This is a genomic window from Nonomuraea maritima (genome assembly GCF_900100395.1).
GTDB classification, from domain to species: Bacteria; Actinomycetota; Actinomycetes; order Streptosporangiales; family Streptosporangiaceae; genus Nonomuraea; species Nonomuraea maritima.
This window is the reverse complement of sequence record NZ_FNFB01000001.1, coordinates 621694-679364: the sequence shown is the minus strand read 5'-3', so window position 1 is coordinate 679364 and position 57671 is coordinate 621694. Positions and strand designations below refer to the sequence as shown.

The 57671-nt window shown below is 70.3% G+C and carries 47 protein-coding genes and 1 pseudogene (2 of these 48 only partly in view); 21 read left to right on the top strand and 27 right to left on the bottom strand.

Going from position 1 to position 57671, the window contains the following annotated elements; translation table 11 throughout:
- The 5 genes from rpsO to BLR04_RS03140 form a co-directional block, all read left to right on the top strand.
- A protein-coding gene (gene rpsO / locus BLR04_RS03160) for a 30S ribosomal protein S15 (protein ID WP_090759297.1) crosses the window boundary here: on the top strand, nucleotides 1-195 show its 3' portion. 75 nt of this gene lie to the left of the window's left edge; only the last 195 of its 270 coding nucleotides appear in the window; its start codon lies off the left edge, out of view; its stop codon occupies nucleotides 193-195.
- Between the two features lie 291 nt (nucleotides 196-486).
- The gene (locus BLR04_RS03155) at nucleotides 487-2823 is read left to right on the top strand and encodes a polyribonucleotide nucleotidyltransferase (RefSeq protein ID WP_090759295.1); all 2337 of its coding nucleotides are present in this window, start codon (nucleotides 487-489) and stop codon (nucleotides 2821-2823) included.
- Nucleotides 2820-4133 carry a M16 family metallopeptidase gene (locus tag BLR04_RS03150; RefSeq protein WP_090759293.1) on the top strand — a complete coding sequence of 438 codons (1314 nt, stop codon included), beginning with the start codon at nucleotides 2820-2822 and terminating at the stop codon, nucleotides 4131-4133. Before BLR04_RS03155 ends, BLR04_RS03150 begins: the two co-directional genes overlap by 4 nt.
- A gap of 14 nt (nucleotides 4134-4147) precedes the next feature.
- The gene (gene dapB / locus BLR04_RS03145) at nucleotides 4148-4885 is read left to right on the top strand and encodes a 4-hydroxy-tetrahydrodipicolinate reductase (protein ID WP_090759291.1); all 738 of its coding nucleotides are present in this window, start codon (nucleotides 4148-4150) and stop codon (nucleotides 4883-4885) included.
- Between the two features lie 145 nt (nucleotides 4886-5030).
- Nucleotides 5031-5510, top strand: a complete 480-nt coding sequence (locus BLR04_RS03140) for a GNAT family N-acetyltransferase (protein WP_090759289.1) — start codon at nucleotides 5031-5033, stop codon at nucleotides 5508-5510.
- Nucleotides 5511-5514: 4 nt separating this feature from the next.
- On the opposite strand, the gene BLR04_RS03135 is transcribed toward BLR04_RS03140, so the two are convergent.
- The 5 genes and pseudogenes from BLR04_RS03135 to BLR04_RS03115 all read right to left on the bottom strand — a co-directional run bounded on the left by BLR04_RS03135 (nucleotide 5515) and on the right by BLR04_RS03115 (nucleotide 9659).
- Nucleotides 5515-6513, bottom strand: a complete 999-nt coding sequence (locus BLR04_RS03135) for an adenosine deaminase (protein WP_090759287.1) — start codon at nucleotides 6511-6513, stop codon at nucleotides 5515-5517.
- A gap of 19 nt (nucleotides 6514-6532) precedes the next feature.
- A complete protein-coding gene (locus BLR04_RS03130; RefSeq protein WP_090759285.1) occupies nucleotides 6533-7408 on the bottom strand; it encodes a 1,4-dihydroxy-2-naphthoate polyprenyltransferase in 876 nt (291 codons plus the stop codon).
- A gap of 20 nt (nucleotides 7409-7428) precedes the next feature.
- A complete protein-coding gene (locus BLR04_RS03125; RefSeq protein WP_176902904.1) occupies nucleotides 7429-8037 on the bottom strand; it encodes a GNAT family N-acetyltransferase in 609 nt (202 codons plus the stop codon).
- A 44-nt stretch (nucleotides 8038-8081) separates the two neighbouring features.
- A pseudogene (locus tag BLR04_RS03120) lies at nucleotides 8082-8222 on the bottom strand (CGNR zinc finger domain-containing protein); the annotation flags it as partial.
- A gap of 27 nt (nucleotides 8223-8249) precedes the next feature.
- Nucleotides 8250-9659 (bottom strand): aminotransferase-like domain-containing protein, encoded by a 1410-nt coding sequence (locus tag BLR04_RS03115; protein WP_090759281.1) that lies wholly within the window; start codon nucleotides 9657-9659, stop codon nucleotides 8250-8252.
- Nucleotides 9660-9735: 76 nt separating this feature from the next.
- Here BLR04_RS03115 and BLR04_RS03110 point away from each other — a divergent pair, with 76 nt between their 5' ends.
- A complete protein-coding gene (locus BLR04_RS03110) occupies nucleotides 9736-10611 on the top strand; it encodes a DMT family transporter (RefSeq protein WP_245739982.1) in 876 nt (291 codons plus the stop codon).
- A 45-nt stretch (nucleotides 10612-10656) separates the two neighbouring features.
- Entirely contained in the window at nucleotides 10657-11679 is a 1023-nt protein-coding gene (locus tag BLR04_RS03105) for a hypothetical protein (RefSeq protein ID WP_090759278.1), read from the top strand.
- A gap of 703 nt (nucleotides 11680-12382) precedes the next feature.
- On the opposite strand, the gene BLR04_RS03100 is transcribed toward BLR04_RS03105, so the two are convergent.
- Nucleotides 12383-13039, bottom strand: coding sequence for a JAB domain-containing protein (locus tag BLR04_RS03100; protein ID WP_090759276.1), 657 nt, complete (start codon nucleotides 13037-13039; stop codon nucleotides 12383-12385).
- 343 nt (nucleotides 13040-13382) lie between these two features.
- Nucleotides 13383-14099, bottom strand: a complete 717-nt coding sequence (locus BLR04_RS03095; protein ID WP_090759274.1) for a GntR family transcriptional regulator — start codon at nucleotides 14097-14099, stop codon at nucleotides 13383-13385.
- Between the two features lie 505 nt (nucleotides 14100-14604).
- Here BLR04_RS03095 and dapA point away from each other — a divergent pair.
- Together dapA and BLR04_RS03085 are read left to right on the top strand one after the other, a co-directional pair.
- A complete protein-coding gene (dapA, locus tag BLR04_RS03090; protein ID WP_090759272.1) occupies nucleotides 14605-15522 on the top strand; it encodes a 4-hydroxy-tetrahydrodipicolinate synthase in 918 nt (305 codons plus the stop codon).
- Between the two features lie 54 nt (nucleotides 15523-15576).
- Nucleotides 15577-17262, top strand: coding sequence for a ribonuclease J (locus BLR04_RS03085; protein WP_090759269.1), 1686 nt, complete (start codon nucleotides 15577-15579; stop codon nucleotides 17260-17262).
- Between the two features lie 1274 nt (nucleotides 17263-18536).
- Here the strand turns inward: BLR04_RS03085 and BLR04_RS03080 are convergent.
- The 3 genes from BLR04_RS03080 to BLR04_RS03070 form a co-directional block, all read right to left on the bottom strand.
- On the bottom strand, nucleotides 18537-19040 hold the full coding sequence (locus tag BLR04_RS03080; protein ID WP_090759267.1) for a DUF402 domain-containing protein: 504 nt from the start codon (nucleotides 19038-19040) through the stop codon (nucleotides 18537-18539).
- 1096 nt (nucleotides 19041-20136) lie between these two features.
- Nucleotides 20137-21294 carry a hypothetical protein gene (locus BLR04_RS03075; RefSeq protein ID WP_090759265.1) on the bottom strand — a complete coding sequence of 386 codons (1158 nt, stop codon included), beginning with the start codon at nucleotides 21292-21294 and terminating at the stop codon, nucleotides 20137-20139.
- Nucleotides 21291-22415 (bottom strand): enolase C-terminal domain-like protein, encoded by a 1125-nt coding sequence (locus tag BLR04_RS03070; RefSeq protein ID WP_245739981.1) that lies wholly within the window; start codon nucleotides 22413-22415, stop codon nucleotides 21291-21293. Before BLR04_RS03070 ends, BLR04_RS03075 begins: the two co-directional genes overlap by 4 nt.
- 237 nt (nucleotides 22416-22652) lie before the next feature.
- On the opposite strand from BLR04_RS03070, the gene BLR04_RS03065 reads away from it, so the two are divergent.
- Nucleotides 22653-24122 carry an aldehyde dehydrogenase (NADP(+)) gene (locus BLR04_RS03065; protein WP_090759261.1) on the top strand — a complete coding sequence of 490 codons (1470 nt, stop codon included), beginning with the start codon at nucleotides 22653-22655 and terminating at the stop codon, nucleotides 24120-24122.
- A 1022-nt stretch (nucleotides 24123-25144) separates the two neighbouring features.
- Here the strand turns inward: BLR04_RS03065 and BLR04_RS03055 are convergent.
- From BLR04_RS03055 to BLR04_RS03040, 4 genes are all read right to left on the bottom strand, one after another.
- A complete protein-coding gene (locus BLR04_RS03055; RefSeq protein WP_245739980.1) occupies nucleotides 25145-25912 on the bottom strand; it encodes an IclR family transcriptional regulator in 768 nt (255 codons plus the stop codon).
- A 61-nt stretch (nucleotides 25913-25973) separates the two neighbouring features.
- Nucleotides 25974-26834 carry a carbohydrate ABC transporter permease gene (locus BLR04_RS03050; protein WP_090759255.1) on the bottom strand — a complete coding sequence of 287 codons (861 nt, stop codon included), beginning with the start codon at nucleotides 26832-26834 and terminating at the stop codon, nucleotides 25974-25976.
- Nucleotides 26831-27754 carry a carbohydrate ABC transporter permease gene (locus tag BLR04_RS03045; RefSeq protein ID WP_090759253.1) on the bottom strand — a complete coding sequence of 308 codons (924 nt, stop codon included), beginning with the start codon at nucleotides 27752-27754 and terminating at the stop codon, nucleotides 26831-26833. The genes BLR04_RS03050 and BLR04_RS03045 overlap by 4 nt, the downstream gene beginning before the upstream one ends.
- The gene (locus tag BLR04_RS03040; RefSeq protein ID WP_245739979.1) at nucleotides 27751-28965 is read right to left on the bottom strand and encodes a sugar ABC transporter substrate-binding protein; all 1215 of its coding nucleotides are present in this window, start codon (nucleotides 28963-28965) and stop codon (nucleotides 27751-27753) included. The genes BLR04_RS03045 and BLR04_RS03040 overlap by 4 nt, the downstream gene beginning before the upstream one ends.
- Before the next feature lie 235 nt (nucleotides 28966-29200).
- Between BLR04_RS03040 and BLR04_RS03035 the strand changes: the two genes are divergently transcribed.
- The 3 genes from BLR04_RS03035 (at nucleotide 29201) to BLR04_RS03025 (ending at nucleotide 31986) form a co-directional block, all read left to right on the top strand.
- On the top strand, nucleotides 29201-29995 hold the full coding sequence (locus BLR04_RS03035) for an NAD-dependent epimerase/dehydratase family protein (RefSeq protein ID WP_245739978.1): 795 nt from the start codon (nucleotides 29201-29203) through the stop codon (nucleotides 29993-29995).
- 99 nt (nucleotides 29996-30094) lie between these two features.
- Nucleotides 30095-31057 (top strand): LacI family DNA-binding transcriptional regulator, encoded by a 963-nt coding sequence (locus BLR04_RS03030; protein ID WP_090759249.1) that lies wholly within the window; start codon nucleotides 30095-30097, stop codon nucleotides 31055-31057.
- On the top strand, nucleotides 31054-31986 hold the full coding sequence (locus BLR04_RS03025) for an aldose epimerase family protein (RefSeq protein WP_090759246.1): 933 nt from the start codon (nucleotides 31054-31056) through the stop codon (nucleotides 31984-31986). The genes BLR04_RS03030 and BLR04_RS03025 overlap by 4 nt, the downstream gene beginning before the upstream one ends.
- Here the strand turns inward: BLR04_RS03025 and BLR04_RS03020 are convergent.
- Nucleotides 31979-34426 carry a SpoIIE family protein phosphatase gene (locus tag BLR04_RS03020; protein WP_176902903.1) on the bottom strand — a complete coding sequence of 816 codons (2448 nt, stop codon included), beginning with the start codon at nucleotides 34424-34426 and terminating at the stop codon, nucleotides 31979-31981. The genes BLR04_RS03025 and BLR04_RS03020 overlap by 8 nt on opposite strands.
- A gap of 160 nt (nucleotides 34427-34586) precedes the next feature.
- On the opposite strand from BLR04_RS03020, the gene BLR04_RS03015 reads away from it, so the two are divergent.
- The 6 genes from BLR04_RS03015 (at nucleotide 34587) to BLR04_RS02990 (ending at nucleotide 41118) form a co-directional block, all read left to right on the top strand.
- Nucleotides 34587-37091, top strand: coding sequence for an FtsK/SpoIIIE family DNA translocase (locus tag BLR04_RS03015; protein WP_090759242.1), 2505 nt, complete (start codon nucleotides 34587-34589; stop codon nucleotides 37089-37091).
- A gap of 80 nt (nucleotides 37092-37171) precedes the next feature.
- Complete coding sequence (locus BLR04_RS03010; RefSeq protein ID WP_090759241.1) at nucleotides 37172-37933, top strand: helix-turn-helix domain-containing protein; 762 nt, start codon at nucleotides 37172-37174, stop codon at nucleotides 37931-37933.
- A gap of 70 nt (nucleotides 37934-38003) precedes the next feature.
- The gene (rimO, locus tag BLR04_RS03005) at nucleotides 38004-39413 is read left to right on the top strand and encodes a 30S ribosomal protein S12 methylthiotransferase RimO (protein WP_090759556.1); all 1410 of its coding nucleotides are present in this window, start codon (nucleotides 38004-38006) and stop codon (nucleotides 39411-39413) included.
- Complete coding sequence (gene pgsA, locus BLR04_RS03000; protein ID WP_090759240.1) at nucleotides 39410-39982, top strand: CDP-diacylglycerol--glycerol-3-phosphate 3-phosphatidyltransferase; 573 nt, start codon at nucleotides 39410-39412, stop codon at nucleotides 39980-39982. Before rimO ends, pgsA begins: the two co-directional genes overlap by 4 nt.
- A gap of 3 nt (nucleotides 39983-39985) precedes the next feature.
- A complete protein-coding gene (locus BLR04_RS02995; protein ID WP_090759238.1) occupies nucleotides 39986-40477 on the top strand; it encodes a CinA family protein in 492 nt (163 codons plus the stop codon).
- A gap of 287 nt (nucleotides 40478-40764) precedes the next feature.
- Nucleotides 40765-41118, top strand: coding sequence for a helix-turn-helix domain-containing protein (locus tag BLR04_RS02990; protein WP_090759554.1), 354 nt, complete (start codon nucleotides 40765-40767; stop codon nucleotides 41116-41118).
- On the opposite strand, the gene BLR04_RS02985 is transcribed toward BLR04_RS02990, so the two are convergent.
- The 8 genes from BLR04_RS02985 to BLR04_RS02950 all read right to left on the bottom strand — a co-directional run bounded on the left by BLR04_RS02985 (nucleotide 41115) and on the right by BLR04_RS02950 (nucleotide 50549).
- Entirely contained in the window at nucleotides 41115-41894 is a 780-nt protein-coding gene (locus BLR04_RS02985) for a DNA-formamidopyrimidine glycosylase family protein (protein WP_090759236.1), read from the bottom strand. The two genes, BLR04_RS02990 and BLR04_RS02985, sit on opposite strands and share 4 nt — an antisense overlap.
- A gap of 267 nt (nucleotides 41895-42161) precedes the next feature.
- Nucleotides 42162-43688 carry a helix-turn-helix domain-containing protein gene (locus BLR04_RS02980; RefSeq protein ID WP_090759232.1) on the bottom strand — a complete coding sequence of 509 codons (1527 nt, stop codon included), beginning with the start codon at nucleotides 43686-43688 and terminating at the stop codon, nucleotides 42162-42164.
- Nucleotides 43685-44779, bottom strand: a complete 1095-nt coding sequence (locus BLR04_RS02975; RefSeq protein WP_218128699.1) for an S-methyl thiohydantoin desulfurase family protein — start codon at nucleotides 44777-44779, stop codon at nucleotides 43685-43687. Before BLR04_RS02975 ends, BLR04_RS02980 begins: the two co-directional genes overlap by 4 nt.
- 22 nt (nucleotides 44780-44801) lie before the next feature.
- Nucleotides 44802-45911, bottom strand: a complete 1110-nt coding sequence (locus tag BLR04_RS02970) for an S-methyl thiohydantoin desulfurase family protein (protein ID WP_090759230.1) — start codon at nucleotides 45909-45911, stop codon at nucleotides 44802-44804.
- Nucleotides 45908-46978: an S-methyl thiohydantoin desulfurase family protein gene (locus tag BLR04_RS02965; protein WP_090759228.1), complete on the bottom strand. Its 1071-nt coding sequence runs from the start codon at nucleotides 46976-46978 to the stop codon at nucleotides 45908-45910. The genes BLR04_RS02970 and BLR04_RS02965 overlap by 4 nt, the downstream gene beginning before the upstream one ends.
- A gap of 1 nt (nucleotide 46979) precedes the next feature.
- Nucleotides 46980-48542, bottom strand: a complete 1563-nt coding sequence (locus BLR04_RS02960) for a hydantoinase/oxoprolinase N-terminal domain-containing protein (protein ID WP_090759226.1) — start codon at nucleotides 48540-48542, stop codon at nucleotides 46980-46982.
- Between the two features lie 30 nt (nucleotides 48543-48572).
- Nucleotides 48573-49898 carry a purine-cytosine permease family protein gene (locus BLR04_RS02955; RefSeq protein ID WP_090759224.1) on the bottom strand — a complete coding sequence of 442 codons (1326 nt, stop codon included), beginning with the start codon at nucleotides 49896-49898 and terminating at the stop codon, nucleotides 48573-48575.
- A gap of 201 nt (nucleotides 49899-50099) precedes the next feature.
- Entirely contained in the window at nucleotides 50100-50549 is a 450-nt protein-coding gene (locus BLR04_RS02950) for an RrF2 family transcriptional regulator (RefSeq protein WP_090759221.1), read from the bottom strand.
- Between the two features lie 216 nt (nucleotides 50550-50765).
- Here BLR04_RS02950 and BLR04_RS02945 point away from each other — a divergent pair, with 216 nt between their 5' ends.
- Complete coding sequence (locus BLR04_RS02945; RefSeq protein ID WP_218128698.1) at nucleotides 50766-51947, top strand: ROK family transcriptional regulator; 1182 nt, start codon at nucleotides 50766-50768, stop codon at nucleotides 51945-51947.
- Here the strand turns inward: BLR04_RS02945 and BLR04_RS02940 are convergent.
- Genes BLR04_RS02940 through BLR04_RS02925 form a run of 4 tightly spaced genes read right to left on the bottom strand, consistent with a single transcriptional unit; the run spans nucleotide 51917 to nucleotide 56656 of the window.
- The gene (locus BLR04_RS02940; RefSeq protein WP_090759217.1) at nucleotides 51917-53425 is read right to left on the bottom strand and encodes a glycoside hydrolase family 3 protein; all 1509 of its coding nucleotides are present in this window, start codon (nucleotides 53423-53425) and stop codon (nucleotides 51917-51919) included. The genes BLR04_RS02945 and BLR04_RS02940 overlap by 31 nt on opposite strands.
- A gap of 44 nt (nucleotides 53426-53469) precedes the next feature.
- Nucleotides 53470-54321: a carbohydrate ABC transporter permease gene (locus tag BLR04_RS02935; RefSeq protein ID WP_090759215.1), complete on the bottom strand. Its 852-nt coding sequence runs from the start codon at nucleotides 54319-54321 to the stop codon at nucleotides 53470-53472.
- Nucleotides 54318-55331, bottom strand: a complete 1014-nt coding sequence (locus BLR04_RS02930; RefSeq protein ID WP_090759213.1) for a carbohydrate ABC transporter permease — start codon at nucleotides 55329-55331, stop codon at nucleotides 54318-54320. The genes BLR04_RS02935 and BLR04_RS02930 overlap by 4 nt, the downstream gene beginning before the upstream one ends.
- Before the next feature lie 2 nt (nucleotides 55332-55333).
- Complete coding sequence (locus tag BLR04_RS02925) at nucleotides 55334-56656, bottom strand: extracellular solute-binding protein (protein WP_090759212.1); 1323 nt, start codon at nucleotides 56654-56656, stop codon at nucleotides 55334-55336.
- Nucleotides 56657-56792: 136 nt separating this feature from the next.
- Here BLR04_RS02925 and BLR04_RS02920 point away from each other — a divergent pair, with 136 nt between their 5' ends.
- Nucleotides 56793-57671: the 5' portion of an ROK family transcriptional regulator gene (locus tag BLR04_RS02920; RefSeq protein WP_090759210.1), read on the top strand. 270 nt of this gene lie beyond the right edge of the window; only the first 879 of its 1149 coding nucleotides appear in the window; it begins with the start codon at nucleotides 56793-56795; its stop codon lies off the right edge, out of view.

The following is a 57671-nucleotide window of genomic DNA, read 5'->3' as shown; positions in this document are numbered from 1 at the left end:
GAGGTCCAGATCGCTCTGCTGAGCAAGCGCATCAGCGAGCTCACCGAGCACCTGAAGACGCACAAGCACGACCACCACAGCCGTCGTGGCCTGCTGCTGCTCGTCGGCCGCCGTCGCCGCCTGCTGAAGTACCTGCAGAAGGTCGACATCCAGCGTTACCGGTCGCTCATCGAGCGACTCGGCCTGCGCCGATAACATGGAAGGGAGCGGCTCTCGCCGCTCCCTTCTCATATGGGTACCACCGATATGAGCGGGCGCGTGGCTGCGTGAATCGGCCACGCGCCTGACGTACAACTGAAGATCGAAGACACACAGCCCCCGCGTCCGCTCAGCACCATGCGACCCGCGACGCCTGCGGGCCGGTCCTCGGTAGTGGCTTCCGGTACGACCTTTTCGACCGGGCGCTTCGATCGAAGACCGGCGCTGCACCTAACGAGGGTGCCGGTGAAAAAAGGGCGCGGGTGACCGACCACAAGGAGGTCCCCCGTGGAGGGTGTCCACACCGCTGAAGCCGTCATAGACAACGGTTCGTTCGGCACGCGCACGATCCGGTTCGAGACCGGTCGGCTCGCGCGTCAGGCGGCGGGTTCGGCCGTCGCCTATCTCGACAGCGACACGATGGTGCTCTCGGCGACCACCGCGTCCAAGGCTCCGAAGGAGCAGTTCGACTTCTTCCCGCTGACGGTGGACGTCGAGGAGCGCATGTACGCCGCGGGCCGCATCCCCGGCTCGTTCTTCCGCCGTGAGGGTCGTCCGTCCGAGGACGCGATCCTCACCTGCCGCCTGATCGACCGGCCGCTGCGCCCGTCGTTCGTCAAGGGCCTGCGCAACGAGGTGCAGGTCGTCGCCACCGTCATGGCGCTCAACCCCGACCACCTCTACGACGTGGTCGCCATCAACGCCGCGTCGCTGTCCACGCAGCTCGCGGGCCTGCCGTTCTCCGGCCCGATCGGCGGCGTGCGCGTCGCGCTGATCGACGGCCAGTGGGTGGCGTTCCCGACCCACCCCGAGCTCGAGCGGGCGACGTTCGACATGGTCGTGGCGGGCCGCGTGCTCGAGGACGGCGACGTCGCGATCATGATGGTCGAGGCCGAGTCCACCAAGGACACGCTGAAGCTGGTCGCCGAGGGCGCCGTCGCGCCGACCGAGGAGACCGTCGCGCAGGGCCTCGAGGCGGCCAAGCCGTTCATCAAGGTGCTGTGCGAGGCGCAGTCGCGCATCGCGCGGGTCGCCGCCAAGGAGACCGCGGAGTTCCCCGTCTTCCCTGAGTACCAGGAGGACGCGTACGCCGCCGTCGAGGCCGCGATCAAGACCGAGCTGGCCGCGGCGCTCACCATCGCGGGCAAGCAGGAGCGCGAGAACGAGCTCGACAAGGTCAAGGCGCTGGCCGCCGAGAAGGTCCTGGCCGACTTCGAGGGCCGCGAGAAGGAGATCAGCGCCGCCTTCCGCTCGGTCATGAAGAAGCTCATGCGCGAGCGGGTCGTCAAGGACGGCGTGCGCATCGACGGCCGCGGCACGAAGGACATCCGCGCGCTGTCGGCCGAGGTCCACGTGGTGCCGCGGGTGCACGGCTCGGCCCTGTTCGAGCGTGGCGAGACCCAGATCATGGGCATCACGACGCTCAACATGCTGCGCATGGAGCAGGTCATCGACACGCTCAACCCCGAGCGCACCAAGCGCTACATGCACAACTACAACTTCCCGCCCTACTCCACCGGTGAGACCGGCCGGGTGGGCTCGCCCAAGCGCCGCGAGATCGGTCACGGCGCGCTGGCCGAGCGGGCGTTGATCCCGGTGCTCCCGTCCCGCGAGGAGTTCCCGTACGCCATCCGTCAGGTCTCCGAGGCGCTCAGCTCGAACGGCTCGACCTCGATGGGCTCGGTGTGCGCGTCCACGATGGCGCTGCTCGACGCCGGTGTCCCGCTGAAGGAGATGGTCGCGGGCATCGCGATGGGCCTGATCGGCGAGGGCGACACCTACGTCACGCTCACCGACATCCTCGGCGCCGAGGACGCCATGGGCGACATGGACTTCAAGGTCGCCGGCACGAAGGACGTCATCACCGCCCTGCAGCTCGACACCAAGCTCGACGGCATCCCGGCCCACGTGCTGGCCGCCGCGCTCAAGCAGGCCAAGGGCGCCCGCCTGGCGATCCTCGAGGTGATGCAGGAAGCGATCGACTCCCCGGCGGAGATGAACCCGACCGCGCCGCGCATCATCACCATCAAGGTCCCCGTCGACAAGATCGGAGAGGTCATCGGCCCGAAGGGCAAGATGATCAACCAGATCCAGGACGACTCGGGCGCCGAGATCACCATCGAGGACGACGGCACGATCTACATCGGCGCCACCGACGGCCCGTCCGCCGAGGCGGCACGGTCGGCGATCAACGCCATCGCCAACCCGCACATGCCGGAGGTCGGCGAGCGTTACCTGGGCACGGTCGTCAAGATCGCGGCCTTCGGCGCGTTCGTCTCGCTCATGCCGGGCAAGGACGGCCTGCTGCACGTCTCCCAGATCCGCAAGCTGCACGGCGGCAAGCGCATCGAGAACGTCGAGGACGTCATGGCCGTCGGCGAGAAGATCCAGGTCGAGATCGCCGAGATCGACGGCCGCGGCAAGCTCTCGCTGGTGCCGGTCGAGGTCATCGAGAAGGAGGCCGCCGAGAAGGAGGCCAAGGCCGCCGCCGGTGACAACGGCTCCGACGACGCGCCGGCGAACGGCGAGGCGCCCGCCGAGGACAAGTCCGAGCGGCCGCGCCGCACCCGTACGCGGGTGCGCACCACCGCCCGCGGCTCCGAGGGAGACGACCGCAACTCGTGAGTACGACCACGCTCCACCCCGGCAAGGACGGAGCCGGGGTGGTCAGGCGCACCGTCCTTCCTGGTGGGCTTCGCGTGGTGACCGAGACCATGCCGACCGTGCGCAGTGTCGCGGTCGGCATGTGGGTCGGCATCGGCTCGCGTGACGAGGCCCCCGAGCACATGGGGGCCACCCACTTCCTCGAGCACCTGCTGTTCAAGGGGACGCCCACCCGCGACGCCATGGAGATCTCCGCCTCCATCGAGGGCATCGGCGGCGAGATCAACGCCTTCACCGCCAAGGAGTACACCTGCTACTACGCGCGGGTCCTCGACGAGGACCTGCCGGTCGCGGTCGACGTGCTCGCCGACGTGGTGACGAGCTCCCTGGTGACCGAGGAGGACGTCGAGTCCGAGCGCGGCGTGATCCTCGAGGAGATCGCCATGCACGACGACGACCCCTCCGACGTGGTGCACGAGCAGTTCTCCGCCGAGCTGTACGGTGACTCGCCGATCGGCCGCCCGATCCTGGGCACGGTCGAGTCGATCAACGCCCTCGGGCGTGACCGGATCGGCGAGTACTACCACCGCTACTACCGGCCTCGCCGTACCGTCGTCTCCGTGGCCGGGAACATCCGGCACGAGGAGGTCGTCGAGCTCGTCACCCGCGCCTACGAGCGGGCGGGCGCGCTCGGCGGGGCGGCCGAGTTCGAGCCGCCGCGCACGAGCGGGCCCGGTACGGCCACCCGCTCGGGCGTACGCGTCCTCGACCGGCCGACCGAACAGGCCAACCTGGTGCTCGGCACGACGGGGCTGTCCCGTACCGACGAGCGCAGGTTCGCGCTGGGCGTGCTCAACGCGGCGCTCGGCGGCGGCATGTCGTCGCGGCTGTTCCAGGAGATCCGGGAGAAGCGCGGCCTGGCGTACTCCGCCTACAGCTACACCTCGGCCTACGCCGACAGCGGCCAGTTCGGCATCTACGTGGGCTGCCTGCCCTCGAAGATCGACGACGTGCTCAAGATCTGCCGCGACGAGCTGTCCCGGGTGGTGGCCGAGGGGTTGTCCGCCGACGAGATCATGCGCGGCAAGGGCCAGATGCGCGGCGGGCTCGTGCTCGGCCTGGAGGACACCGGTTCGCGCATGTCGCGTATCGGCAAGAACGAGCTGGTCTATGACGAGCTGATGTCCGTCGACGAGGTGCTCGCGCGGATCGAGTCGGTCACCCCCGACGAGATCTCCGAGGTCGCCGGCGACGTGCTCAACCGGCCGCTCACCCTCGCGGTGATCGGCCCGTACGGCGACAAGGACTTTTCGGACGCCGTTCAGCAGTGAGATAGGGTCTCCCTGTGATCAGGGTAGGTGTGCTCGGCGCCCGCGGTCGCGTGGGCGCCGAGGTGTGCAAAGCGGTTGAGGCGGCCACCGACATGGAGTTGGTGGCCGCGCTCGACAAGGACGACCCCATCGAGGGGCTCGACGGCGCGCAGGTGGTGGTCGACTTCACCCACCCCGACGTCGTCATGGGAAACCTCGAGTGGGCCATCGGCCACGGCATCCATCCGGTCGTCGGCACGACCGGCTTCGACGAGGGCCGGCTGGAGACCGTGCGCGGGTGGCTGGCGGCCACTCCGGGCACCAACTGCCTGATCGCCCCCAACTTCGGCATCGCGGCCGTGCTCATGATGCACTTCGCGCAGCAGGCGGCTCGGCACTTCGAGTCCGTCGAGATCGTCGAGTTGCACCACCCCAACAAGGCCGACGCGCCGTCCGGCACGGCCCGCCGTACGGCGGAGCTGGTGGCCGAGGCGCGGGCCAAGGCGGGTCTCGGCCCGATGCCCGACGCGACGACGACGGCGCTCGACGGAGCCAGAGGGGCCGATGTCGGCGGGGTGCAGGTCCACGCGGTGCGCCTGTCCGGGCTGATCGCCCATCAGGAGGTGCTGCTCGGCGGCGACGGCGAGATCCTCACGATCCGCCACGACACGATGAGCCGGGCCGCGTTCGCGCCGGGTGTGCTGCTGGGCGTGCGCAGGGTGCGCGAGCTGCCGGGCCTGACGATCGGCCTCGAACCGCTGCTCGACCTCTGATCGCGTCACGGCTCACGACGTGCCCACCACCGGTGGGTCGTGGGCACGTCGTGAGGAGAGGGCCCATGCTCCGCACAGCCGGGCTCGCGATCATCAACCCTAATACGGGCTGACCGGCCCGCCCCGAACGTGAGATCGTGTCGCCATGGTGCGATGGGCCGATGCGGGTGAGCTGCCCGAACTGGTGGCCGTGGAACTGGCCGCCGACAAGCTGTTCGAGCAGGTGGGCATCGTCTTCCCGCCCGGCACCACCATGATCGAAGAGGTTGACGACCCGGGGAGCGTGCTGGTCGAGGGCGAGCCGCCGGCCGGGTTCGCGCTGATCGGGTGGGCCGACGGCAACGTCCACCTCGACCAGCTGGCCGTCCGTCCCGACAGTATGCGCCAGGGCATCGGCGGGCGGCTGGTGGCCGCCGTGCTCGACCACGCGCGGGCGGTCGGGGCGCCCGCCGTGACGCTGACGACCTACCGCGACGTGCCGTGGAACGCGCCCTGGTACGCGCGGCACGGCTTCAGCGTGCTGCCCGAGCCTGAGTGGGGGCCGGAGCTGCGCGCCCTCGTGGAGCACGAACGTGAGCTCGGCATCGAGGTCGCGCCGCGCGTGGTGATGTGCGCGACGTCCTGAAGGCTCAGGACGCGTACGCGTCGATCTCGGCGAGGTAGGCGTCCTTGAGGTGGCGCGGCAGCCAGGCGATCTCGAAGGCGTTGCGCTCCAGGTCGGCGAGCTCACCCGGGGTGAGCTGGAGCGCCTCCTGCAGCGCCTCCAGGTTCTCCTGGACGTAGCCGGAGAAGTACGCCGGGTCGTCGGAGTTGATCGTGACCCGTACGCCGAGGTCGATCAGTTTGCGGATGGCCTCCGCCTTCATGGTCGGGGTGACAAAGCCGTTGGAGATCGGACAGCAGGTCAGCCCCATGCCGCGCTTCATGACCTCCTCCACCAGCCCGGTGTCCTCGAGGAGGTTGACGCCGTGGTCGATCCGGTCGACGCCGATCTCCTCGACGGCCTGGCGGATGTGCTCGACGGCGTCGTCCTGGTCGACGTCGCAGTGCATGGTCAGCAGGTAGCCCTCCTGCCGGGCCCGCTCGTACACGGCCGCGAACTTGCGCGGCGGGTTGCCGTGCTCGTCGGAGTCGAGCCCGACGCCCACGATCCACTCCTTGTACGGCAGCGACTCCAGCAGGGTCGCCATCGCGTACTCGGCCTGGAAGTCGCGCAGGAAGCACATGATGAGCTGGGCCCGCACGCCGAGCCGCGCGTGCGCGTCCATGAGCGCCCGCCGCAGCCCGCGGACGACCACGTCGAACGGCACCCCGCGCGAGGTGTGGGCCTGCGGGTCGAAGAAGATCTCCGCGTAGCGGACGTTCTGCTCGGCCGCCTTGCGCAGGTAGGCCATGGCGAGGTCGTAGAAGTCGGGCTCGGTGCGCAGCACCTCCATGCCCTCGTAGTAGATCCGCAGGAATGACGGCAGGCTGTCGAAGGTGTAGGCCGCCCGCATCTCCTCGACGTTCGCGTACGGCAGTTCCAGGCCGTTGCGCGCGGCCAGCTCGAACTTGAGCTCCGGCTCCAGCGTGCCCTCGATGTGCAGGTGGAGCTCGGCCTTGGGCAGGCCGGCGATGAAGTCCCTCACCTGACCCACGGTACGGGGATCAGAAGACGATCGACAGCCCCACCGCGAACAGCAGCCCGTACGCCATCTGCAGCTTGCCCGTCTGCTGCAGCACCGCGATGAGGGCCGGGCCGACGGCCTTGGCGCGCACGGTGCGGATGGGGGAGACGGCGAGGGGCGCGGCGAGCACCACCAGGGCCGCCAGCGGCGTGATCGGGATCATCGCGAGCGCCACCGCGAACGGCACGATCTGGCAGGCCACGTAGAGCAGGCGGGTGCGCTCGGGGCCGAGCCGCACCGCGAGCGTCTGCTTGCCCGACTGGCCGTCGGTGTGGACGTCGCGCAGGTTGTTGACCACGAGCATCGAGCACGACAGCAGCCCGACCGGGATGGACGCGGCCAGCGCGGCCCAGCTCAGCTGCTCGGTCTGTACGTACGCGGTGCCCACCACGGGGACGACGCCGAAGAACACGAACACCGCCAGCTCGCCCAGGCCGCGGTAGCCGTACGGGCGTTTGCCGCCGGTGTAGAACCAGCCGGCGGCGATGCACGCGGCGCCGACCAGCAGCACCCACCACGCCTGCGTGACGACCACCAGGACGAGCCCCAGCACTGCCGCGACCGCGAAGCTGCCGAGCGCGGCGGCCAGCACCTGCTTCGGGGTGGCCGCGCGCGAGCCCACGAGCCGCATCGGGCCGACCCGCTGGTCGTCGGTGCCGCGGATGCCGTCGCTGTAGTCGTTGGCGTAGTTGACGCCGATCTGCATCGACAGCGCGACGAGCAGGGCCAGGACGGCCCGCCACCACACGAACCCGCTCTCGCCGATGGCCACGCCCGTGCCCACCATCACGGGCACGATCGCGTTGGGCAAGGTACGCGGGCGGGCGCCCGCGATCCACTGGCCTGGGGTTGCCATTCTCGTTCTTCGACCTCTGACTAGCTGATGTCTGTGGTGAGCCGGACCATCCGGATCGGGCGGCCCATGTCGAGGACGCGTTCGGCCATGTCCTCGCCCCAGCCTGCCGACTCCAGGAAGCCGAGCACAGCGTAGTTGTCGGCGAACACCCAGGTCACGATCTGCTGGTAGCCGTCCTCGCGCAGGTAGTCGACCGTGGCGTTGAGCAGGCGGCTGCCGTGGCCCCGGCGGACGAAGTCGGGGTCGACCAGCAGCGTCAGCATCTCGGCCACCACGCTGGGATCGAGGTCGGGGTCTTCCGCGGGAGCGTGCGAGGCGAGCCCCACCACGCGCTCACCGCCGCGGGGCGTGACCAGCGCGGCGCTGCCTCCCGCGCCGAGCGCGGGGAAACCCTCGGTGTCGAGGATGGTCTCCACCGCCACCAGCACACGGTGTCTGGGGCTGGGCGGGGCGACGATCGCCTCGTCCCACTGGCGTAGCCACATCTTCTCGGCTGCCGGGCCCGTCATCTGCTCGAGTGGGCCCTCGGGGAGGAAGTCCCGGTAGCCGTAACGCCAGGCGCGGATCTGACAATTCGCCACCTGGAGTACATCCTCGCGCCGGGCCGCCCGGACGCCTACGTCTGCCATCTCGGCCCGCTCCTTCGCCTGCCGTCCATGCCACAAGGCACGGGTTACACCGTATCGGTGTTTGACCCTAGGAGACGACGCGAACCCTGCTTCCTCGCCCGGTATGCGCGCGTCTCGGTGCGATTGCCGCACACCCGCATAGAACACCACGCCCAAGAACGGTATCCGGACGCGCAGATGAACGACCGTTGACGCGAGCTCGCCTGGCGACTCTACTCGCCGGTGACCTCCGCCAGGGCCGCGGCCAGGCGCCGTACGCCCTCGTGCAGCTCGGCCGGATGGGCGGCGGCCATGTGCGTGAGACGCAGGTACGGGCCGGGCGGCTCGGACGCGTGGTACATCCGCCCCGGGCTCACCAGCACGCCCCTGCGCCGGGCGACCTCCACCAGCGCGCCCTCCTCCACCTCGGTGGGCAGGCGTACCCACAGGTGCATCCCGCCGATCGGCAGCAGGTACGGCTCGGCCGCCGGGATGTGCGCCGCCAGCGCGGCCGTCAGCTCGTCGCGGCGGGCTCGGATCTCGGCGTGCACGGCCGCCAGGTGCCGCCCCCACACCGGGGCGCCGACGAACTCCAGCGCGGTCTCCTGCAGGGGCCGTGCCACGAAGAACGACTCCACGAGCTGGCTCGCGCGCAGCCGGTGGGCGGCAGGGCCACGGGCGATCACCGCGGCGATCCGCATGCTCGGCGAGAGGATCTTCGTCAGCGAGACGACGTGGACCACGGTGCCGTGTGCGTCCATGGAGGCCAGTGACGGCGGCGGCTGCTCGGTGAGGTAGCGGGCGAAATCGTCCTCCACCACGAACGCGCCGGCGGCCCTGGCCACCTGCAGCACCTGCTCGCGCCGCTCCGGCGGCATCGTCGCGCCGGTGGGGTTGTGCAGTGTGGGCTGGCAGAAGAACACCCGCGCCCCGGTGACGGCGAACGCCTCGGCGAGCAGGTCGGGGCGCACGCCGTCGCGGTCCGTCGGCACCGCGGTGGCGCGCAGCCCGGCCGCTCTGGCCGCCGCCAGCGCTCCTGGATACGTGGGCGTCTCGACCAGCAGGGGCGTGCCGGGTGCCGCCAGCGCCCGGAACGCGTGCGTGAGCGCCGCCTGACCTCCGCTCACGATCAGTGCGTCAGCCCCGGTCACGTCGCCCCCGGCCTGCGCCGCGAACCACCGTCGCAACTCCGGCAGGCCCGTCAGCGGCGGCATCGCCCATGCCTCAGGACGGCGTACGGCCCGCGTCGCCGCGGCGGCCAGTTGCCTGTCAGGCCGCAGATCCGCGCGCAGGTAACCGCCGGTGAGCGGCACCACGCCCTCGGGCGCTGGCTGCAGCAGGGTCGCCACGGGGTCGTCGTCCACCACCCGGTCGCCGAGCGCCACGGTCTGCCAGGAAAGGTCGGCGGCGGTGTCGCTCCGGTCGGACGGCCGGCGGACGGTCACGAACACCCCGCTGCCGGGCCTGGCCACCACGCGGCCCTCGCCGGCGAGCCTGCCTATGGCCCGTGACACGGTGACGGGGCTGACGTTGTGGCGCCGCATGATCTCGCGGCTGGACGGCAACCGCCCGCCCGGCCCCAGCCGGTCGGCCTCTTCGCGCAGGATCGCGGCGACATGCGCGATACTGCTATCGTTTTCCATGAAATATGAGGATAGCGCTACTGCGCCGAGTGGAGTAACGCTCCCGCCGCCCGACCGGGGCGGGCAGGGGCCTGACGTGCCGTCGCGGGAGAGGCGGCGTGGTACGGCCCTGGCGCTCCTCGGGGTGCTGGCGTTCTCCGGGTCGTTTCCCGCCACCGTCCACGCCATGCGGGGCTTCGACCCCTGGCTGGTGGCGACCGGACGGGCGGCCGTGGCCGGGGCGCTGGCCCTGATCTGCCTGGTGGTCGCCCGCCGCCCGCTGCTCCCTTCGAGGCGTGACCTTCCGGCGCACGTCCTGATCGCCCTCGGTGTCGTCCTCGGCTTCCCCGCCCTGAGCGGTCTCGCCCTGGACCTCGGCGCGAGCACGTCCCACGCCGCCGTCGTCACCGGCCTGCTCCCGGCCGCCACGGCCGTGTACGCGGTGCTGCGGACCGGCGAACGCCCGCGTCCACTGTTCTGGGCGGCCTGTACGGCCGGCGCGCTCGCCATCACCGCCTTCACCCTCACCCGGCAGCAGAGCCACGCCTCCTGGCCCGACCTGCTGCTCCTCGGCGCCCTGCTGTCGGCCGCGGTCGGCTACACCGAAGGCGGACGCCTGTCGCGACGGGCCCCGGGCTGGCAGGTCATCTCCCAGACCCTCGTCCTGTCGCTGCCGGTGTCCGTCCCCGTGACAGCGGTGCTGGCACTGACCACCCCGGTCGCACCCACGCCCGAGGCGGTGGCGGGGTTCGCGTACGTGTCGGTGATCTCCATGTTCCTCGCCTTCGTCCCCTGGTATGCGGGCCTGGCCATGGGAGGCATCGCCCGCGCCGGGCAGACCCAGCTCGTCCAGCCGCTGCTGGTCCTCGTGTGGGCATGGTTCCTGATGGGGGAGCGGTTCGACCCGGTGACGGTGGCTGCGGCCCTCGCGGTGCTCGTCTGTGTCGCCGTCACCCAGCGCGCCCGTACTTGAAAGCCGTGACGCCGCCACGCAGGATGGGAGAGGAGGTGTCACACCATGGCGGACCTCACTGTCCCTGAAGGCGGTTTCTGGCCGGCGCCGGAGATTCCGCAGCCGAACATCTACCCCATGGAATGGCGGGTGGAGACCGAGAAGCTCGCCGCCATCTACGAGAAGTCCAAGCGGACGGTCTGGAACCCGGCAGACCTGCCCTGGGACGATCTGAACCCTGACGACTTCACGCGTGAACAACGTCTCGGCATCATGTACTGGTTCTCGGTGCTGGCGAACTTCGACGCGTCAGGTCCGGCGGTGTTCGCCCGGGCCACGATCCACGCGTTCGAGAAACATGAAGAGGACCCGGTCAGGAAGTGCTTCTTCTCGATCACCCGTGACGAGATGAACCACGAGGAGTGCTGCCAGCGCACCATCGCCAAGATCTGGCCAGGCGGCCCCCTCGACTGGACCCCGGCCGACGACCTCGAAGCGGCCGCCCACAACAACATCGGCTGGCTGTACCACAACGGCGGCCGCTACTGGAACGGCTACAACTCGGCCGTCGGCAAGTACACGCTGCCGGTGCTGTTCACGAGCTTCATGATGGGCGAGATGGCCGCCTCGACCCTCTTCAGGGGCATGGCCTCGGGCACCCACCACCCGGTCTTCAGCGAGATGTTCCAGCGCATCGGCCGGGACGAGTCACGTCACCTGCAGATCTGCATGACCATCCTGGAGAACGAGTGGCCGGGCCTCACCGACGAGACCCGCGGCCTCATCACCCGTCAGCTGCGGGCCGGGTTCGTCTTCCTCAGCATGATCCTCTGGGAGCCGCCGGACGGCTTCTGGGAACTGCCGCCGTACTTCCTGCACAACCACCGCGTCCTCATGGACCACGCCCGCGACGCGGGCCTGGGTGTGCTGTCGTACGACGAGCAGGCGGAGAACTGGCGCGTCGCCATGGCGCGCGTCCGCGCGATCGTCGAACGCTGGGGGATCGCCTTCCCGGCCATCCCGGAGCTGGACCTCGAAGGGGTGGAGGTCGACTTCATCGACCCCGAGGACATCATCCCCGTCTTCTAGAGGGTCTCGGGTTGTCCGCTGCCGGGGCCCGCGAGCGTCGTGACGGTGAGGCGGCGCGGTAGGCGGCCATCGCGGTCTCATGAGAAGGCGCAGTTCATGAGGACCATGCATGCGATGGCCGCCCACCTTGGTGCGACGCCGGACTGTGGAGGGGGACGTGCTGGGCAGTCCGGCTTTGTGCCACGGCGACCCTAGGGAGGGCTTCGGGTGCCGCTTCGCCGCCGTACGGGGCATTCGCCTCGTACGGCGACCAGGGTGAGATGGCGTGTCAGGTCCGTTCGATGCCGCCGAACGAGCCGGACACCTTGACGGCTGCACGAACATGCGGTCGTCAGTGACTCACCCCGCTTCGTCGAGCCGGCCCCCGGGGCGGCGCGCCGGCCCGAACCCTGAGATGGAGGGAATGGGCCCGCCCTGAGGTCGACGCGAGTTCGCGGACGTGACCAACCCTCGGGGCGAGACCCGCAAGGCGCTGGACCACGTTGTCACGGGCCGGAACCGGCTGACCTCGTCAGGCGGCCTGCCCGCGGCATTAGATTCTCATGACGGTCCCTTGGAAAACCGGGGTTCGGAGCTATGCATAAGATCATGGCCTTTGCCGTGGGGTGGGTTGATCATCCGTGGTGTACGTGATTTAGGTAGGAATCCGCCCCCCGGTGGTGCGCGGGCTCGCGCCGCTGGTGACAGTGAGGATGCGCCGGGTTCAGGTGGGAATCCGCCTCCAGCCCGTGTCTGTGATGATCACGTGATCGAGTAAGCGAAGACCGACCGTCTCGGCGGCCTCGGTCAGCCTGATCGTGGCTTCGACGTCTTCCCGGCTGGGCTCCAGCGATCCGCCGGGGTGGTTGTGGGCGAGCCCGAACAGCGCGCCTCCGGAGGTGAGCACCTCGGTGATGACCTGACGCACCGGCATGACCGTCCGCTCGCTGTCGCCCTGGGTCATGACCGTACGTCTGAGCAGCCGGCCACGGGTGTCGCAGACCACCAGGACAAGGCACTCCTGGGCCCGGCCGCGCAGGAGCGGCGCGCACGCCTGCGCGAGGTCGGTCGTGCTCGTGATCCGTTCGCGTTCTGGCCTCGCCTCCGCCCGGCGTGCCAGGTGGAAGGCCGCGCTCACCCGGGCGGCCTTGGCCGGGCCGATGCCGCGCAGCGTGAGCAGCCGGTGCGGGTCTGAACGGCCCAGCGCATCGAGGTCTCCGCACTGCTCGATCACCTGGCTGGCCAGATCGAGCGCGCTCGCCCCTCTGAAGCCGGAGCCGAGCAGCACGGCCAGGAGCTCGCGGTCGGCCAGCGCGGCGGCACCGCTCGACAGGAGCCGTTCGCGCGGACGGTCACTCTTCGACAGGTCTTTCACTCGCATCGACAACCTCCGCGGCCGTTCTACCAACGGCCACCGACATTCTTTGACCTGCGCATTTGCCACAAATCCGCTTTGCTGCGGCGGTTCGCTCCGTTGTGCTGCGGATTCGGTTGAGCTCGCTCAGGAGGTCATCGACTGGTCGCGCGAAATTCTCCGCCGCGCATACGGTGAATGAAAATGGAGCCCCAGCGTCCCTGAACACTCTTCTGGTGACAAGCGACGCTCGGCTCGGTTCAGGTGATGATGAGGCTCGTTCTCGGACACGGCGATGCCACGCGCCCGTCACGCTGTCTCCGGCTCGCCACCGAAGGGCTCCGGGGTGCTCGCCCGGAGCCCCGTGTGCTCAGAGGGGCATGCTGTACGTGACGCGGAAGCGGTCGCCCGGGATGACGATGTCGCTCGTCTCCACCGGGCGGTCGCCGGCCCAGTGGGTGCGTTCGATGTGCAGCACGTGGACGCCGGCCGCGAGCTGCAGCGCGTCGCTCTCCGCCGGGCGGGGGACGCGGCTGTGGACGCTCTCGACGACCTCGGTGACCTTTATGCCGTGCGCGTACAGCCGCGCGACCAGGCTGCGCCGCTCGTCGTCGGAGTGGGGGGCGAACTCCCTCGGCTCGAAGGACGTGGCGAGCTGGAGCGGTTTCCCGTCGCCGCGGTAGACGTACCGCGTGCGGGTCAGCGCGGACGACTCGGGCAGGCGAAGTCGCCTGGCGATCGTGGGTCCGGCTTCGACCGGCTCGCTGTGCCAGTCCCACGTCACACGCCGTCCCTGGGACTGCAGGTCGGCGGCGAAGGAGGCAGGGTGATCAAGGAAGCGCCAGCGGTGGAGTGGTGTGAGGTCGGGGCGTTCCCTGACGTAGTGCCCCGAGCCCACCCGGCCGATGATGAGACCCTCGCTGGCGAGTACGCGGAGCGCGTGTCGGGCTGCGGTCTCGCCTACCTGGTATTTGCGCGTCAATTGCGCCCGTGACGGAATGGGCGCACCGGGGGGAAGGGTGCCGTCGGTGATCTGTCGCCGGATGTCTTCGACGACACGCAGGTAGACCGGATCTGAGGTGGCCACTAGTCCATCCCTGGGGGGTTCGTGTGAGGCGTTGCCCCATGTTGCCGTATTCGGCAGGTAACCGACCGTCATCGATGAGCGTTGGAGCCCCAACTTTGCGATGGTGGAAAATTATCGGAGAAACCCTGTAACGCAGATGTAAGGGACAGCGATTCTCCGGTAGAGGTCGTCGATGTGTGTACCCCCGAGCACATATCGACGACCTCTGCCATTGCCCGTACCGGCGGCTCGGTCTCGCCGGGCTCGGAGGCGGACGGCCATGTCACGCACCGGAGCGCGGCGCTCGGCTCCGGCTTCCTGCGGTGCCGCGGGCGCGCCTCTTGATCGAGTCCGGGACGTGGGGGTGGCCTCGTCCTCCTTGCGATCAGCTGTGCCGGCGGTGAGCCTGCTGTGGCTTGGAGGTCACCCTTCGCGATGCTGGCGAAAGGAGCAAAAAGCGGCTCCAGGCAGGCAAAGCGGGGTGGCGGCGTCCAACGGATTTCCGAATCCGGGTACCGTTCCCACTATGGCATCGCCAACTGGAACCACCGACGCGCCCTTCGGCCGTATGCTGACCGCGATGGTCACGCCGTTCACCTCTGACGGCGAGGTCGATTTTGAGGCCGTGCAACGTCTTGCCACCTATCTGGTCGACGAGCAGCGCCATGACGGTTTGATCGTTAACGGGACGACCGGCGAGTCGCCCACCACGACGGATGACGAGAAGCGGCGCCTGGTGAGCGCCGTCCTGGAAGCGGTCGGTGACCGCGCGACCGTGGTCGCGGGCGCGGGAACCAATGACACCCGCCACAGCATCGAACTCGCCAAGCAGGCGGCGGATGCCGGTGCGCACGGTCTCCTCGTGGTGACGCCTTATTACAACAAGCCTCCGCAGGAGGGCCTTTACCGGCACTTCACCGCTGTCGCCGATGCTACTGATCTTCCTGTGATGCTCTACGACATTCCGGGCCGGAGTGGCGTACCGATTCAGACTGAGACGTTGATCCGTTTGGCGCAGCACGACCGCATCGTGGCCGTGAAGGACGCGAAGGGTGATCTCTTTGCCGCCGGCCAGGTAATGATCGCGACGGATCTCGCGTTCTACTCAGGTGACGACCTGCTCAACCTCGCGTGGCTCTCCCTGGGCGCCGCCGGGTTCGTCAGCGTGGTCGGGCACGTGGTGGGTGCGGAGCTCGCGCGGATGATCTCCTTGTTCAGGAGCGGTGAGGTGGAGCAGGCCCGGACGATTCACGAGCAGCTGAATCCCGTGGTCGACGGCATCATGCTCCGCGCGGGCGGCGCGATCATGGCGAAGGCGGCCCTGGGCCTGGTCGGGATGCCGGTCGGCCCAGTGCGGCTGCCTCTCGTGGACGCCACACAAAAGCAAATCGCCGAGCTGCGTGCTTGCCTGGTAGCCGGCGGGGTGAAGTTGACAGACGCATAGAAGCGGGGAGGAACCGGGAGTTTTGAGAACAAGATCTATCCAAGGGGGCCAGGCATGAGCCATCCACATCCGGAGCTTGGCCCTCCGCCCGCGCTGCCGGAAGGCGGCCTGCGCATCGTCGCGCTCGGCGGACTGGGGGAGATCGGCAGGAACATGGCGGTCTTCGAGTACGAGGGCCGCCTGCTGATCGTCGACTGCGGGGTGTTGTTCCCCGAGCCCGACCAACCGGGTGTCGACCTCATCCTGCCTGACTTCGAGTACATCAGGCACCGGCTCGACGACGTCGAGGCGGTGGTCCTCACGCATGCGCACGAGGACCACATCGGGGCGGTCCCCTACCTGTTGCGCGAGCGGCGCGACATTCCGCTCATCGGGTCGAGGCTCACGCTCGCGCTCATCGAGGCGAAGCTCACCGAGCACAGGATCCAGCCCACCAAGGTCGAGGTCGTCGAGGGGGAACGGCAGGTCTTCGGACCGTTCGACTGCGAGTTCCTCGCGGTCAACCACTCGATCCCCGACGCGCTCGCCGTGGCCATCAGGACACCGGCGGGCATCGTGCTGCACACCGGCGACTTCCGTATGGACCAGTTGCCGAGCGACGGTCGTCTCACCGACCTCGGCGGCTTCGCCAGGCTCGGCACGGAGGGCGTCGACCTGCTGATGTCCGACTCCACCAACGCGGAGGTGCCGGGCTTCGTCACCAGCGAACGCGAGATCGCACCGGTCATCGACGAGGTGATCCGGACATCCGAGCAGCGGGTCATCGTGGCCAGCTTCGCGTCGCACGTGCACCGCATCCAGCAGGTCATGGACGCCGCCGCGCGGCACGGCCGCAAGGTGGCCCTCGTCGGACGTTCCATGGTGCGCAACATGGGGGTGGCCCGCGACCTGGGCTACCTCAAGGTGCCGCCGGGGCTGATCGTCGACGCGCGTGACATCGAGGAATGGCCGCCGGAGGACGTGGTGCTCGTCTGCACCGGCTCCCAGGGCGAGCCCATGGCGGCGCTGTCGCGGATGGCCAATCGTGACCATCCGATCCGTATCGCCGAGGGCGACACGGTGCTGCTGGCGTCGTCTCTCGTGCCGGGCAACGAGACTGCGGTCAACAAGGTCATCAACGGGCTGACCAGGTGGGGCGCCCGGGTCGTGCACAAGGGCAACGCGAAGGTGCACGTCTCCGGCCATGCGGCCGCGGGCGAGCTGTTGTACGTCCTGAACCTGACCAGGCCGTCCAACTTCATGCCCGTCCACGGAGAGTGGCGTCATCTGCGAGCGCATGCGAAGCTGGCGGCCCTCACCGGCGTGCCCGACGACCACATCGTGATCGCTGAGGACGGCGTCGTGGTCGACCTGGTCGACGGCAGGGCGAAGATCGTCGGTGCCGTGCACGCCGGGTACGTCTACGTCGACGGCTCGTCGGTGGGTGAGATCACCGACACCTCGTTGAAGGACCGCAGGATCCTCGGCGACGAGGGGTTCATCTCCGTGGTCGTCGTCGTCGACTCCAGCACCGGCAAGCTCACCGCCGGGCCCGAGATCCACGCACGCGGATCGGGCATCGACCCCCAGCAGTTCGAGGGGTTCATCCCGCAGATCCAGCGCGCCCTCGAGGAGAAGGCCGCGGACGGCGTGGTGGACATGCAGGAGATCCGCCGGGTGGTCCGGCGCACAGTGGGGCGTTGGGTGAGCGACACCTATCGCCGGCGTCCCATGATCATCCCAGTGGTGCTCGAGGTCTGACGCTCCGAACGGTACGGCAGGCAACTGGGTCTGCCGTACCTGCGGGGGCGTGCGGGTGGGGGCGCGTTCCCTCGGAAGGCGACTCACCCGCCGGGCTGCGCGACATCGACGGACGCTGAGCGAAGCGCTCAACGTCCGTCCGCGCGTAGGCCGGCACCGCGGGTGCGTTCATTGAGCGATGCGTCATTGCCCGCGTCGCTCCGCTGAGCGAAGCGCTCAACGGAGCGGCGCGGTGTGGGCAAGCGCTCCAGCACCCTGGCTGCTCCCATTGAGAGAAGCGGTACTGTCCGCGTGCTCTGCTGAGGGGGCGCCTAGCGTCTGCGTCGCGCGCTGGTCGAGGGTTCAATGTCCGAGCTGTGCGTAGGCAGGCACTCTGGCTGTGTCCATTGAGCGAAGCGTCGAACGTCCCCTCCTCTGTACCAGGAGGCTGTACCTGGAGGCGCTCGCACCGCACGTTGAGCGAAGCGCTCAATGTCCGTACCACTTGTAGGCCACTACTCCAGCGCCGTCCATTGAGCGAAGCACCCCATGTCTGCGCCCCTCCACTGGAGAGGTGCTCGCTGTCTGTGCCGCGCGCTCAGCGAAGCGCTTGACGTCCGCGCCGCCGCAGGCCGGCACCTCAGCCGCGTGGTTGGGCGGTGCGTGCAATGCCCGCACCCATCGACCAAAGGCAACCACTGTCCGTACGCACCCCGAGGGGGCGCTCGCGGACGCCCCGGCCTTCGAGCGGCGCAGGTCGGCGCTGTGAAGGTCGATGTGGTGCAGTCCGTAGGCATGGGGTGGGGGCTGAGGAGGCGGTCGTCGGGCTTCTCGGGCTGGCTGTTATGCCATGGGGTGGCAGTTGCTACGCGGGCCAGCGGATGGAGTTCTGCTGGTGGCGCGACTGGCATCACCAGGTCGGCGCGCTTGCCGACGGCCGGCGCCAGCGTGGCCAGCGTGCGTTGGCTACCCGACAACGTGTGCTCACTGTCCGGCAACGTGCGTTGGCCACCCGACAGCGTGTGCTCGCTACCCGACAATGTGCGCTGACCGCCGGACAATCGGTCCATCCGCTCGCGCGGGCCGAGGTCGTGCCGGCCCGGCGCCTGTGGGCGTTGTCGTGGGTGGGCAGGAGTTAGGGTCTTGCGGGATTTATGGGCATTTATGCGCGCTCATTAGGCAACCTGGATATATGGGCTGGGTGCTGCCTGTTTTCACGGCATGGGGAAACGGTTTGGTTTCTGGAGCCGGATGCTGCTAGCCTCTTTTCATCTCGCCGCCGCTCCGTACAAGTTTCAGGTTTGCGTTGCTTTCGAGAGCCATGCCAAGTGTGCGCCGTTGAATGGCCCCTTTCTTTTGCCTACGGCATTCATCAACCAGTCCGCGGTTCTCTGTGCCCGTATGATCAGGTCGGGTGGGTAATCAAGTAGTACCTGGTGCAGCGCGAATTCGTCCTCGTCGTCGAGTATCAACTGTCCGTCCCTCATGCGGATCACGTCCAGGTCGAGGTCGAGCATGGTCACCTCGTAGTCCCTCCATTCCGGAATGGTGGTGACGTCGACGTAGACCTCGGTCCGATCCGGCAGGTGGTTGAACGAAGCCGTCCACCAATCGTCGCGCGGAAACAGCATGGTCGCTGCTGTGGGCCGGGTGATAGGCGGATCGGTGCCCTTGCGGGCTACCGTCCCGCTGGGCACTTCTACCCAGACGCCGTGGCTGTCCTCACCCAGCAGTCGACCGGCATGATGCCAGTGCAGAGCTCCCCCGTATTTTCGATAGACGACCCGCACATCTTTCATAAGTATCCATTCGTATTGGGGCGTTTACAGTATCGACCGGTTTCGTGGCCGGCTGCAGCGCCGATGAACGGTTGTTGGCGTGCCTGGTCCGCTGCCTCTCATCAAGTGGATCGTAGCTCGTGGCGCGGGCCATGAAGAGGCCGGAGGCGCGACGGAACCCACTGGAAGTCGGACGGCAGCGCTCACGAGTACATCGTTCGAGAGCTTGAGGTCGTAAATTCCCTTGATGTCTGAGAGAACTCGTTGCATCTGTGATCGGGATTGAGAACAAACGATCATTCCGAGCGCGTACTGAGGCCACAGTTCGCCGTCGTCAGGCGGCACATCACGTGGGTGAGGCCCCTGGATGATTCGCTTGTGCTCACCGCGCAGCCAACTGCGTGGTCAGGCGCACTCCGGTGACTCGCTCCACCAGGACGAAAGCGTGCGCCTTCCACCGTAAAACGAGGGCAGGCCCGATTCCGGTGTCTCCGAGGGAGGAAGCCCCGATGCCAGTGACAACCCAGAGAGAAGGCCGACAAGCGATGACGGGTTCCCCTCAGGCTCGGCACCCTGTCGAAAGCGGCACAGCACTTGTCCGTCCCGGGCGTAGCGCAGGTCGTAGTGCCACATCGTGTCCCCGCGCCGCCCTCACCAGCGGCCGAAAGCCGGGGCAGTCCTCCAGCGCCATTCCAGTCGTCGGGTTCCACGACCACGAACCACGAGCCGAACTCGCCAATGACCAGCGTCTTTCCATGACCAGACCACTGAACGTGATGCCCCGCTTCTGTGCCGGCCTGCGAGAGGAAGCGCGGCGCGGAACCAGGAAGCTCTCCGCTGAGTGCGACGGTCACATCATCGGTGCCTGCGGCGTGACACCAGGTGATGCATCAGTCCGGAAGGAAGTCGGCGAGGGCGCTGACGACGCCGCGCTGGTGGAGTTCGGGATCCGTCGAGGAGGGCCGAAAGGAGGCGCCCGGCCACCCTGAGGCCTCAGAACCCGCGGTCACGCCGCCATGCCGAACGTGAATGATCATCTCTAACGCCTCTGAAGGTACGAGCATGTGCCCGCGGCGGCGAGCTGACCTGCGCGGCCGTGCCGCCGACGGAATTCGGTTCAGGGCTTTCGCAGGCGGAGGGCTTTGGAGAGGGCTGTCAGGCGTTGTGGGGAGGCGAGGCCGGCGTGGTACAGGTGAAACTCCGTCGCTCCGGCCTCGGCGTACGTCGCGAGGTGGTCGGCGATGGTGGTGGCGTCGGCCGGGCGAGGCGGCAGGGCGAGGACGTACGCGCCTGTCCGCTGCGTCGGCGTGGCCAGTTCTTTCAAGCGGCGGAGGCGCGCGGCGTCGGCGGCGGGTTCGCCCCAGCAGTTGGCCACCAGCACGTCGGCTCCGGGCTCGCCCGAGGGCAGCGGGGCGAAGGCTCCGGCCGCCCAAGGGTCCGGGTTGGCGTGCAGGGTGATGGGTACGTCGGGCGCTGTCTGCCTGGCGACGGCGATCAGGCGCCGGCGAAGGGTGTCCGACAGGGCGAGGCGTACAGCGCGCACTTTGTCCGAGAGGGAGCCGAGGGCGTCCTCGACGGTGCCGGGAGGCGACGCGGCGTCGGGCGTGCCCGTGAGTGACGTCGGCGTGGTGCCGTCTATGGCGGCCCTGACCCTGCCTCTGGTCGCGTCCGGGTAGCGAGGGGCACAGGCGGCGCAGAAGCACAGGGAGAGGAGGTCGGCGTGCACGGAAGTCCAGTCGGCGCCTGAGGTCTTCTCGTGGACGCTCTGATGGCCGAACCCCATGGGGCCGCAGGCCTCGAGGATCAGACCGTCGGGCTCGGCCACCTCAAGGACCTCACGGACCAGGCGTTCGCAGTAGTCGAGGACGTTCTCGTGAGCGGGACACAGGGCGTACGGGTACGGGTCGCCGAAGGCGTTGCGTACCACCAGGTCAGGGTTGGCGCCGCCCAGGTGCGAGTTGTGGGTGAGGACGGTCCAGGCGTGCACCTGGAGGCCGACGGCCTTCAATGCGTCCCTGGCCTGGAGATACGCGTCGGCGGGCGTCCACGTCGGTGCGGCGGGCACCAGACGGCCCCACGCGGGCCGGCGGATCGGGAGGTAGAAGGCGGGATAGGGAACGTCCAGCACGCGATGGTCCGGGTGGTACGGCGTCGCCGCACGGGTCGAGTGGTAGCTCACCGCCAGTGCGACCGCCTGGACACCCAGGTCGGCCAGACGACCGGGGGCGGAGGGGTCGCCGACCACGTCCCAGGGATAGAGGTAGGCGATGTTCACCAGCGAGGTCTCCTGGCCGAGAAGGAAGGGTCGAAGCGTTGCATGTAGGACGTGTCGTCGCGGGCCACGATCCCGCACTTCTCGTACTGCTCGTTCATGATGGCGAGCGCGTCACGGTCCAGTTCCACGCCCAGGCCGGGGCCGTCGGGCACGGGCACGGCGCCGTCGACGAACCGGAGTGCACCGGGCACGACCACGTCCTGGCCGTCCTGCCAAGGGGTGTGGGTGTCGCAGGCGAACGTGAGGTTCGGCGTGGCGGCGGCGAGATGCGTCATGGCGGCCAGGCTGATCCCGAGGTGGGAGTTGGAGTGCATCGACAGGTTCAGGCCGTAGGCGTCGCACATGGCGGCGATGTGCGAGGAGCGCACGAGTCCGCCCCAGTAATGATGGTCGAGGAGGAGCACGCCGATCGCGCGGGAAGCCATCGCTGGTGGGAAGTGCTCGGGCGTGACCACGCACATGTTCGTGGCCAGAGGCATCGGGACGGCCTCGGCCACCTCCGCCATGCCCGCGATGCCCCCTGTCGGGTCCTCCAGGTACTGCAGGACACCGTCGAGCTCACGGCCGACGCGAATCGAGGTAGCCACCGTCCAGGCGGCGTTGGGGTCGAGCCGGAGCGGCATCCCGGGAAACGCCTCGTGCAGCGCGCGGATCGCGGCGATCTCCTGGTCCGGAGGGAACACCCCGCCCTTGAGCTTGATGGAGGTGAAGCCGTACTCCTCGATGAGTTGCCTCGCCTGCGCGACGATGCCCGCTTCGTCCAAGGCGGCGCCGAACCGGTCAGGCTCCTCGCCCGGGTGGCCGGCCCACTTGTAGAAAAGGTACGCGCTGTAGGGGACGGCGTGGCGGACCTTGCCACCCAGCAGGTCCGCCACGGGCACGCCCGCCGCCTTGCCGCGGATGTCCAGGCAGGCCACCTCGAAGGGGGAGAAGACCCGGTCGACGTTCTTCTCCTTCGTGGCGGCGCCGGTCAGGCCGTGCAGGTCGGTACGGGTGTCGCCGGCGATCGCGCTGATCCTCGCGTACATCGTGTTCGAGGCGTGCACGTCGAGGCCGATCAGCGCCTTGGCGCACTCCCTGATCCTGCCGAGGTGGTGGAGGTCTCCGTAGGTTTCTCCCAACCCACTCAAACCCTCGTCCGTGACGACCTCGACAATGGTGCGGAGTGCCCACGGCTCGTGGACTCCGGCGGCGTTCAGAAGGGGCGGATCACGGAAAGCGACTGGCGTGACGTGGACCTGCTCAATGATCAATGTGATCGCCGTCCATGTATGTGAACAGTTGCCAGGTTTGTGGACAAGTCGTCGCAACTGTAAGAATTACTATGAAGAAGTGTCAAGACTCCGAAGGGCCTTTCGATGATCTACGGACACGACCCCAGAACCGGTGAGACCGTGGGCGCAGGTGTGCCCGAGGCCGACGGCGCCGGGGTCGACGCGATCGTTTCCGCCGCTGCCGCCGCCGGGGCGGCGTGGCGGGCGACGCCCGCGGCCGAGCGCGCCGTCGCCCTTGAGGCTGTCGCCGACGCGCTGGCCGCGCACGTGGACGAGCTGTGGCAGCTCGCCGACCAGGAGACCGCCCTCGGCGAGGTGCGGTTGCGCGGCGAGGTGGCGCGTACGGCCGGGCAGTTCCGGCTCTTCGCCGAAGTGATCAGGGACGGCGGATACCTCGAGGCGATCATCGACCACGCGGACGCCTCGCTGGCCCCGCCCCGGCCTGACCTCCGGCGGATGAAGCACCCGCTGCAGGGCGTCGTGGCCGTGTTCGCGGCGAGCAACTTCCCGTTCGCGTTCTCTGTGGCCGGGGGTGACACCGCTTCCGCGCTGGCGGCGGGTTGCCCGGTGGTGGTGAAGGCACATCCCGGACACCCCGGCACGTCCGAGCGGGTGGCGGCGATCGTGCGTGAGGCCCTGCCGGTTCCCGAGCTGCTGGGACTGGTCCATGGCATGCAGGCCGGAGCCGACCTGGTGCAGCACCCCGCGGTGGTCGCTGCCGGGTTCACCGGGTCCGTGCCCGGGGGCAAGGCGATCCAGAAGCTGATCGACGAGCGCGAGGTGCCGATCCCGTTCTTCGGCGAGCTCGGCAGCGTCAACCCGGTGGTCGTGTTGCCGTCGGCCCCTGTCGCCGAGATCGCGACCGGTTTCGCCGGTTCGCTGACGCTCGGGGTCGGGCAGTTCTGCACGAACCCCGGGCTCATGTTCGTGCCCGAGGGCGACGAACTCCGCAAGGCGATCGTGGCCGCCGTCGAGGGCACGAGCGGCGGTCCCATGCTGGCCGAGCGGATCAGGGACGGCTACGTCGGCGGTGTCGAGCGGCTGGGCGAGCTGCAGCTGCTGGCCGAGGGCAAGAAGGGGGAGGGCAGCTGGGCGGTCGCGCCCAAGGTGTTCACCGCCGACCTTGCCACGTTCGCCGAGAAGCTGCCTGGCATCGCCGAGGAGTGCTTCGGGCCCGCGTCGATCGTGGTGACCTACCGTGACGTGGCGGATCTGCCGGCGGTGCTGGAGCGGCTGGAAGGCTCGTTGACCGCGACCATCCACGGAGCCCAGCCGGAGGAGGCAGCGGACGTCGCGGCGGCGCTCGCCAAGAAGGCCGGCCGGCTCATCTGGAACGGCTGGCCGACCGGGGTCGCCGTGTGCTGGGCGATGCACCACGGTGGTCCGTGGCCGTCCTCCACCTCGACCACCACCTCCGTCGGCGCCACGGCCATCGACCGGTGGCTCGCCCCCACCGCCTACCAGGACTGGCCCGCCGCCCTCCTGCCGGACGCCCTGAAGGACGACAACCCGCTGTCGATTCCTCGACGGGTGGACGGCCGCCTGGTCCTCTGAAGCCGTAACAGCGAACCGGGGCGGCCCACTCCCATCACCAACCGCCCCGGTCAGCACACCCACGGCTGACCCCCGTCCGCTACCGGTCTGAGGTAGCGAAGCGAGGGGAGTGGCCTGGCGGTTGATCGCTCTACCGCCTTGGCCGAGGCGCGGGGTCCGGGCTTGGGCTGACCGAGGCTAAACCGCACCACGCTCTTCGCCGCACCACGCTCTTGCGCCACCCGCGCCCATGCGCCACCCGCGCCCATGCGCCACCCGCGCCCATGCGCCACCCGCGCCCATGCGCCACCCGCGCCCATGCGCCACCCGCGCACATGGGTCGCACCGCGCCCAAATGCGCGGCACCCATGCCTTGCGCGGGCCAGTGGGCTCGCGGGGCTTGGGCTGCAAGAGCCTGCGGGTTGCATTGGGGTTGCACAGCAGCTCTGCGGGTTGCACGGCAGCTCTGTGGGTTGCGCGGCGGGCTGTGGGTTGGGGCGCGGGTTGTGGGTCTGCACCGCGCTCCTGGACGTGACCCGTGGCCCGCGCCTCGCTCGTGGCCCGCGCCGCGCCCGAACGCCGCGCCGCACCTAGGGTTGCGCGGGCCCGCATTGGGGTTGCGTGGAGCTGTGGGCCTGCACCGCGCTCGTGGCCCGCGACGCGCCTGAACGCCGCGACGCGCTCAGGGTTGCGCGGGCACGTGGGGTGCGCGGGGGGCCATGGTTCCACGGCCCGTGGGTTGCGTTGGGGTTGCACGGCAGCAGCGGGTTGCTCCGTGGCCGTGCGTTCCCGCGCCGGCGGCTGCACCGCGCCCGCCGCCCGCAGCCCGCCGCACCGCGCCCGCCGCGCCGCGCCCGCCGCGCCGCGCCCGCCGCGCCGCGCCCGCCGCGCCGCGCCTGCCGCGCCGCGCCTGCCGCGCCGCGCCTGCCGCGCCGCGCCTGCCGCGCCGCGCCTGCCGCGCGGCGTCCGCTGCACCGTGTGCTGGACTGCGCGTTGCGGGGGCTGCCGTTGGGGGGTGACGGTGCAGGAGCTGTTGGTCGGGGTTAGCGGATGCCTTCTCGGCGGAGGGTGGCGGCCAGTTTGCGGGTGTGGCGGATGATGGCGTCCGTGATGGGCTCCACCTCGCCGGGCGTGAGGTTCGCCGGCATCGAGCAGCTGATCGCGTCCGTGGCCGGGATGCGGTAGTCGACCGCCACGGCCACGCAGGCGACGCCGAGCGTGCCCTGCTCGCGTTCGTACGCCCAGCCGCGGGTGCGTACCTGGTCGAGTTCGCCGGTCAGTTTGGCCAGGTCGGTGATGGTGTGCTCGGTCAGCGACGTGAGCGTGGCCGGCAGCAGCGCCACCGCCTCGTCGTCGGTGAGCTGGGCGAGCAGCACCTGCCCGAGTGCCGTCACGTGGGCGGGCAGCTGCCGCCCCACCCGGGGGATCACGTGGGCGGCGTCGCGCGCCTCCCGCGTCGCCAGGTAGAGGACGTGCGCCCCGTCACGGCGGGCGAAGTGCACGGTCTGCCCGATCTCGTCGCGGAGGTCCTCCAGGGTCTCCTGGGCGAAGGGCAGCGCCGGGTCCTTGTCGAGGTATGCCGTCCCGGTCAGCAGCGCGTGCGGCCCGATGCCGAACGCCGACCGCGAGGTGTCGGTCTCGACCCAGTTGAGCTCGACCAGGGTGCGCATGAGGGCGTGCAGACTGCTGCGCGGGAAGCCGGTGCGCTGCTGGAGCTCCGACAGCGTGAGATGGTTCTGGGAGTCGGCAAGCGCTTCCAGGATGCGTACCGTCCGTTCCGCGGACTTGACGAGCTGGGGCTGCATACTCATCCCATCTACTCTGGCGGGCTGAACATCCAGGATATGGGATAGCGTCCATGTACATGGACACCTAACCCTTGACCGCACCGCTTGTCAGACCACGCATGAACTGCCGCTGGAACGCCAGGAACGCGATGATCGACGGCAGCAGCGCCAGCAGTGAGGCGGCCAGCAGGACGCCGATGCCGACCTCCTCGTCCGAGCGGAGCGAGCGCAGCGCGATCGGCAGCGTCCACATGTCGGACGCGGGAGCGACGATCAGCGGCAGCAGGTACTGGTCCCAGATCATCGTGAAGCCGAAGACGCCGATCACGCCGAGCGCCGGACGGCACAGCGGAACGATGATCGTGGCGAAGATCCGCAGCTCACCGGCGCCGTCGATGCGCGCGGCCTCCTCCAGCTCGACCGGCACCTCCTTCATGAACTCCGTCATGACGAGGATCGAGAAGCCCCAGGCACCGACCGGCAGGATCATGCCGGCGTACGTACCGATGAGGTTGAGGTGCAGGCCGGGCAGGTCGGCGAGCACGAGCGACAGCGGGATCGCGATGATCTCCTCGGGGAGCATCATCGTGGTGAGCATGAGCAGCATCACGAACGTCATGCCGCGGAACTTCTTGCGGGCCAGCGAGTACGCCGCGAACACGCTCACCAGCATCTGCAGCAGCAGTCCGAAGCCGACCACCACGAAGGAGTTGAACAGGTACAGGTAGACGTTCTTGTCCTCGGCCTGGATGAAGTTCTCGAGGGTGAAGTCGTCCGGCCAGAACGTGAACGAGGTGGGGTCGAGGGTCTTGCTGAACGCGCTCATCAGCAGCCCGATCAGCGGCCCTGTGAAAACAGCCACCATAAGGCCATAAATCAGGACCTTGCCGATGACTGCCACCGGGCCCCTGCGCGACTCCAGCCCCAGCGCGCTGTCGAACTTCATGTCGCCTGCCTCCTGCGCAGCATCTGCACGATCACGGTGAGCGCCAGCGTGGCCAGGAACAGTACGATTCCGCCCGCCGAGGCGACCCCCAGCTCGTTCTTCTGGAAGCCGAGCTTGTAGATGAGCGTCATCAGCACCTCGGACGAGCCGTTCGGACCACCGTTCGTCAGGACGTAGACCTCGACGAAGACACGCAGGCCGCGGATGGCGGCCAGCGTGAACAGGATCCAGAACACCGGCCGCAGGGCGGGCAGCGTGATGTGGCGCAGCCGCCGCCAGGTGGAGGCGCCGTCGACGGCCGCGGCCTCGTACAGGGTGCGGTCGACGCCGACGAGCCCGGCCAGGAAGATCATCATGTCGTACGGCGTGCCGCGCCAGATGCTCATCAGCATGATCGACCCCAGCGACGAGTCCTCGCTGCCGAGCCAGGGCTGCGGGCCGATGCCCGCCCATCCGACGACCGTGTTGAGCAGGCCGTTGTCGCCGGGGTAGTACATGATCCGCCACACCTCGGCCACGGCCGCCATCGTGGTGACGACCGGGAGGAAGGCCGCGGTCCGTACGAACCACAGATAGCGGGCCGGACCCTCGATGAGCAGCGCGAACCCGAGGCCCAGCACGAGAGAGCCGACCGTGGTGCCCAGCGCCAGCACGACGCTGTGCCAGATCGCCGCGGCGAAGTCCTCGTCGGTGATGATGGTCTGGTAGTTCTGCAGGCCGACCCACTCGTCGCCGAGGAAGGTCTGCACCTTGAACAAGCTCTTCCACAGCCCGACGAACATCGGGATGAACTTGAAGTACAGGAAGAGCAGCAGTGCGGGCGCGAGGAACAGCCAGGCGATCAGCGTCCCCCGCCACCGCACCGAGGGGGTGCGGCGGCCTGGGGGAGCCGTCGGCTCGGGGGCGAGGGACGACGTCATGAGGCGTTCTGGCTCTGCAGTTCCTGGGTCAGCTTGGCGTTGAGCTCGTCCATGACCGTCTTGACGTCGGCGCCGCAGTCGGCCCAGACGGCGTTGATGGAGTCGGCGGAGTCCTGGCGGATCGGCGCCCAGTTCGGCACCGGCGGCGCGTAGACGGCGTTCGCGTACGACTCCTGGAACACCTTCCAGCGCGGGTCCTGACGTTCGGCGGCCATGTCGACCTGCGTGTTGACGGGCAGCCGGACGATCGCGCCGTTGGCGTCCTTGTTCATGCCGATCCGCTGACCCTCGGGGGAGATCGCGAACTCGGCGAACTTCTTCTGCGCGTCCTGCATGGACGTTCCGGCCATCAGGTAGACGTTCTCGCCCTCGCCGAGGGTGCCGGGTCCGCCCGACGGGCCCTTGGGCACGGGCAGCACCTCGATCTTGTCGGTGCCGATGCTGTCGACGAACCTGGCCAGCACGTACGGTCCTACCAGGTAGATGCCGCCCTGGCCCTTCTCGAAGACCTCGTGCGTGACGGTTGTGTCGTTGCTGACGGCGCCAGGGTTGACCGTCTTGTTCGTGCAGAACTGGTCCTGCAGGTACTTGACGGCCTCGACGGTCTTGGGGTCGTTGGCCGTGGCCACGTACTTGCCGGGGCCGTTGGCCTTGAGGAAGTCGCCGCCGTTGGCGTAGATGAGTGACGAGGCGTACCAGGAGGCGTAGCCGCGCTTGGTGCCGGCGGGGATGACGAAGCCCGCCGTGTCGGCGGAGCCGTTGCCGTCGGGGTCCTGCTCGGTGAAGGCCTTGGCCAGCGCCGTGAGGTCCTCCCAGGTCTCGGGCGGGTCGAGCTTCACCTTCTCGCGCCAGTCCTTGCGCACGATCAGCGCGAACGACTGCCCGGAGAAGGGCGCGGCGTAGACCTTGCCGTCGCTGCCGGTCGCGGCCTTCCAGGCCAGCTCGGAGAGCTGGTCGCCGCCCGCCAATCCGGCCTTGTCGACCTCCTGCAGCCAGCCCTGCGACTGCATGGCGCCGAGCTGGGCGGTGTCGTTGATGACGATGTCGGGAAGTTGCTTCTGTGCCGCCTGCTGGTTCAGTTTGGTCTCGAAGTCGTCGAAAATCGCGACGACTTTCGTCTGTACTCCGCTGGCCTTGGTAAATGCGTCGGCGAGCTTCTGCGCCGTCTTGGCGGAGTCGGAATCGGGCGGCTGCCTGATCCAGATCTCCAACGTGTTGTCCGAGGCTGTCGATGAATCTCCGGAACCGCAGCCAGTCAGGCCCGTGGCCAGGACCGCTGCTAACGCGGCCCCCAGCAGACGACGTGACATAAGACCGCCTCCTGTTCACATATGTGGACATGAGTCGAGCACTTGGATGTGTGTCTGTGAACGTAACTAGTGGCACGGCTAACGGTCAATATTCAAGGATGTGAATTTGGGTCAGAATCGTGTACACCATGGATGCATGCGCATTCTCATGACAGGCGCCGCGGGAAAGGTCGCGACCCTGATCCGGCCGTTGCTCGCGCGTGAGGGCCGTACGCTGCGGCTTTCCGACATCCAGCCGGTCGAGCCCGGCCCGGGGGAGGAGTGGGTGAGCGCCGACCTCGCCGACCCCGCCGCCATGGCCGAGGCCATGAAGGGTGTGGACGCGGTGCTGCACCTCGGCGGCCAGAGCCGCGAGCACCCGTGGGCCGACATCGTGCGGGCCAACATCGACGGCACGCAGGTCCTCATGGAGGCGGCCCAGCGTGAGGGGGTGCGGCACGTCGTCCTCATGGGCAGCCACCACGCGGCAGGCTTCCACACCAGGCCGCAGTCCGGCGCCGACCTGCCGGACTACGCCTTCCCCCGTCCTGACACCTACTACGGCGTCAGCAAGGTCGTCATGGAGGCGCTCGGCAGCCTCTTCCATGACCGTTTCGGCATGAACGTGACCGTGATCAGGCTCGGCACCTGCAACGAGCGCTCGCCCGACACCCGCGGCCTGGCCACCTGGATCTCGCCCGGTGACCTCACCCGGCTGGTCGAGGCGGCCATGGTCGCGCCGGGCTACCACGTCGTCTGGGGCGTCTCCGACAACGCCCGCCGCTGGTGGTCGCTGCGGGAGGCCGAGTCCATCGGGTACGTCTCCGAGGACTCATCCGAGCCGCAGGCCGCCGCACTCATCGCCGAGCACGGCGAGCCCGACCTGTCCGAGCCGGTGCACCACCGCGCCGGCGGCATGTTCACGCTGAAGGAGCTGGGCGGCTCCTGGTGACCGCCGCCTCCTGACGGCAACCGGTTGCAGCCAACCTTGACGACGCCAGTCGCGGAGGTCAAGGCTTGGGTCCGGTAATCGTTTGCAAAGGAGGCGGCGATGGCGGCGACGATCAAGGACGTGGCGCGGGTCAGCGGCGTGCACGTGTCCACCGTGTCGCGCACGTTCTCCGCGCCCCACCTGGTCAACCCCGCTACGAGGAGCCGCGTGCTCGCCGCCGCCGACGACCTCGGCTACCGGCCCAACCGGGCGGCCAGGGCGCTCACCACCGGCCGTACGTTCAACCTCGGCCTCATCGTGGCCGACATCTCCAACCCGTTCTTCCCGCCGCTCATCAAGGCCGCCCAGGCGCAGGCCAGAGGACGCGACCACCACGTATTCGTGGCCGACACCGACGAGGACCCGCGCGTGGAGGAGGAGCTGATCAGGACGCTCGCCAAGCAGGTGGACGGCGTCCTGCTGTGCAGCCCCCGCCTGTCGAACAAGCTCATCGAGCGCCTGGCAGAGGACGTCCCGTTCGTCGTGGTCAACCGCCGGGTCAGGGGCCTGCCGTCGGTGCTCATGAACGTCGCCCAGGGCGCCAGGCTCGCCCTCGATCACCTGGCCGGCCTCGGCCACCGCAGGATCGCGCTCGTCTCCGGCCCCGCCGGCTCGTGGACCAGCAACGAGATGCGGGCCGTGGCCGCCGCGACGGAAGGGCTCGACCTCGTCGGCTTCGGCCCCAACCAGCCGACCGAGAGCGGCGGCCTCGCCGTGGCGTCCGAGGTGGCCGCCTCCGGCGCGACCGCGGTGCTGGCCTACAACGACCTCGTCGCGCTCGGCGTCATCGAAGGGCTGGCCGAGCAGGGCATCGGCGTGCCCGACCAGATCAGCGTGATCGGCTTCGACGACATCCTGCCCGGACGGCTCAACCGGCCCAAACTGACCACGGTCGCCATGCCGGCGGCCGCCGCTGGGAGGATGGCGGTCGACCTGCTGCTGCAGTCGGGGGGCGAGGGCGCGACAGTGACCCTCGAAACCGCCCTCATCGTCCGCGAGTCCACGGGAAGGGCCCAAACATGATTTTCGGAACGTTGCCGTCCGGCCACCAGGTCGAGTGCGTCGAGCTGTCCTCGGGACGGCTGCGCGCCGAGGTGCTCACCTACGGCGCCGTCGTACGCTCGCTCGAGGTGTCGGGGGTCGACGTCGTGCTCGGACTCGACACGCTGGACGACTACCTGACCCGCAGCCGCTACTTCGGCGCCGTCGTCGGCCGCTACGGCAACCGCATCGCGGGCGGCAGGTTCGTCCTCGACGGCGTCGAGTACCGCCTGCCGGTCAACAACGGCCCCAACAGCCTGCACGGCGGCACCGAGGGCTTCGACAGCAAGGTGTGGACGATCGCCGCCCGCTCCGACGACTCGGTGACGCTCACCCTCACCAGCCCCGACGGCGACCAGGGCTACCCCGGCACGCTGACCGCGTCGGTCACGTACACGCTCGCCGACGACGCGCTGCGCATCGACTACGCCGTCGAGACCGACGCGCCGACCGTGGTCAACCTGACCAACCACTCCTACTTCAACCTCAAGGGCGAGGGCGACGTCCTCGACCACGTCGTCCGCATGGACGCCCCGCACTACCTGCCGGTGGACGACGACAAGATCCCCACGGGCGAGCTCGCCCCCGTGAAGGGCACGCCGTTCGACTTCACCGAGCCGCACGTCGTGGGCGAGCGCAACGGCGGCGCCTACGACCACTGCTTCGTGCTCGACGGCGGCGCCACGGTGACCGCCGGCGGCCTGACCATGGAGGTCACCACCACCGAGCCCGGCGTGCAGTTCTACACCGGCTCCATGCTCGACGCGGCCGCCACGCCGTACGGGCCGTTCGCCGGGCTGTGCCTGGAGACCCAGCACTTCCCCGACTCGCCCAACCGGCCCGAGTTCCCCTCGACCGTGCTGCGGCCGGGGGAGCGGCGCACCTCCACGACGTCGTACCGGTTCATCTGACCTGGCGCAGGGCGGCGGAGGCCTTGATCACCAGGAGGGCCACGTCGTCCTGCGACGGCTCGTCGGCGAACATCTCGACCGCCTGCCGCACCCGTTCGGCCACCGCGTGGGCGCTCAACCCCTCGCAGCCGGACAGCAGCCGCGCGAGCCCGTCGCCGTCGTCGAGCAGCCGGTCGCCGTCGCGCCGCTCGGTCACCCCGTCGGTGACGCACAACAGCACGTCGTCCTGCGCCATCTCGAACGTCTCGACGTAGAAGCGGGCGCCGGTCTCGATGCCGAGCAGCAGTTGCGGCGAGGCCACGGTCTCGACCCGGCCGTCCGCCCGCCGCAGCAGGGGCGGCGGGTGGCCGGCCGAGGCGACCGTGCACAGCGCTCCGCCCTGCGGCAACGGCGTCAGCTCCCCGCACAGCAGGCTGAGGAACCGGTCGTCGTCGCCCTCCTCCAGCAGCGCCTGGTTGAGCCGGTCGAGGATGTCGGCGACCGTGTAGTTCTCCTTGGCCAGCAGGCGTACGGCGTGGCGGGCGAGGCCCGTGACCGCCGCCGCCTCGGGCCCGCTGCCACAGACGTCGCCCAGCGCGAAGCACCAGTGGTCGCCGACCGTGAACAGGTCGTAGAAGTCGCCGCCGACGTCCGCGCCCTCACCGGCGGGTTCGTAGACGACCGCCGACTCCAGGCCCGGCATCGGGGCCACGCGCATCGGCAGCAGGCTCCGCTGCAGCACCCGCGACGTGGTGGCCTGGCGCGTGTACAGCATGGCGGTGTGCAGGTTGAGCGCCACCAGGCGGCACAGGTCGGCGAGCAGGTCGGCCAGTTCCAGCGGCAGCGCCTGCTCCGCGCGGCCGATCACGAGCGCGCCGTACGACCTGCCCTGGGTCAGCAGCGGGAAGGACAGCACGGTCTCGGGGCCGACCGGCCAGCTCACCTCGCTGAGCGCGGTGCGCGGGATGGCAGGCAGCGAACCGCGCAGCTCGGCGTTGTTGCACTCCTCGCTGTGCCAGACGTGGGCGAGCCTGGTCATCCCGGTCAGATCGGTTAGGTAGACCGCCGCCCACCGCGCGATCTTCGGTACGACGAGCTGCGCGGTCAGCGCCGCGATGAGTTCCTCGTCGTGCACGCCCGCGAGCAGCTCGCCGGCCTCGGCCAGGAACGACAGCCGGCCCCGGTGCGCGCGGTCCTGCTCGGCCAGCCGCTCGCGCTGCAGCGGCACGGCCACCTGCTCGGCGACGTGGCGAAGGCTGACCGTGAGCTCCTCGTCGAACCGTCCGGCCTGGGCGGCGGTCACCACGAGGAAGCCGATCACCTCGCCGGTCACCACCAGCGGCGCGCAGGCCAGTGACCGGGCGCGCAGCAGCTCGGCCAGCTCGACGTCACTCGCCAGCAGGTCGTCGACGACCGCGGGCGTCGTACGGTCGGCGCCGAGCACGCCGGTGGCCGGCACACCCACCAGCCCCCTCGCCGCGCCCGCGCCCGCCGCCACGCCGAACCGCCCGCCGCCCTCCGAGGCCAGCAGCACGTACGCGGCGTCGCCGCCACTGGACACCTGGACGATCCGGGCGATCGTGTCCAACAGCTCGGCGAACGGCATGTCGCGGTCGAGCAGTTCCTTGACCCGCCGGCCCGCCTCGTGCCGCATCGGTGCGGCCGGCGGCGTCAGGACGTAGCGGTGCTCACGGGCCACGACCATCCAGATGGCCCGGCGCACGCCGCCATGGCCCTGGCTGCGCAGGTGGGAGACGTACACGGGCACCAGCCGCCCGTCGGGGCGGCGCATGCGCACCTCGCCGCGCCAGCGGCCGAGGCCGAGCGTGTCGGTCAGCGACAGCGCGTACGGGCCGTGGCCGCGCCAGGCCACGAGCTCCTTCAGCGCCCGTCCGACGGCCTGCTCGGCAGGGTGGCCGAGCAGCTGCTCGGCCTCGGAGTTCCACGACTCCACCACCCCGTCGGGGCTGACGACGATCACCCCGACCCGCAGGCCCTCCAGCGGTTCGACCGGGACGGCGGCGGGGACGGCCTCGTGGGGTTCGCCGCCCTCGCCGAGCTCCATGCGCACCCAGACCCGTTTGGTGGTCTTGGTGTAGGTGACGCCCCAGGCGTCGGCCAGCAGCGCGGCGAGTGCGAGCCCCCGCCCTGACGTCGAAGGCGGCCCGTCCGAGGAGAGGACGGGCGCGGCCTTCGGCAGCGTGCGCGCGGGGTGGTGGTCGCCGACCTCGATCTCCAGCGTCGGCGGCACGGCGTCCACGTCGAGACGGCAGGTCAGCTCGACGCCGGTGCCGGCGTGCACGACGGCGTTGGTGACCAGCTCGCTCGTCAGCAGGACGGCGTCCTCGGCCAGCTGGCTCAGCCGCCATTCGCCGAGCACCTGGCGGACGAACTTGCGTGCGTGCGCCGGTGCGTGGGCCGTGCCGTCGAACGCCGTGCTCGATACCCGGGTCGTGTCCACTCTGAGTCCTGGTACATCACTCGATGTGGTGGTTCGGTCACTCTCAGAGTGGCAGACATGAGCCGCGGGGGCGGGGGGAACCAGGGAACGAGCCATTCGGGACGCCCGCACCGGCGAGCCTACGCGCGTACGGCGGTGTCTCCGGCGTACCTTTGGCATCATGGCCACCCGTACGCCGAAAAGCGCATCGAAGGGGCCGGCGAAGCGGTCGACCTCGTCACGCTCGACCCCTGCCAAGCGCGGGGCCACGTCGGCGGGACGCCCCAGGACGAAGTCGTCCGCCTCCGGCCGCAAGCCGCCGGTGACCCACCAGGACCCGATCAGCTGGGTCCTCACCATGGTCGGCAAGTTGATCGTCGGACTGTGGATGCTGCTCGCCAACGGCATCGGCGGCGCCGCGCGCGCGGTGGGCAAGAACGCCCGCGAGCTCGACCCGGCGCTCCGCCGCGACGGCGTGGGGCTGACCGTGCTGGCGGCGGCGATCGTGCTCGCGGCCATGACATGGCGCGACTCCGGCGGCGCGGTGGCCGGTGTGGTCGACGCGACCGCGCGCGGCGTGTTCGGGTCGCTGGCCTGGGCGGTCCCGCTGCTGCTCGGGCTGCTGGCCTGGCGCTACCTGCGCCACCCCGACCAGAACGCCGACACCGGCCGGATGGTGATCGGGTGGGCGGCGCTGCTGATCGGCGTGCTCGGCGTCATCCACGTGTCCAACGGCACTCCCTACCCGGCGGGCGCGGGGCAGGGCATGGACAAGGTGTCGGCGGCCGGTGGCATGGTCGGCTTCATCGTCTCGGCCCCGCCGATGAGCATCCTGCCGTCGTGGATCACGATCCCGCTGCTGCTGCTCCTGTCCGGGTTCGGCGTGCTGGTGATCACCGCGACGCCCGTGCACCGCATTCCCGAGCGGCTCGGCGAGCTGCGTCACCTGCTGTTCGAACGGCACGCCGAGGATTCCCGGCCGAAGGCGCCGGTCAAGAAGCGCACCAGGACGAAGAAGGAAACCGACGGCGACGGCGTCGAGATCGTCAAGCCGTACGACAGCCCCGTCCTGGCCGACAAGGAGCGGCGCGAGCACTCGCCCGAGATCGTGCCCGGCCTGACCGAGGACGAGGCCCCGGCCGCCGAGGCGGAACGTAAGCCGGAGCCGCCGCTGCCGACGCCCGCGCCGCGCAAGGTGGAGCAGCTCGTGCTGTCGTCGCAGGCGGGTCCGTACGCGCTGCCCGACCTGCAGTTCCTCAAGCCGGGTACGGCGCCCAAGCCGCAGACCAAGGCCAACACGACGGTGGTCAACGCGCTGACGAGCGTGCTGGAGCAGTTCTCGATCGACGCGCAGGTGATCGGGTTCACCCGGGGCCCGACGGTGACCCGCTATGAGATCGAGCTCGGGCCGGCGGTCAAGGTCGAGAAGGTCACCGCGCTCACCAAGAACATCGCGTACGCCGTCAAGTCGGCCGACGTGCGGATTTTGTCGCCGATCCCCGGCAAGTCGGCCATCGGCGTCGAGATCCCCAACGCCGACAAGGACCTGGTGGCCCTCGGCGACGTGCTGCGCGCCCAGGTGGCGCAGGCCGACCAGCACCCCATGATCGTCGGCCTGGGCAAGGACGTCGAGGGCCGCACGATCGTGGCGAACCTCGCCAAGATGCCCCACCTGCTCATCGCGGGCGCGACCGGCGCAGGTAAGTCGGTCTGCGTCAACGGCCTGATCACCAGCATCCTCATGCGGGCCACGCCCGACGAGGTGCGCATGGTGCTGGTCGACCCCAAGCGGGTCGAGCTCAGCGTGTACGAGGGCATCCCCCACCTCATCACGCCGATCATCACGAACCCGAAGAAGGCCGCCGAGGCCCTCGAATGGGTCGTGGGCGAGATGGACCGCCGCTACGACGACCTGGCCGCCTCAGGGTTCCGGCACGTCGACGAGTTCAACAAGGCCGTGCGGGCGGGCAAGCTGCAGCCGCCGCCCGGCAGCGAGCGGGTCTACCAGCCGTACCCGTACCTGCTGGTGATCGTGGACGAGCTGGCCGACCTCATGATGGTGGCCCCGCGCGACGTCGAAGACTCGATCGTGCGCATCACGCAGCTCGCCCGCGCGGCCGGCATCCACCTGGTGATCGCGACCCAGCGGCCGTCGGTCGACGTGGTCACCGGTCTCATCAAGGCCAACGTGCCGTCGCGGCTGGCGTTCGCGGTGTCCTCGCTCACCGACTCGCGGGTCATCCTCGACCAGCCGGGCGCCGACAAGCTCGTCGGCCAGGGCGACGCGCTGTTCCTGCCGATGGGCGCGAGCAAGCCGATCCGCATCCAGAACGCGTTCGTCTCCGAGAAGGAGATCGCCGAGATCGTCACGCACTGCAAGACGCAGATGCAGGCCGAGTACCGCGACGACGTGGCGGCCGCGCCGGTCAAGCGGGAGATCGACGAGGACATCGGCGACGACCTCGACCTGCTCATCCAGGCGGCCGAGCTCATCGTGACCACGCAGTTCGGCTCGACGTCGATGCTGCAGCGCAAGCTCCGGGTCGGCTTCGCCAAGGCGGGGCGGCTGATGGACCTGCTCGAGAGCCGCAGTGTCGTGGGCCCGAGCGAGGGCTCCAAGGCGCGCGAGGTGCTCGTGAAGCCCGACGACCTCCCGGGTTTGCTGGCCGATCTGCGTGGCGAATGACCCCAATGCGTGCTTGCACGACGATAACTGGTTGAATATGTCTCACCACGAAGAGTAGTCGGTGGTGGGGGGCGGTTCGCGTGCAGGAGCAGAGCATCGGGGCCATGCTGTCGGCGGCCAGGCAGGCAGCAGGTCTGACGGTCGCGCAGGTCAGTGCGGCCACGAGGGTCCGTGAGTCGATCGTCCAGGCGCTGGAACAGGACGACTACGGGCAGTGCGGGGGTCCCTTCTACGCGAGGGGGCACCTCAGGGCGGTGGCCAAGGCGGTGGGGCTCGACCCCGACGCCACGGTCCACCAGTTCGACCAGCACCACGGCGGCGCGCCGAGGCCGATGCGGGCCTCGGCCGTGTTCCAGACCGACCGCCAGATCCATCTGCCGGAGCGGCGCGGGCCCAACTGGTCGATGGCGCTCGGGGTGGCGCTGGCCGTCGCGGTGGTCTTCGGCATCCTGCGGGTGCTGGGCGGCGCCGGCGACCAGGTGCGTACGGGCGACATGCACGCGGCCTCGGCCCGGCCGAGCGTCCCGCCGAACACCCCGATCACGGAGAGCCCGCGGCCGAAACCGACGGTGCTGTCCGGCAAGAACGTGGTGACCGTGCGGATGAAGGCCAAGCGTTCGTCGTACGTGAACGTGCACGACGCCAAGGGACGCAAGTTGTTCGCCGGGACACTCAAGGCCGGCAAGACGTCCACATGGCGCGCGGCCAACCGGGTCGACGTGCTGATCGCCGACGCCGGGGCCATTACGGTGCACGTCAACGGCAAGCGGGTCACCGGGTTGGGCCCGGCGGGACAGGTGGTGCGGCGCTCGTTCGGGCCGCCGAAACCGCAGTCGAGGTAGATCACCAGGGCTTCTGCTGGGGAACCCGTGCATCGGGTGGTGGCCAACTCCCGATACCGTAGTGTTCACCATGTCATCCCGCCGTACCGCATCGCTGATCACTCTGGGCTGCGCACGCAACGAGGTCGACTCCGAGGAGTTGGCCGCGCGACTCGAGGCTGCCGGCTGGCAGCTGGGCGACGACGCCCCCGACGTCGTCGTCGTCAACACGTGTGGCTTCATCGACTCGGCCAAGAAAGACTCCATCGACACGCTCCTCGCCGCCGCCGACTCGGGCGCGAAGGTGGTGGCCGCGGGCTGCATGGCCGAGCGCTACGGCAACGAGCTCGCCGAGGCTCTGCCGGAGGCCAGCGCGGTCATCTCCTTCGACGACTACACCGACATCGGCGCGCGTCTCGACGACGTGCTCGCCGGCCGGTCGCTCACGCCGCACACGCCTCGTGACCGGCGCGCCCTGCTGCCCATCTCACCGGTCGACCGGGCCGCCGCGCCCAAGACCAACATCCCCGGCCACGGAGACCTGCCCGAGGGCCTCGCGCCCGCGAGCGGGCCGCGCGTGCTGCGCAAGCGGCTCGACGAGAGCCCCGTGGCCTCGCTCAAGCTCGCCTCCGGCTGCGACCGGCGCTGCACGTTCTGCGCCATCCCGGCCTTCCGTGGCTCCTACGTCTCGCGCCGGCCCGACGAACTGCTGGCCGAGGCCGACTGGCTGGCCCACCGGGGCGTGCGCGAGCTCGTCCTGGTGAGCGAGAACTCCACCTCCTACGGCAAGGACCTCGGCGACCTTCGGGCGCTGGAGAAGCTGCTGCCCGAGCTCGCCGCCGTCGAGGGCATCGAGCGGGTGCGGGTCAGCTACCTCCAGCCGGCCGAGCTGCGCCCTGGCCTGATCGAGGTGCTCACCTCCACCGACGGGGTCGTGCCGTACTTCGACCTGTCCTTCCAGCACGCCAGCGGCACCGTACTGCGCCGCATGCGCCGGTTCGGCGACCCCGAGCGTTTCCTCGGGCTGCTCGAGGCCATCCGTGAGCGCGCGCCCGAGGCGGGCGTGCGGTCCAACTTCATCGTCGGCTTCCCCGGCGAGACCGAGGAGGAGTTCGCGGAGCTGGTCGGCTTCCTGGAGCGGGCCAGGCTCGACGTCATCGGCGTGTTCGGCTACTCCGACGAGGACGGCACCGAGGCGGCCGACCTGCCGGGCAAGCTCGAGCAGGAGGTCATCGACGAACGCGTGCGCGTGCTCACCGAACTCGCCGAGGAGCTGACCGCTCAGCGGGCGGAAGAGCGCATCGGCACCGAGGTCGACGTGCTGATCGACGACGACCTGGGCGACGGCGGCTACGAGGGCCGGGCCGCTCACCAGGGGCCCGAGGTCGACGGCTCGGTCACAGTTCAGGGCATCGGCCTGGTCCGGGGGCAGATCGTGCGCGCGGTGGTGGTCGACGCCGAGGGGGTTGACCTGATCGCGCGCATCAAGGCCAGTCCATGAGAAGGGACGAGCGCCGCGTGGTAAGCCCGTGGAACATCGCCAACGTCCTCACGGTTCTCCGGTTGGCGCTCGTCCCTTTCTTTGTCGTCTGTCTTTTCCTGCCGGGCACGGGGTGGCGGCTGGCCGCGCTGGCGGTGTTCGCGGTGGCCTCGATCACCGACCACCTCGACGGCGAGCTGGCCAGACGTTACGGCTTGATCACCGACTTCGGCAAGATCGCCGATCCGATCGCCGACAAGGCGCTGACCGGGGCCGCCCTGGTGTGCCTGTCGATCCTGGGGGAGCTGCCGTGGTGGGTCACGGCCGTGATCCTCGGCCGTGAGGTGGGCATCACGGCGCTGCGGTTCGCGCTGCTGCGGCACGCCGTCATCCCGGCCAGCTACGGCGGCAAGGTCAAGACGGTCCTGCAGATCGCGGCCATCGTGCTCTACCTGCTGCCGTTCGTGCCCGATCAGGTCCGGTGGGCGGTGATGGGGGTGACGGTGGTGGTCACGGTCGGCACCGGCATCGACTACATCGTCAGGGCGGTGAGACTGCGTCACCTGGCCAGGCGGGCACGAGGGGAGTGAGCGATGGCTGATGTGGCCGGGGTGCTGGCGCTGCTGGTGGGCCGGGGGGCCACGGTGGCGGTGGCCGAGTCGTTGACCGGCGGGCTGCTCGGCGCCGCCTTCACGTCGGTGGCGGGGGCCTCGAAGGCGTTCCGCGGCGGGGTCATCGCTTACGCGACGGACGTCAAGCGCGACGTGCTGGGCGTGCCAGGAGAGCTGCTCGACCGCGAGGGGGCGGTGCATCCCGACGTGGCCGCGGCGATGGCCTCAGGGGCGGCACGGCTGTGCGGGGCGACGTACGGGCTCGCGGTGACCGGTGTGGCCGGGCCGGAGCCGCAGGACGGCAAACCCGTCGGCACGGTCTACGTCGCGGTCTCGGGGCCCGGAGGGCGGATCTGGTCGCGGGGATTGAGCCTTGACGGGTCACGTGAACGTATCAGGGTAGAGACCGTGGACGAGGTAGTCGATCTCCTTGCAGGTGTGCTGAAGGCTAACGTAGGGGAACATTCCGGATGATTACCGTGTTACGTCCCCAGCGAACATGCGAAGCACGGTCTGACGCCGTGTCGGTCGATGCGGGTACGGTGGAGCATGTGAGTGAGGTCCGTGAGCCAACTGCAAGCACCGAGCGCCCGGCAGGCGAGCCTGATGAGTCGCGTGACGAACCACGAGTGGCGGTCAAGGGGCCGCGTCGCCCCATGATGACGGCGAGGAGTATGTACGAAGCGAAGAAGACCGATGTGCGGCACGAACCGATCGCGCGGGGCGTGGTGAAGACATCCGCGCCGGGGAGGGAGCGACAGATGATTCTGCTGCGTCAGCTGCTCGGCGACGTGCTGAGGCGGTTGCGCGTGCGTCAGGGGCGCACGCTGCGAGAGGTGTCCACCCTCGCGCGCGTCTCGCTCGGTTACCTGTCAGAGGTGGAACGCGGCCAGAAGGAGGCCTCGTCCGAGCTGCTCGCGTCCATTTGCGGTGCTCTCGGGGTGCCGCTGTCGCAGGTGTTGCGTGAGGTTTCCGACCAGTTCGCGCTGGCGGAGCTGCAGGCTGCCCCTGTGCTGGCGGAGGTGCCCGAGCACGAGCGCCTTATCAGCGAGACGGTTCCCGGGCCGATCGCAGACTCGGTGTTTCCTGAGGTCAAGGACATGGTGGCCGCTTAACGCGGTTGACAGCCCGCACACCACAGGATGAGCCGTTCCTGTGGCTGCCTCCCCATCTCCGCACGGCTGATCCGGGTGCCGCATCGGCGACAGGGCCTCCCTGCCCTGCCATAGACCCAGGTCTGGTTCGCCGGTCGGCGATCACCTGTGGTCACCGTGCCCGCGTGCCCCTTGTTGGCCGCCAGCAGCCGCTGGGCCAGTGACACGAGCCCTTCGAGATCGTCGACTTCCCCGGTCTTGCGCCACGGCCAGATCCCCCGCAGGAAAAGGGTCTCGGCGCGATAGACGGTGCCGATTCCCGCCAGGTTGCGCTGATCGAGCAGCGCCTCGCCGATGGTCCTGTCCGGCGCCGCCCGCAGTCTCCGGACGGCCTCCTCCGGGTCCCAGTCCGGGCCCAGCAGATCGGGCCCCAGGTGGCCGACCAGCCGTGCCTCGTCGTCCGTCCTGACGAGGTCGACCATTCCCAGCCTCACTCCGATCGCCTGCCACTGCTCGTTGGCGAGGATCAGCCGCACGAGGTCGCCGGGCGGGGGGCGTCTGCCGGTGGGGATGACCCGCCAGCGTCCTTCCATGCGCAGATGGGTGTGGACGGTCAGGCTTCCCTCGACGCGGGTCAGCAGGTGCTTGCCGCGCGAGAGCGTGGTGAGGACCGCGCGGCCGGTCAGGTCGGCGGTGGCGTGCCGGGGGACGCGGAAGTCGGACCGGGTGAGCACGCGGCCGTCGAGGGCGGCACGCAGGCGTGCGCCGGCCCGGTAGACGGCGTCTCCTTCAGGCACCTGTCCAGTCTAGGCAGCACCATCCGCCCCCTCTCGTCCCCGAGAGGTCAAGGAGGCCCGCCTCTCTTGTCTGTGGGGGGTGGGCTTTTGGGGACGTCGGTCGTGTGCCCCCACTTCGTTGCTGTGGACGGGGATTCGGTGATGGGGGAGGCCGGTCGGCGGGTCCGCTGCCTCTTGGTTGTGGGGGTGTCGGCGTTCGGGGGTGCGGTGCCCTCTGCGTTGGCGGGGGTGGTGGGGTTTGGGGAGATCTCTTGGCTGCGGGGAGGGTCAGCGTTCGGGGAGGTCCACTGTGCGGCAGGCGAGGTGCAAGGCCAGGCGTTCGTCGCGGTGGGTCAGGTTGACGCCGAGTAGACGTTCGATGCGGTCGATGCGGGCCGTCACGGTGTTGCGGTGGACGCCCAGCACTGCTGCTGTCTCCGCGATGGACGACTCGGCGTCCAGATAGGCCGACAGGGTGCGGACGAGGTCGCCGGGCTGGTCGCGGAGCGGGGCCAGGAGGGCGCGGGCTGCCGGCTCGAAGGTGTCGGTGCGGGTCCATTCCAGGAGGAGCTGCGCCATCCCGAGCTGGTCGACGTGGAGGAAGAACCCTGACTCAGGGCGGGTCGCCGCGAGGCGGGCCGCGTCGGTGGCCTCCGCCACCGTGCCGGCCAGCCCGTCGGGCCACGGATGCGGGCGGCCCACCCCCATGTGGTCGCTGATGGAGCCCTGCAGCTTCCGGTTGGCGGCACGCAGCCGGGCCGCGAGCGCGCGCACCCGCGCCGCGGTGGGCTCCTGGGCGAAGCTGACCCACCCCGTCCAGCCGTCGCCGTGCTCGACGACGACGGCGTCGATGCCCTCGGCGCGCAGCACGCGCGAGATCTCCGCCGTGCCGGTCACGATGTCGAACGTGGACGTGGCGCCGATGCGGATGCCGATGTTCCAGCCGCCGACCTGCCAGCCCGCGTCGGCCACCCGGCGGCGCAGCTGCGCCGACGGCTCGCCGTCGAGCCGCAGCAGGTCGCCGAGCAGCGCGGTGCGGGCGCGGGCGTCGCGTTCCAGTTCGAGGCGGTGCGCGAGCAGCCAGCGCTGCACCGCGGCGGCGGCCACGGCCAGGGCGGGCGGTACGACGTCGGCGCGGGCCGCGGCGGTCCCGGTCAGCTCGGCGGCCAGCCAGTACGCCGGCCGCGCCGGTCCCGGCAGCAGCGCCGGGTGGGCGAGCAGCACCCCGTCGGGCAGGTCGGCGCGCTGCGGGACGAACTCGCCGACCCGTACGGCGGCCGCCGCGGTGAGGTCGCCCGCGAGCGGCCGGCCCCGGTCGTCCAGCAGGGCCACCGGGGCGCCGATCAGGTCGCGCAGGATCCGTACGACGGTCTCGGGGGTGTGGGTGCGGTCGTCGAAGGCGCGGTGGGCGGCGAGCACGAGCCGGGCGCGGTCGAGCTCAGGCGCGGCGAGCAGCAGCCGCGCCGCGACGAGCAGCTCCAGCGGGTCGCCCGTGGCGCCGAGCAGGGCCAGCCCGAGCCGGTCGGCCAGCAGCAGCGTGGCGGTCGGCGCGCCGGACGGCACGAGCACCCCCGCCCCGCCGGCGTCGACGACCCGCCGCAGCAGCGCGTCGACGTGCCAGTCGGCCGTCTCCATCGGACCGGTGACGACCACCAGCTCGTCGGCCGCGACGGGATCGGCCGCCCCCGGCCCCGCGACCGGCCCTGCGACAGGCCGGACCGATCCCACCTGCGCGTCGAGCCCGGCCGCTCCGGCGAGCACCCGCACCTGCCCGCTCCACTCGGGCAACGCCAGCAGCCTGCGGACGCTGGTCATCGGTCGGCTCCGAGCAGGACGGGGTCGCAGTCGATGCCGTACGCGCGCGGGGCCAGGACGTCGATCCGGCCCGGCACGGTCCAGAACGGGGCGATCGCGAGTTGCAGCACCATGACCTCCATGCCGGCGCGGATCGTGTCGCACGCGATCGGCACCGCGGTCCTGCGGTCGAGCACCGTGAGCACGTCAGGGGTGGTCGCGACGACGAGGCCGTCGCGCAGCGCCAGCAGGTACTCGTTCTCCATCTCCAGGCGCAGCAGCGCGCCGGAGGCGTGCTCGGCCAGCGTGACGCTGCCCTGGGCGAACCCGGCACGGCCGTGGTGCCGCGGCCCGGGGCGGCGGGTGACGTCGACGACCCGGCCCAGCGACAGGACGCGTCCTGAGGTGGCGTCGGCCACCTTGGCGGGGTCGGGTGACTCGCCCAGGTCGAGCACCCGGCGGCCCAGCCGCAGCGCGCCCGACACGGAGCCAGGGACGCTGCAGGCGGCCAGTTCACGTACCGGGATGGGGGCGAGGGCCAGTGCCGCCCACCCGCCCGCGCTGGACAGGAACGCGCGCGCCGTCCGCTCCAGGTCGTCCGGCGTGCCCGCGCCCAGCACGAGCACCTGCCCGCCCGGCTCGGCCAGCGCGGCGGGGGCGAGCGGCCGGTCGGCGGCGGCGAGGGTGAGCTGGTCGAGCCGCGGGACCCCGCGGCCCGACAGGTCGGCGTCGACGGTGGGCAGGCCCAGGTCGCAGGCGGCCACCAGCGGCATCATGCCGTTGAGCCCGCCGATCTCGATGGAGACCAGCGCGTCGGCGCGGGTGCCCGTCCAGCGCTCGATGGCGGAGACGATCGCCGCGAACTCGTGGCCGCCCGGCAGCTTCTCGGTGAACACCGCCGTCGCGCCGACCACCCCGACCGGCACGACCCACGCGTCGGGCGGCACGTCGGCGATCGGGCGGACGGCGACCTCCCGGCCGGCGGACAGCCGCCGGCGCAGCAGGGTCGCCGCCGTCCGGCTGTCGCCGCCGCCGCCGGAGCCGAGCACGGCGACGCCGCGTTCGAGCGCCGCCACGTCGGCGGGGTCGATGAGCAGCTGGTCGAAGGGCACCCCACCAGCTTGCCGTACCAGGTCAGGCGGTCGTGCCGACCGCTGCCTCCTCGACAGGGGTGAAGGTGTACGGCAGGCCGAACGCGGCCGGGCCGAACACCGCGAGCGCCTCCGGCGTGCGCATGAGGGCGGGGGTGGAGATGCCCACGACCGTGACCCGCTGGCCGTACCGGAGGGTCTCGGTGGTGATCGGCTCGGCCTGCTCCGACTCCAGCACGCACACCAGGTCGGGCACGACGCACCGCACCGTGCCGTCGACCAGGGCGACCAGGTTCTCGTTCTGGAACCGCAGCTCCAGCTCGTGCTGCCCGTCGAACGACTGCGCCGTCGCCCGCCCGCGGGCGAAGCCCGCCTCGGTACGGCGCTCCACGTCGGAGATCTTGCCGCGGAACAGCACCCGCAGGTGGGCGTACAGCGTGTGGCTGAGCGCCTCGGCCAGCGCCGCGATCGGGTCGGCGTTGCGCTCCCTGGCCTGCCTGATCGCGCGTCCGATGGTCAGCGCGAGGGTCAGGGTGCGCGGCACCGCCGTGCGCTTGACCTGCGCGCCGGTCATCGCGTACTCGGCGATGTGGGCCACGCCGCCGAGCCGGACGGTGACGCCGCGGGCCAGCCACTCCATGTGCTTGTTGTCGGCGCCGGTGTCGATGACCGTGGTCTCGCCGCGTTCGCCGGCGATGGCCATCGGCGAGCCGGGCACGCCGTACACGCCGAAGGTCTCCATCTGGAGCTCGGGGAAGGCGCGTCCCATGCCGTCGGCGTCGACGACGGGCAGGCGGGTGCGGGCGGCCACCACGAGCGGGATCATCGAGTTGATCCCGCCGCACTCGATCGGCATGGTGGCGTCGGCGGCCCTGCCCAGGTGCTTCTCCAGCGCGCGCAGCGCGTCGACAGGCTCGCTGCCGCGCGGCAGCTTCTCGTGCACCACCGTCGGGGCGCCCATCTGCGCGGTCGGGATGACGAGCGTGTCGTCGTCCAGCTCGTCGGGGTCGAGCACGGTGATGGGGCCGTGCTCGCGGATCGCCTGCCGGGCCAGCAGCTGCCCCACGTACGGGTCGCCGCCGCCGCCCGTGCCGAGGACGGCGGCGCCCCGCGCGAGGTCGGGAAGGTCCTGCTCGGTCAGCTGCCAGCTCATCGGGCCGCTCCCACCTGTGGTTCCAGGTCGTAGCCGAAGTAGCGCGGTCCGGCCAGCTCCAGCCCCTCTGGGGTGTGCCAGCGCGGGTCGCACGGCGCGGAGATGACGCTCACCCGCTGCCCGAACCGGAGCGACTCGGTGGTCACCGCCTCGCCGGTCTCGCGGTCGAGCGTGCAGATCAGGTCGGGTACGACGGCGCGCACCTCACCGTCGTGCTCGGCGACGAGGTGCTCGTTCTGGAACCGCAGCACCAGCTCGCCGGTGTCGCCGTCGAGGCCCGACAGCCGCGCGGTGCCGCGGGCGAAACCGGTGACGGTGCGGCGCTCGACGTCCACGACCTTGCCGGTGAACAGCCTGCGACCACCCAGGCGCGCCACCACGGCGTCGACCGGGTCGGTGTGCTCCTCGCGGGCCTGGCGCACCAGCGCCCCGAGCTCGGCGCACAGGCTGATCGTGCCGGGGACGAGCGACGCGCTCGCCTGCGCGCCGGTCATCGCGTACGAGCTGATCATCGCCGAGCAGCCCATGTCGATGGTCGCGGAGCGGGCCAGGCGCTCGGCCCAGTGGTTGTCGACGGTGTCCAGGATGACGCGGTTGCCCTTCTCGTCGGCGACCGACATCGGCGTCGCGCGCACCCCGTACAGGGTGGGCAGCACCATCTGGATCTCCGGGAACGCCCGGCCCATGCCGTCGGCGTCCACCAGGGGCAGCCCCAGCTGCGCCGCCGCGACCACGGGGATCAGCGAGTTGACGCCGCCCGCCTCGGCGCACGCGATGTGGGTGAGCTCGCGGCCGAGGTAGCCGGCCAGCGCCTCGGCCGCGATCGAGACCTGCTCGATCGACGGCAGCTTCTCCACCATCACGGTCGGCGCGCCCATCATCGCGACGGGCAGCACGGTCGCGTCCGCGGGCAGTTCGTCCAGCGTGCACGTCCGTACCGGGCCGTGCTCGCGCAGGGCGGACTGGGCGAGCAGCTTGCCGATATGGGGGTCGCCGCCGCCGCCCGTGCCGAGGATCGCCGCGCCGCGCGCGATGTCGTCCAGGTGCTCCAGGCCGATCTCGCGCATGTCAGCGTCCCTTCGTGTCGGTCAGTTGCAGCTCGCCCACGGCCTTGGCCCTGATGCGGGTGGCGTTGCCCGGCAGGTACGGGATCGGCACCTCGTCGAAGTCGACGATCTGCACGGTCGAGGGGGACGCTCCGGCCGCCACGGCCCGGTCCACGGCCTCCTGCTTGGCCTCGTCCACCACGGCGTCACGACGTCCGGGCTCCACCGCGTACACGCGATCGACCTCGCCGCCGATCTGCGCGATGGCGGCGCCGATCGCGTTGGCGACCGCGTAGTGGTCGGGACGGTGCACCGTCCCGGCGCCGGCCATCTCGTCGGGCAGCAGCACCGAGCCGCCGCCGACGGCCACGACGGGCAGCGGCTCGGCGGAGGTCCGCATGCGCTCCACGGCGTCGGCGACGTCCGTGGCGATGCGCCGCAGGGCCGCCGCGACCAGGTCCTTGTCGAGGTGCGCCACCAGGCTCGGGTCGCCGATCTCGGCGCGACCGGCCGCCACGGCGATGTCGGTCGCGGTCAGCGTGTCGCCGCCGAACACCAGCGCCTTCGAGGTCAGCTCGTAGCCGACGGAGTCGGGCCCGACGGTGACGGCGCCCGCCTCGCCGCGGACCCGGCTGCCGCCACCGATGCCGATCGACAGCACGTCCGGCATGCGGAAGTTGGTACGGATGCCGGCCACGGTCACGTCGGTCGTCGCCTCGCGCGGGAAGCCGTGCCGCAACACGCCCACGTCGCTCGTGGTGCCGCCCACGTCGACCACGGCGCAGGTGTCCAGGCCGGACAGCACGGCGGCGCCGCGCATGGAGTTCGTCGGCCCGGAGGCGAACGTCGCCACCGGGTAGCGGCGGGCGAAGTCGACGTCCATCAGGGTGCCGTCGTTCTGGCTCAGGTACAGCGGCGCGGTGATGCCCGCCCCGGTGACCGCCGAGGCCAGGCCGTCGACGATGTGGGCGGCCAGCTCGCGCAGCGCCGCGTTGATGATGGTCGCGTTCTCGCGCTCCAGCAGGCCGATCCGGCCGATCTCGTGGGAGAGCGAGATGGCCACGCCAGGCAGCTCGGCCGCGATGATCTCCGCCGCCCGCGCCTCGAACTCGGCGTTGACCGGGGAGAACACCGACGAGATAGCGACGCTGCGGACCCCGGCCTCGCCCATGCTCTGGGCGGCCCGGCGCACCTCGGCCTCGTCCAGCTCGGCGATGTGCCGGCCGTCGAACTCGTGCCCGCCGTGCACCAGGTGGCTGCTGCCGGACACCGCGTCGACGAGCCGCTGCGGCCAGTCCACCATCGGCGGCAGCGACGCGCCCGCGGGCAGGCTCAGCCGCAGCGCCGCGGTGGGCGCCAGCCTGCGGGCCTCGACCAGCGCGTTGATGAAATGCGTGGTGCCGATCATCACCGCGCGCACGTCGGCCGGGTCGAACGCCCGCTGCGCCTGCAGCCCCGCGAAGGCGGCCACGATGCCGGACGTGACGTCGGCGGTGGTGCTGGTCTTGACGGCGGCGAGCACCTGCCGGCCGTCCAGGAGGACGGCGTCGGTGTTGGTGCCACCCACGTCGATGCCGATACGCACGAGAACCTCACAACTCCTTTGTTCAGACGGTCAGGCGGCGGGGACGGTCGCCACATCGGCGGTGCGGCTGGTTCCGATGCCGCGTACGAGTCCCAGCTTGCCCGCGACCACGTAGAGGACGAACGCGACGACGAGCGCGTTGATGCTGCCGAAGCCCACCTCGACGTACTTGCCGACCAGGGCGGCGATCAGCCAGATCACCAGCGTGGCGGGCACCCACTTGGGGGCGGTGTCGGGCACCGTGCCCCGGGCCCTGGCGGCCTCCAGCTCGCCGCGCCAGCGCCGTACGACGAAGTATTCGGCGACCATGATGCCCGCGATGGGCGGGAACGCGACGCCGAGCAGGGTCAGGAACTCGGTGAACTGGTCGAGGATGCCGGCGGCGGCGAGCACACTGCCCACGATGCCCATGACGGCGGTGGTCAGCCCGCGGTGCAGCCGCTTGCCGAACACGGTGTCGATGAAGGTCACCAGGCCGAGGCCGGACGAGTACAGGTTCCAGTCATTGATCTTGATGGTGCCCACGACGATCACGAGGACGCCGACCCAGCCCACCGAGGAGGTGACGATCGTGGTGATCTCGCTGGTGCCGACCGCGTGCGCGAGCAGCACCCCGGCCAGGCCGATGACGTACTCGCCGAGCGTGACGCCCACCAGCGTCTGCTTGACCACGTCGGCGACGCTGCGGTTGAAGCGGGTCATGTCGGGGGTGATGATCGCGCCCACGATGAAGCCGCCCGCGACCAGCGTGGTGCCCTGCAGCAGGCTGAGCTGCGGGCCGGGCGGCGCGGAGGCGATCAGCGCGCCGAGGTCGTGCTTGGACAGCTCGCTCGTGATGGACCAGCCGACCAGGATGAGGAACGCGGGCACCGCCAGGTAGGCGGTCCAGGCCATCAGGTTGAAGCCCCACAGCACGATCGCGGTGACCAGCAGCCCGAACACCAGCGACCAGCCCCACTCGGGCAGCCCGCCGACCAGGCTCGCGAGGCCCTGCGCGGACACCGCCGACTGGATGCCGAACCACCCGATCAGGCTGATGGCGACCGCGAGCCCGATCAGCGCGGACCCAGCCCGGCCGAACCCCGTCCAGCGGGCCAGTACGGAGGTGGACAGCCCCTCCCGTACGCCGATCACGCCGATCAGGACCGCCACCACCTCCAGGATGACGGCCCCCAGGGTCAGGGCGAGGAACGCCTGCCAGAAGCCCATCCCGAAGCCGAGGGTGGCGCCGAGCAGGAACTGACTCAACGCGGAGATCTGCCCGAAACGCTGAACCGCGACGGACACCCAGGAATGACGGGCGCCCTCGGGCACCCGGGTGACCGCATAATCGTCGACACCGACGGCCGAGGCCATGCCGACCTCCTTAGCAAGCGAAATCCATAAGCTTGGGCGCTTACCGTAGGAGCTGGTCACCCGCCTGTCAGTGGGGAAAGTACACAGTCGGCCCGGGCGGCCTGTGCACAGTGCACTGTCGGCCGCGAGCTGGACAGCGTGTCAGGGAACGCCGAACGCGTCCCTCGCCTGGCGGGCGGGGACGAGCGGCGGAACGTGAGGTCAGTCCCAGGCGGCGGGGTCGGAGGCGAGCTGCGCGACGCGTTCGGGGAGCGAACCCGAGGCGACGTTCTCGAGCGTGACCTCTTCGAGGATCGAGCGCTCGGTCGCCCGCAGCGCGATCCAGACCTGCTGCAGCGACTCGGCCGGGCCGCGGTAGCCGACGTGCTCGGGCCGCTCGCCGCGCACGTTGGCCAGCGGGCCGTCGACGGCCCTGATCACGTCGGCCAGCGAGATCTCGGACGCCGGCCTGGCGAGCACGTAACCGCCCTCGGGGCCGCGCTGCCCGCGGACGAGCCCGGCGCGGCGCATCTGCAGCAGGATGTTCTCCAGGTATTTGGGAGGCATGTCCTGCTCTTTGGCCAACTCGCCCACGGTGGTTGGGCCGGCGCCGGCTGCGGCGAGTTCGGCAGCGGCGCGAAGGGCGTAGTCGACACGAGCGGATAGGCGCATGTACTTGATTATCCCTCCCGGCAGTCACTGGTTGACCCGCAAGAACGTGTGATCTGGTAGCAAGCTCACATTTTGCACGTCGTGGTCGTGAGGGTTCCGGGAACCCTGGTGACGGGTCCGCGCCGGATGGCATCCTCGTGTTCGCCCGCACCAGCGGGCGACGGCCGGAGAGCTAAACTCTCAACAACCTTTTCGATTGCAACGGTGGGATTCAGCGTGGAGCGACGCCCGGGTGTGCCCCGACTGCTCAGGGAGATCAACGACCGGGCCGCGCTGGAGCTGCTGCTGGCCACCGGGCCGATGACGCGCGGGCAGATCGGCGACCTGACCGGGCTGTCGAAGGTCACGGCCTCGCAGACGCTCGCCCGGCTGGAGGAGCGCGGCCTGGTGCAGGTCGTCGGCACCCAGGCGGGCGGCCGCGGGCCGAACGCGGCCCTCTACTCCGTGATCCCCTCCAGCGCGTACGTCGCCGGTGTGGAGGTCGGGCCCGACCTGGTCTCCGCCGTGGTCGCCGACATCAACGGGCACACGATCGGCACGGCCTCGCTCGCCTCCGACAGCCACGACGACCCGGTCGCCGTCGTCCACGGCGCCCTCGTGAAAGCCTGCCGCGGCGCGCGGATCAGCGTCTCCAAGCTGCGCGGCGTCGTCATCGGCACCCCCGGCGTGGTCGATCCGCGCAGCGGCGACATCCGCTTCTCCTTCGACCTGCCCGGGTGGCACGAAGGCGTCCACGAGGCGCTGGCGGGCCATCTGCGGCGCGAGGTGACGATCGAGAACGACGTCAACCTCGCCGCCGTCGCCGAACGCGCAGACGGGGCCGCCAAGGACGTCGACGACTTCGTGCTGCTGTGGGCCAGCCGCGGTCTCGGGCTCGCCATCATGCTCGGGGGCAGGCTGCACCGGGGGCTCACGGGCAGCGCGGGCGAGATCGGTTACCTGCCGGTGCCCGGCGTGCCGCTGCCCGAGGACATCCGCACCCCGCCCGGCCGGCTGCCCTCGCTCGCGGGCGGCCTGCAGTCGCTGGTGAGCGCCGAGGCGGTGACCGAGCTGGCGCGCGGCCACGGGTTCACGGCCGGGAGCGCAGGGGAGTGCGTCGAGGTCGCCGTGGCCGCCGGGGCCAAGGGCGAGCCGCTGCTCGACGAGATCGCCCATCGGCTGGCCCTCGGGGTGGCGGCGGTGTGCGTGATCCTCGACCCCCGCCTGGTCGTGCTGGCCGGCGAGGTGGGGCACGCGGGCGGCGCCGCGCTGACGACGCGGGTGGAGGAGGCCGTGGCCCGGATCTGCCCCGTCCGTCCCGAGGTGGTGACGACGACGGTGCAGGACCGCAACCCCGTCCTGCGCGGCGCTGTGCTGGCCGCGCTGGCTCAGGCCCGTGAGGAGCTGCTCGCCTCCTGAGCGGTCAGGTCGACCTGCTCTTTCCTGGCGGTGAGGAGTTCGACGGCGGCCTGGGCGTTGGGGCGGGCGGCGCCGTACGTGGCGATGTGGGCGGCGTGGGCGGGCCGCCACACCGGCAGCCCCATCTCGATCACCGTCGTGTCGGGGCGTGCGGCGACCAGCGCCGACACGGTCTCCCTGCTGGACGGGTGGCGGTGGGCGTCCTTGACGACGACCACCAGCGAGCGGTTCGCGGCCTTCTCCAGCAGGCCGGGGACGTCGGCGGCGGCCGGGGCGACCCGGACGATCTCGGCCTGCGGCAGCCATGGGCCGAGGCCCCACGGCACCTCGCCGACGGCGATCGTCGGCGGGGTGTCCACCTCGACCACCAGCGGCTCGACGAGCGGCTCCAGGGCGCCGGTCAGCCGGACGGCGCGACGCGCGGCGTCGAGACCCAGGGCGTCGAGGTCCGCGGTGGTCGCCGGGCCGGTGGGCGTCAGGGGGGCCGTGAACCAGTCGCGGAGCGCCGCCACGCGGTCGGCGGCCTCCTCCAGCCGGGACGCGGGCAGCCGGCCGTCGGCCACCGCCGCGACGATCCCGGCGATGATCTCCTGGACGTCCTCGTACGAGGGCAGCGGCCCCAGGCACAGCAGGTCGGAGCCGGCCGCGATGCTCCGCACGGCCCCACCCGCGAGGCCCACGCTCCTGGTGATGGCCTGCATGTCGAGGGCGTCCGTGACGACGACGCCGTCGTACCCGAGCTCGCCCCTGAGGAGCCCGGTGAGCGCGGCGCCGGACAGCGTGGCGGGCGTCTCGCCCGTGAGCGCCGGGACCGCCACGTGCGCGGTCATCACCGAGCGGGCGCCGGCCGCGATCGCCGCGCGGAACGGCGCCAGCTCCCGTTCGCGCAGCAGGTCGAGGTCGACGTCGACGACCGGGACGGCGAGGTGGGAGTCGACGCGGGTGGCGCCGTGGCCGGGGAAGTGCTTGACGCAGGCGGCCACCCGTACCGACTGCAGGCCCTCGACGGCGGCGACCGTGTGGCGGGCCACCAGTTCGGTGCCGGCGCCGAACGAGCGGGTGCCGATCACCGGGTTGTCGGGCTCGGTGTTGACGTCGGCGCTGGGCGCCATGTCGAGGTTGACGCCGCAGGCGACCAGCTCCGCGCCGATCGCCCGGTAGACGCGGCGGGTGAGCTCGACGTCGTCCACGGCCCCCAGCGCCGCGTTGCCCGGGTAGCGGCTGCCCTCGTGGTAGGCCAGGCGGGTGACGTCCCCACCTTCCTCGTCGAGCGAGATGACGGTCTCACCGGCTCCCCGCAGCGCCGTGGTCAGCTCCCGCAGCCGGTCGGGCCCTGCCACGTTGAAGCCGAAGAGCGTGACGCCTCCCAGGCCCTGTTCCAGCTCGCGCAGCACCCAGTCGGGCGCCGTGGTGCCCTGGAAGGCGACGAGCAGTGTGCCGGCCGCGAGGCGGCGCAGCCCCCGATCACTCTGACTCATGGCTCCTCATCGGTGGAAGGAGGGCAGGCCCGTGCCCCCGTGGTTCAGCCCTTGACGGCCCCGGCGACCAGGCCGGAGACCATGCGGCGTTGGACGAGCAGGAAGAAGGCGACGACCGGGAGGGTCATCAGGGTGGAACCGGCCATGATGGCGCCCCATTCGACGCCCTTCTGGCCGAAGAAGTACTGCAGGGCGACGGGCATCGTGTACCCCTCCGAGCCCGACATCAGGTAGAGCGCGAAGACCAGGTCGTTCCATGCGGTGATGAACGAGAAGATGCTCGTGGCCACCAGCCCCGGGGCGACCAGCGGGAAGAGCACCCGCCAGAAGGTGGTCATGCGGCTCGCGCCGTCGATCCAGGCGGCCTCCTCCAGCGTCTTCGGCACCGCGGCGACGAACGTGCGCAGCATCCAGACGCCGAACGGCAGCGTCAGCGCCACCTGGGTGACGATCAGCCCGATGAGCTGGTCGCCGAGCCCGACCCGCTTGACCATCATGTACAGCGGGATGAGCAGGCCCTCGGCGGGCAGCATCTGCACGATCAGCAGCACCACGAGGAAGACGCTGCGGCCCTTGAACCTGAAGCGGGCGATGGCGGTGGCCGACAGCAGGGCGAAGGCCGAGCCGATGAACACGGTGCCGAGCGCCACGATCGCGCTGTTGCGCATGTAGAGCCAGATGGAGTTGTTCGCGACGCCCTCGGTCAGCACCTTCGCGAAGTGCTCGAAGGTGAAGTGCGTCGGGAACGGGATGAACTCCGTGGTGAAGATCTGGTCGTTCTCCTTGAAGCCGGTGGAGACCATCCAGTAGACGGGGAAGGCGGCGTACAGGAAGACCACCACGCCGGCCGCGTTCAGGAGGATCTTGCCGAGTCTCTTGCGGGCGAGCGGGGTCACATCTCCTCCTGCTTCACGATCTGCCGTACGTACACGACGGTGACGACGAGCAGGATGATCGTCAGCACGACCGAGATCGCCGCGCCGGTGCCGAGCTTCTGCGGGGGCCTGAAGGCCTCGGCCACGGCGTACATGGACAGGTTGAAGCCGTCGCGGTTGGTGGGGCCGTTCATCAGCACGTACAGCTGGCTGAACACCTTGAAGTCCCAGATGATCGACAGGACCGTCAGGACGGCGAAGACCGGCTTGAGCAGCGGCAGGGTGATCTTCCTGAACGTACGCCACGGGCCCGAGCCGTCGACCCTGGCCGCCTCGTACAGCTCGGTGGGGATGCCCTTGAGCCCGGCGAGCACCGAGACAGCGATGAACGGGAAGCCGGCCCACACCACGCACACGACCAGCGCGGTGTAGAGACCGGGGGTGTCGTTGAGCCAGGGTGTGCCGGTCCAGCTCGGCTGCCCGTCCGGCGGGGCGGCCAGCCAGTCGGGCAGCAGGTTCAGCGCCCAGTTGACGATGCCGGCCTCGGCGTCGAAGAGTGAGCGCCAGATGACGCCCTGCGCCACGGGCGGCACCGCCCAGGCGAACATGCAGCCGATCACCACGAAGAGCGACATCTTCTTGCCGAGCCGGTGCAGCAGCACGCCGACCGCGGTGCCCACGATCAGGGTGAGGCTGACGGCGACGAAGGCGAACACCACGGTGTTGCGCAACGCCGACCAGAAGATCTCGTTGCCGAGGACCCGCTCGAAGTTCTCCAGGCCTACCCACTCGGCCGGTCTGGTGCCCCTGACCTGTGCCAGGCCGACCCGCTGGAACGCCATGACGCCCAGCTGGAACATCGGGTAGAGCAGCAGGCCCGCGATGACCAGCAGGCCGGGGACGAGCAGGACGTACGGGATGCTCCAGTCAGGGAGTCCGCGGGTCCGCACCCTCCCGGAGCTCTTGTCGCGCCGGTTGCCCGGGGCGGGGGAGGAGCCCCCGCCCGGGGTGACCGTAGTCGTGTCCGCCATCGCTACTGGTTCAGGATCTCTTCGAGTTCCTTGTTGGCGTCAGCGAGAGCGGTCGCGGTGTCCTTCTTGCCCTCGATGACGGCCCGCGCCGCGTTCTGCAGTACGGCCTTCGTGGCGTCGGCCTCGGACCAGTTGGGGTCCGCGGGGAAGGCCCTGGCCTGGGCGAACGCCTGGGCGAACGGGCCCTGCGCCGGGTCCTCGTTCAGCGCGGTCAGCGTGTCGGGGTAGACCGGGAGCAGGCCGCCCTCCTTGGCGTAGCGGTCGGCCCATGTCTTGCTGGTCGCGAGCTTGATGTACTCCTTGCCGAGGTCGGCCTGCTCGGTGGTGCCCCAGAGCGCGATGTCGTTGCCGCCGAAGAAGGACGGGGCCACGCCGCCGCTCTTGGCGGGCAGCGGGAAGAAGCCGAGCTTGTCGCCCTTCAGCTTGCCCTTGGAGTCCTCCTCGATGCCCGGCAGGTCCCAGGCGGCGGTGAGGTACATGGCGACCTTGTTGTTGGCGAAGCGGGTACGGATGTCGACGGTGTTCTGCGTCAGGTTCGCCTTGCCGGACAGTCCGTCGGTCACCAGACCGGTGTAGGTCTCGAAGCCCTTGGTGAAGCCGGGCTCGGTGAGCTTGCCGACCCAGCGGTCGCCCTCCTTGACGGCGTACTCGCCGCCCTCGGACCAGGCGAAGGCCGCGAGCAGGTGGTTGGCGTCGGAGCCGCCGTTGAAGGCGAAGCCGTCCACGCCCGCGCCCTTCTCCTTCTGGATCTTCTTGGCGGCGGCGACGAGCTCGTCCCAGCTCTTCGGGACCTCGATCTTGAGCTCCTCGAACCAGTCCTTGCGGTAGAGCACCGCGCGGGCGCCGGCGCCCCACGGCACGGCGTAGATCTCGTTGTCCACGGTCTCGTAGCCGTAGAGGTTCTCGGGGATCTGCGCCCGGTCGCCCTCGCGGGCGATGTCCGTGATGGGGGTGAGCGCGTCCTGGCTCTGCCACATCGGCACCTGGTCGTTGCCGATCTCGGTCACGTCCGGCCCGGTGCCGGTGGCGGCGGCGGCGAACTTGTCGGCCACCTGCGGCCACGGGATCCACTCGAGCTTGACGTCGGCGCCGGTCTTGGTCTTGAACTCGGCGTTGAGCTCCTCCATGTAGGAGGCCGCGGCCGGGTTGCTGTCTCCCAGGCGCCACACGGTCAAGGTCTTGCCGGCGTACGCGGGGCCGCCGGCCGAGGCGGCGCCGGCGTCGGGTGAGGACGTGGGGGGTGCTTCACTGGACCCGCAGGCGGCGAGGCCCAGGGCCAGAGCGGCCGTGGTGACCGTAGTGGCTGTGATCTTCGCGATCCTCACAGGGTTCTCCCTTCCCGGGTGCTGGCCTACGGTCCGCACCAGGCTGATCGTCAATGCCGAACGATGCTGGTAAACTAACAAGAAACTTTCTTAAAAGAAACGCCCGTTAGCCGATCGTGACGAGAAGGGTGCGCCGATGAGTCGAGACCCGGGGACCCCCCGGCTGCTGCGCCGGCTGAACGATCGCGCGGCGCTGGAACTGCTCCTGGGAGACGGCCCCCTCACCCGAGCCGAGCTGGGCGAGCGCACCGGCCTGTCCAAGGTGACCGCGGGCCAGCTCCTCGCCCGGCTGGAGGAACGCGGGCTGGTGGAGGTCGCGGGCGAGCGCGCAGGAGGCCGCGGACCGCACGCCGCGCTGTATGCCGTCGTCCCCTCCTCCGCGTACGTCGCCGGCCTGGAGGTGCTGCCCGACAGCCTGCGCGTCGGCGTCGCGGACATCACCGGCAGGACCGTCGTCGAGATCACCGTCAACCCCTCCGACGTCGGCGACCCCGTACGGGCGGTGCACGACGCCGTGCGGCGCGCCTGCGACACCGCGGACGTCAGCCTGGCACGCCTGCGCTCCTTCGTCATCGGCACGCGCGGAGTCGTCGACCCGGTCACCGGCGACGTGCGCTGGGCGTACGACCTGCCCGCCTGGCACGTCGGCGTGCTGGCCGGCCTGCGCGAGACCCTCGGCGCGTCCGTGACCATCGAGAACGACGTCAACCTCGTCGCCCTCGCCGAGCACGAGTACGGCGCCGCCGCAGGACACGACGACTTCGTGGTGATCTGGGCAGGCGTCGGCCAGGGCCTCGGCGTCATGCTCGGCGGCAAGCTGCACCGCGGCATCTCCGGCGGCGCGGGCGAGATCGGCTGGCTGCCCGTCCCCGGTGAACCGCTGCCCACCGAGGTGTCCGCGCCGCAGTCGGGCTCGTTCCAGCGCCTGGTGGGCCACGCCGCCCTCACGGGCCTGGCCGAACGGCACGGCGTGACCGGCGACAGCGTGCCCGACATGGTGCGTCGCGGTGACGAG

Excerpts from the sequence above, each read along its gene's own strand:
- BLR04_RS03130 (WP_090759285.1), bottom strand. The coding sequence starts at position 7,408 with ATGGCAACCCCAGGCCAGTGGATCGCGGGCGCCCGCCCGCGTACCTTG.
- BLR04_RS02955 (WP_090759224.1), bottom strand. The coding sequence starts at position 49,898 with ATGGCCTCGGCCGTCGGTGTCGACGATTATGCGGTCACCCGGGTGCCC.
- BLR04_RS03080 (WP_090759267.1), bottom strand. The coding sequence starts at position 19,040 with ATGAAAGATGTGCGGGTCGTCTATCGAAAATACGGGGGAGCTCTGCAC.
- BLR04_RS02995 (WP_090759238.1), top strand. The coding sequence starts at position 39,986 with ATGGCTGATGTGGCCGGGGTGCTGGCGCTGCTGGTGGGCCGGGGGGCC.
- BLR04_RS03045 (WP_090759253.1), bottom strand. The coding sequence starts at position 27,754 with ATGACGTCGTCCCTCGCCCCCGAGCCGACGGCTCCCCCAGGCCGCCGC.
- rimO (WP_090759556.1), top strand. The coding sequence starts at position 38,004 with ATGTCATCCCGCCGTACCGCATCGCTGATCACTCTGGGCTGCGCACGC.
- BLR04_RS03115 (WP_090759281.1), bottom strand. The coding sequence starts at position 9,659 with ATGGAAAACGATAGCAGTATCGCGCATGTCGCCGCGATCCTGCGCGAA.
- BLR04_RS02940 (WP_090759217.1), bottom strand. The coding sequence starts at position 53,425 with ATGAGTCAGAGTGATCGGGGGCTGCGCCGCCTCGCGGCCGGCACACTG.
- BLR04_RS03030 (WP_090759249.1), top strand. The coding sequence starts at position 30,095 with ATGGCGGCGACGATCAAGGACGTGGCGCGGGTCAGCGGCGTGCACGTG.
- BLR04_RS03105 (WP_090759278.1), top strand. The coding sequence starts at position 10,657 with ATGGCGGACCTCACTGTCCCTGAAGGCGGTTTCTGGCCGGCGCCGGAG.
- BLR04_RS03085 (WP_090759269.1), top strand. The coding sequence starts at position 15,577 with ATGAGCCATCCACATCCGGAGCTTGGCCCTCCGCCCGCGCTGCCGGAA.
- pgsA (WP_090759240.1), top strand. The coding sequence starts at position 39,410 with ATGAGAAGGGACGAGCGCCGCGTGGTAAGCCCGTGGAACATCGCCAAC.
- BLR04_RS03015 (WP_090759242.1), top strand. The coding sequence starts at position 34,587 with ATGGCCACCCGTACGCCGAAAAGCGCATCGAAGGGGCCGGCGAAGCGG.
- BLR04_RS03065 (WP_090759261.1), top strand. The coding sequence starts at position 22,653 with ATGATCTACGGACACGACCCCAGAACCGGTGAGACCGTGGGCGCAGGT.
- BLR04_RS03125 (WP_176902904.1), bottom strand. The coding sequence starts at position 8,037 with ATGGCAGACGTAGGCGTCCGGGCGGCCCGGCGCGAGGATGTACTCCAG.
- BLR04_RS03050 (WP_090759255.1), bottom strand. The coding sequence starts at position 26,834 with ATGAAGTTCGACAGCGCGCTGGGGCTGGAGTCGCGCAGGGGCCCGGTG.
- BLR04_RS02990 (WP_090759554.1), top strand. The coding sequence starts at position 40,765 with ATGATTCTGCTGCGTCAGCTGCTCGGCGACGTGCTGAGGCGGTTGCGC.
- BLR04_RS03100 (WP_090759276.1), bottom strand. The coding sequence starts at position 13,039 with ATGCGAGTGAAAGACCTGTCGAAGAGTGACCGTCCGCGCGAACGGCTC.
- BLR04_RS02965 (WP_090759228.1), bottom strand. The coding sequence starts at position 46,978 with ATGCGCGAGATCGGCCTGGAGCACCTGGACGACATCGCGCGCGGCGCG.
- BLR04_RS02950 (WP_090759221.1), bottom strand. The coding sequence starts at position 50,549 with ATGCGCCTATCCGCTCGTGTCGACTACGCCCTTCGCGCCGCTGCCGAA.
- BLR04_RS03025 (WP_090759246.1), top strand. The coding sequence starts at position 31,054 with ATGATTTTCGGAACGTTGCCGTCCGGCCACCAGGTCGAGTGCGTCGAG.
- dapA (WP_090759272.1), top strand. The coding sequence starts at position 14,605 with ATGGCATCGCCAACTGGAACCACCGACGCGCCCTTCGGCCGTATGCTG.
- BLR04_RS02970 (WP_090759230.1), bottom strand. The coding sequence starts at position 45,911 with ATGAGCTGGCAGCTGACCGAGCAGGACCTTCCCGACCTCGCGCGGGGC.
- BLR04_RS02980 (WP_090759232.1), bottom strand. The coding sequence starts at position 43,688 with ATGACCAGCGTCCGCAGGCTGCTGGCGTTGCCCGAGTGGAGCGGGCAG.
- BLR04_RS03035 (WP_245739978.1), top strand. The coding sequence starts at position 29,201 with ATGCGCATTCTCATGACAGGCGCCGCGGGAAAGGTCGCGACCCTGATC.
- BLR04_RS03140 (WP_090759289.1), top strand. The coding sequence starts at position 5,031 with ATGGTGCGATGGGCCGATGCGGGTGAGCTGCCCGAACTGGTGGCCGTG.
- BLR04_RS03055 (WP_245739980.1), bottom strand. The coding sequence starts at position 25,912 with ATGAGTATGCAGCCCCAGCTCGTCAAGTCCGCGGAACGGACGGTACGC.
- BLR04_RS02930 (WP_090759213.1), bottom strand. The coding sequence starts at position 55,331 with ATGGCGGACACGACTACGGTCACCCCGGGCGGGGGCTCCTCCCCCGCC.